General features: G+C 66.8%; 51 protein-coding genes, 1 tRNA gene and 1 pseudogene. 20 read left to right on the top strand and 33 right to left on the bottom strand.

From position 1 onward, the window contains the following. Positions 1-47 precede the first annotated feature (47 nt). A complete protein-coding gene (locus tag BW41_RS02855) occupies positions 48-542 on the bottom strand; it encodes a hypothetical protein (RefSeq protein ID WP_037531237.1) in 495 nt (164 codons plus the stop codon). Between the two features lie 82 nt (positions 543-624). On the opposite strand from BW41_RS02855, the gene BW41_RS02850 reads away from it, so the two are divergent. Continuing rightward, positions 625-701 (top strand) — tRNA-Arg (locus BW41_RS02850). A gap of 93 nt (positions 702-794) precedes the next feature. Beyond that, on the top strand, positions 795-1,787 hold the full coding sequence (locus tag BW41_RS02845; RefSeq protein ID WP_037531236.1) for a bile acid:sodium symporter family protein: 993 nt from the start codon (positions 795-797) through the stop codon (positions 1,785-1,787). Here the strand turns inward: BW41_RS02845 and BW41_RS02840 are convergent. The 11 genes from BW41_RS02840 to BW41_RS02790 form a co-directional block, all read right to left on the bottom strand. Beyond that, a complete protein-coding gene (locus tag BW41_RS02840; RefSeq protein ID WP_037531233.1) occupies positions 1,777-2,523 on the bottom strand; it encodes a 3'(2'),5'-bisphosphate nucleotidase CysQ in 747 nt (248 codons plus the stop codon). The genes BW41_RS02845 and BW41_RS02840 overlap by 11 nt on opposite strands. Next, positions 2,520-4,433 carry a sulfate adenylyltransferase subunit CysN gene (gene cysN / locus BW41_RS02835; RefSeq protein WP_037531231.1) on the bottom strand — a complete coding sequence of 638 codons (1,914 nt, stop codon included), beginning with the start codon at positions 4,431-4,433 and terminating at the stop codon, positions 2,520-2,522. The genes BW41_RS02840 and cysN overlap by 4 nt, the downstream gene beginning before the upstream one ends. Continuing rightward, positions 4,433-5,332: a sulfate adenylyltransferase subunit CysD gene (gene cysD, locus BW41_RS02830; protein WP_037531228.1), complete on the bottom strand. Its 900-nt coding sequence runs from the start codon at positions 5,330-5,332 to the stop codon at positions 4,433-4,435. The genes cysN and cysD overlap by 1 nt, the downstream gene beginning before the upstream one ends. A gap of 58 nt (positions 5,333-5,390) precedes the next feature. Next, positions 5,391-5,609 carry a hypothetical protein gene (locus BW41_RS02825; protein ID WP_037531335.1) on the bottom strand — a complete coding sequence of 73 codons (219 nt, stop codon included), beginning with the start codon at positions 5,607-5,609 and terminating at the stop codon, positions 5,391-5,393. A gap of 143 nt (positions 5,610-5,752) precedes the next feature. Then, entirely contained in the window at positions 5,753-6,154 is a 402-nt protein-coding gene (locus BW41_RS02820) for a hypothetical protein (RefSeq protein ID WP_152542073.1), read from the bottom strand. A gap of 275 nt (positions 6,155-6,429) precedes the next feature. Further along, on the bottom strand, positions 6,430-7,674 hold the full coding sequence (locus BW41_RS02815; protein WP_037531225.1) for an N-succinylarginine dihydrolase: 1,245 nt from the start codon (positions 7,672-7,674) through the stop codon (positions 6,430-6,432). Further along, a complete protein-coding gene (locus tag BW41_RS02810; RefSeq protein WP_037531222.1) occupies positions 7,668-8,690 on the bottom strand; it encodes an arginine N-succinyltransferase in 1,023 nt (340 codons plus the stop codon). The genes BW41_RS02815 and BW41_RS02810 overlap by 7 nt, the downstream gene beginning before the upstream one ends. After that, positions 8,687-9,892 (bottom strand): hydrolase, encoded by a 1,206-nt coding sequence (locus BW41_RS02805; RefSeq protein ID WP_200870330.1) that lies wholly within the window; start codon positions 9,890-9,892, stop codon positions 8,687-8,689. Before BW41_RS02805 ends, BW41_RS02810 begins: the two co-directional genes overlap by 4 nt. Positions 9,893-9,935: 43 nt before the next feature. After that, positions 9,936-10,865 carry a DUF481 domain-containing protein gene (locus BW41_RS02800; protein ID WP_081792854.1) on the bottom strand — a complete coding sequence of 310 codons (930 nt, stop codon included), beginning with the start codon at positions 10,863-10,865 and terminating at the stop codon, positions 9,936-9,938. A gap of 48 nt (positions 10,866-10,913) precedes the next feature. Then, positions 10,914-11,411 carry an RNA pyrophosphohydrolase gene (locus BW41_RS02795; RefSeq protein WP_037531217.1) on the bottom strand — a complete coding sequence of 166 codons (498 nt, stop codon included), beginning with the start codon at positions 11,409-11,411 and terminating at the stop codon, positions 10,914-10,916. Next, the gene (locus BW41_RS02790; RefSeq protein WP_037531216.1) at positions 11,408-12,391 is read right to left on the bottom strand and encodes an alpha/beta hydrolase; all 984 of its coding nucleotides are present in this window, start codon (positions 12,389-12,391) and stop codon (positions 11,408-11,410) included. The genes BW41_RS02795 and BW41_RS02790 overlap by 4 nt, the downstream gene beginning before the upstream one ends. Positions 12,392-12,446: 55 nt before the next feature. On the opposite strand from BW41_RS02790, the gene BW41_RS02785 reads away from it, so the two are divergent. After that, the gene (locus BW41_RS02785) at positions 12,447-13,343 is read left to right on the top strand and encodes a histone deacetylase family protein (RefSeq protein WP_037531215.1); all 897 of its coding nucleotides are present in this window, start codon (positions 12,447-12,449) and stop codon (positions 13,341-13,343) included. 42 nt (positions 13,344-13,385) lie between these two features. Next, on the top strand, positions 13,386-14,576 hold the full coding sequence (locus BW41_RS02780) for an SAM-dependent methyltransferase (protein ID WP_051583210.1): 1,191 nt from the start codon (positions 13,386-13,388) through the stop codon (positions 14,574-14,576). A 218-nt stretch (positions 14,577-14,794) separates the two neighbouring features. Here BW41_RS02780 and BW41_RS02775 read toward each other — a convergent pair whose 3' ends face one another. Both BW41_RS02775 and purF read right to left on the bottom strand, forming a co-directional pair. Next, on the bottom strand, positions 14,795-15,502 hold the full coding sequence (locus BW41_RS02775; RefSeq protein ID WP_037531211.1) for an SDR family NAD(P)-dependent oxidoreductase: 708 nt from the start codon (positions 15,500-15,502) through the stop codon (positions 14,795-14,797). 3 nt (positions 15,503-15,505) lie between these two features. Beyond that, positions 15,506-16,963 carry an amidophosphoribosyltransferase gene (gene purF, locus BW41_RS02770; protein WP_037531209.1) on the bottom strand — a complete coding sequence of 486 codons (1,458 nt, stop codon included), beginning with the start codon at positions 16,961-16,963 and terminating at the stop codon, positions 15,506-15,508. 126 nt (positions 16,964-17,089) lie between these two features. Here purF and BW41_RS02765 point away from each other — a divergent pair, with 126 nt between their 5' ends. Then, complete coding sequence (locus BW41_RS02765; protein WP_037531208.1) at positions 17,090-17,341, top strand: DUF7218 family protein; 252 nt, start codon at positions 17,090-17,092, stop codon at positions 17,339-17,341. Positions 17,342-17,534: 193 nt separating this feature from the next. Here the strand turns inward: BW41_RS02765 and BW41_RS02760 are convergent, their stop codons facing one another. From BW41_RS02760 to BW41_RS02750, 3 genes are read right to left on the bottom strand one after another with little or no spacing between them, the layout of a single operon-like run. Continuing rightward, on the bottom strand, positions 17,535-18,902 hold the full coding sequence (locus BW41_RS02760) for a cell wall hydrolase (RefSeq protein WP_051583202.1): 1,368 nt from the start codon (positions 18,900-18,902) through the stop codon (positions 17,535-17,537). Continuing rightward, positions 18,899-19,819 carry a cysteine synthase A gene (gene cysK, locus BW41_RS02755; protein ID WP_037531206.1) on the bottom strand — a complete coding sequence of 307 codons (921 nt, stop codon included), beginning with the start codon at positions 19,817-19,819 and terminating at the stop codon, positions 18,899-18,901. The genes BW41_RS02760 and cysK overlap by 4 nt, the downstream gene beginning before the upstream one ends. Next, positions 19,816-21,090 (bottom strand): MFS transporter, encoded by a 1,275-nt coding sequence (locus BW41_RS02750; RefSeq protein WP_037531204.1) that lies wholly within the window; start codon positions 21,088-21,090, stop codon positions 19,816-19,818. The genes cysK and BW41_RS02750 overlap by 4 nt, the downstream gene beginning before the upstream one ends. A 127-nt stretch (positions 21,091-21,217) precedes the next feature. Here BW41_RS02750 and hisI point away from each other — a divergent pair, with 127 nt between their 5' ends. The 7 genes from hisI to BW41_RS02715 all read left to right on the top strand — a co-directional run bounded on the left by hisI (position 21,218) and on the right by BW41_RS02715 (position 27,212). Continuing rightward, on the top strand, positions 21,218-21,577 hold the full coding sequence (gene hisI, locus BW41_RS02745; RefSeq protein ID WP_037531202.1) for a phosphoribosyl-AMP cyclohydrolase: 360 nt from the start codon (positions 21,218-21,220) through the stop codon (positions 21,575-21,577). Then, on the top strand, positions 21,574-22,077 hold the full coding sequence (locus tag BW41_RS02740) for a hypothetical protein (RefSeq protein ID WP_037531200.1): 504 nt from the start codon (positions 21,574-21,576) through the stop codon (positions 22,075-22,077). Before hisI ends, BW41_RS02740 begins: the two co-directional genes overlap by 4 nt. 36 nt (positions 22,078-22,113) lie before the next feature. Next, positions 22,114-22,539, top strand: a complete 426-nt coding sequence (locus BW41_RS02735; protein ID WP_037531199.1) for a MerR family transcriptional regulator — start codon at positions 22,114-22,116, stop codon at positions 22,537-22,539. 4 nt (positions 22,540-22,543) lie between these two features. Next, positions 22,544-24,346, top strand: coding sequence for an acyl-CoA dehydrogenase C-terminal domain-containing protein (locus BW41_RS02730; protein WP_037531196.1), 1,803 nt, complete (start codon positions 22,544-22,546; stop codon positions 24,344-24,346). Between the two features lie 135 nt (positions 24,347-24,481). After that, complete coding sequence (epsC, locus tag BW41_RS02725; protein ID WP_235199472.1) at positions 24,482-25,405, top strand: serine O-acetyltransferase EpsC; 924 nt, start codon at positions 24,482-24,484, stop codon at positions 25,403-25,405. A gap of 42 nt (positions 25,406-25,447) precedes the next feature. Continuing rightward, positions 25,448-25,633 carry a hypothetical protein gene (locus BW41_RS02720; RefSeq protein ID WP_037531194.1) on the top strand — a complete coding sequence of 62 codons (186 nt, stop codon included), beginning with the start codon at positions 25,448-25,450 and terminating at the stop codon, positions 25,631-25,633. A 118-nt stretch (positions 25,634-25,751) separates the two neighbouring features. Beyond that, entirely contained in the window at positions 25,752-27,212 is a 1,461-nt protein-coding gene (locus BW41_RS02715; RefSeq protein WP_037531192.1) for a flavin-containing monooxygenase, read from the top strand. A 496-nt stretch (positions 27,213-27,708) separates the two neighbouring features. Here the strand turns inward: BW41_RS02715 and BW41_RS02710 are convergent, their stop codons facing one another. Beyond that, a complete protein-coding gene (locus tag BW41_RS02710) occupies positions 27,709-27,957 on the bottom strand; it encodes a hypothetical protein (protein WP_037531190.1) in 249 nt (82 codons plus the stop codon). 130 nt (positions 27,958-28,087) lie between these two features. Here BW41_RS02710 and BW41_RS21435 point away from each other — a divergent pair, with 130 nt between their 5' ends. Both BW41_RS21435 and BW41_RS02700 read left to right on the top strand, forming a co-directional pair. Next, positions 28,088-28,375 (top strand): helix-turn-helix transcriptional regulator, encoded by a 288-nt coding sequence (locus tag BW41_RS21435; RefSeq protein ID WP_037531188.1) that lies wholly within the window; start codon positions 28,088-28,090, stop codon positions 28,373-28,375. 1,071 nt (positions 28,376-29,446) lie between these two features. After that, positions 29,447-31,243: a hypothetical protein gene (locus BW41_RS02700; protein ID WP_037531185.1), complete on the top strand. Its 1,797-nt coding sequence runs from the start codon at positions 29,447-29,449 to the stop codon at positions 31,241-31,243. A gap of 99 nt (positions 31,244-31,342) precedes the next feature. Here BW41_RS02700 and BW41_RS02695 read toward each other — a convergent pair whose 3' ends face one another. The 3 genes from BW41_RS02695 to BW41_RS02685 all read right to left on the bottom strand — a co-directional run bounded on the left by BW41_RS02695 (position 31,343) and on the right by BW41_RS02685 (position 36,469). Then, entirely contained in the window at positions 31,343-33,439 is a 2,097-nt protein-coding gene (locus BW41_RS02695; protein WP_037531183.1) for an ATP-dependent nuclease, read from the bottom strand. Between the two features lie 551 nt (positions 33,440-33,990). Next, positions 33,991-35,142 (bottom strand): reverse transcriptase family protein, encoded by a 1,152-nt coding sequence (locus tag BW41_RS02690; RefSeq protein ID WP_051583200.1) that lies wholly within the window; start codon positions 35,140-35,142, stop codon positions 33,991-33,993. Positions 35,143-35,323: 181 nt separating this feature from the next. Further along, the gene (locus BW41_RS02685; protein ID WP_037531181.1) at positions 35,324-36,469 is read right to left on the bottom strand and encodes a phosphoribosyltransferase-like protein; all 1,146 of its coding nucleotides are present in this window, start codon (positions 36,467-36,469) and stop codon (positions 35,324-35,326) included. Between the two features lie 574 nt (positions 36,470-37,043). Between BW41_RS02685 and BW41_RS02680 the strand changes: the two genes are divergently transcribed. Then, positions 37,044-38,585: a tryptophan halogenase family protein gene (locus tag BW41_RS02680; protein WP_037531180.1), complete on the top strand. Its 1,542-nt coding sequence runs from the start codon at positions 37,044-37,046 to the stop codon at positions 38,583-38,585. Here BW41_RS02680 and BW41_RS02675 read toward each other — a convergent pair. Both BW41_RS02675 and BW41_RS02670 read right to left on the bottom strand, forming a co-directional pair. Beyond that, positions 38,560-39,054 (bottom strand): PIN domain-containing protein, encoded by a 495-nt coding sequence (locus tag BW41_RS02675; RefSeq protein WP_037531177.1) that lies wholly within the window; start codon positions 39,052-39,054, stop codon positions 38,560-38,562. The genes BW41_RS02680 and BW41_RS02675 overlap by 26 nt on opposite strands. After that, complete coding sequence (locus BW41_RS02670; RefSeq protein ID WP_037531174.1) at positions 39,054-39,296, bottom strand: type II toxin-antitoxin system Phd/YefM family antitoxin; 243 nt, start codon at positions 39,294-39,296, stop codon at positions 39,054-39,056. The genes BW41_RS02675 and BW41_RS02670 overlap by 1 nt, the downstream gene beginning before the upstream one ends. Before the next feature lie 191 nt (positions 39,297-39,487). Here BW41_RS02670 and BW41_RS02665 point away from each other — a divergent pair, with 191 nt between their 5' ends. Together BW41_RS02665 and BW41_RS02660 are read left to right on the top strand one after the other, a co-directional pair. Continuing rightward, entirely contained in the window at positions 39,488-40,858 is a 1,371-nt protein-coding gene (locus BW41_RS02665; protein WP_037531172.1) for a cation:proton antiporter, read from the top strand. 61 nt (positions 40,859-40,919) lie between these two features. After that, positions 40,920-42,122 (top strand): alginate export family protein, encoded by a 1,203-nt coding sequence (locus tag BW41_RS02660; protein WP_051583199.1) that lies wholly within the window; start codon positions 40,920-40,922, stop codon positions 42,120-42,122. Between the two features lie 465 nt (positions 42,123-42,587). Here the strand turns inward: BW41_RS02660 and BW41_RS02655 are convergent, their stop codons facing one another. From BW41_RS02655 to BW41_RS02630, 7 genes and pseudogenes are all read right to left on the bottom strand, one after another. Next, complete coding sequence (locus tag BW41_RS02655; protein WP_037531169.1) at positions 42,588-43,763, bottom strand: zinc-dependent alcohol dehydrogenase; 1,176 nt, start codon at positions 43,761-43,763, stop codon at positions 42,588-42,590. 135 nt (positions 43,764-43,898) lie between these two features. Continuing rightward, positions 43,899-45,011 carry an alkene reductase gene (locus tag BW41_RS02650; RefSeq protein WP_037531167.1) on the bottom strand — a complete coding sequence of 371 codons (1,113 nt, stop codon included), beginning with the start codon at positions 45,009-45,011 and terminating at the stop codon, positions 43,899-43,901. 353 nt (positions 45,012-45,364) lie between these two features. Further along, the gene (locus tag BW41_RS02645) at positions 45,365-46,489 is read right to left on the bottom strand and encodes an alkaline phosphatase D family protein (protein WP_327195558.1); all 1,125 of its coding nucleotides are present in this window, start codon (positions 46,487-46,489) and stop codon (positions 45,365-45,367) included. Between the two features lie 90 nt (positions 46,490-46,579). Then, positions 46,580-46,869, bottom strand: a pseudogene (locus BW41_RS21990) (PhoD-like phosphatase N-terminal domain-containing protein); the annotation flags it as partial. Between the two features lie 76 nt (positions 46,870-46,945). Further along, on the bottom strand, positions 46,946-47,734 hold the full coding sequence (locus BW41_RS02640; protein ID WP_037531165.1) for an acid phosphatase: 789 nt from the start codon (positions 47,732-47,734) through the stop codon (positions 46,946-46,948). Between the two features lie 84 nt (positions 47,735-47,818). Continuing rightward, entirely contained in the window at positions 47,819-48,463 is a 645-nt protein-coding gene (locus BW41_RS02635; protein ID WP_081792852.1) for a DUF1826 domain-containing protein, read from the bottom strand. Continuing rightward, positions 48,460-49,677, bottom strand: a complete 1,218-nt coding sequence (locus BW41_RS02630; protein WP_037531164.1) for a GTP-binding protein — start codon at positions 49,675-49,677, stop codon at positions 48,460-48,462. The genes BW41_RS02635 and BW41_RS02630 overlap by 4 nt, the downstream gene beginning before the upstream one ends. 86 nt (positions 49,678-49,763) lie before the next feature. On the opposite strand from BW41_RS02630, the gene BW41_RS02625 reads away from it, so the two are divergent. Continuing rightward, on the top strand, positions 49,764-50,120 hold the full coding sequence (locus BW41_RS02625) for a MerC domain-containing protein (RefSeq protein ID WP_161773108.1): 357 nt from the start codon (positions 49,764-49,766) through the stop codon (positions 50,118-50,120). A 462-nt stretch (positions 50,121-50,582) separates the two neighbouring features. Here the strand turns inward: BW41_RS02625 and BW41_RS02620 are convergent, their stop codons facing one another. Beyond that, the gene (locus BW41_RS02620; RefSeq protein WP_235199469.1) at positions 50,583-52,616 is read right to left on the bottom strand and encodes a DUF3857 domain-containing transglutaminase family protein; all 2,034 of its coding nucleotides are present in this window, start codon (positions 52,614-52,616) and stop codon (positions 50,583-50,585) included. Between the two features lie 230 nt (positions 52,617-52,846). After that, the gene (locus BW41_RS02615) at positions 52,847-53,173 is read right to left on the bottom strand and encodes a metalloregulator ArsR/SmtB family transcription factor (RefSeq protein ID WP_037531320.1); all 327 of its coding nucleotides are present in this window, start codon (positions 53,171-53,173) and stop codon (positions 52,847-52,849) included. Positions 53,174-53,263: 90 nt separating this feature from the next. On the opposite strand from BW41_RS02615, the gene BW41_RS02610 reads away from it, so the two are divergent. Then, entirely contained in the window at positions 53,264-54,223 is a 960-nt protein-coding gene (locus tag BW41_RS02610) for an acyl-CoA desaturase (RefSeq protein ID WP_051583197.1), read from the top strand. A 3-nt stretch (positions 54,224-54,226) separates the two neighbouring features. Then, positions 54,227-55,570 (top strand): SRPBCC family protein, encoded by a 1,344-nt coding sequence (locus BW41_RS02605; RefSeq protein WP_037531159.1) that lies wholly within the window; start codon positions 54,227-54,229, stop codon positions 55,568-55,570. Positions 55,571-56,216: 646 nt separating this feature from the next. On the opposite strand, the gene BW41_RS02600 is transcribed toward BW41_RS02605, so the two are convergent. After that, a partial coding sequence (locus BW41_RS02600; RefSeq protein WP_037531157.1) for a carbohydrate porin occupies positions 56,217-56,501 on the bottom strand: 285 nt, incomplete at its 5' end.

The following is a 56,501-nucleotide window of genomic DNA, read 5'->3' as shown; positions in this document are numbered from 1 at the left end:
CCTGCCGCGGGCGCACTGCGTCCTCCGGGCCTTCGCGCGCACCCGAATCAGGCAGCCGGGAGCGCCGCCTGGAGCCGGTCGATCGTCTGCGCCTGCCGTTCGCCTTCGGCCGCGGCGCGCTCGCGCAGGGGGGCGAGCGCCGGATAGACGGGGAGCAGCGCCGCCGCCCGGTCGCTCGCGGCGAGATCGATGTCGGTGAGCAATGCCGACGCTTGCGAGCGCCAGTCGTCGAGCCCGGCGAGCGCCGATTGCGCGTCGAGCCACGCATCGCTGCCGACCGTCTGCCCGCGCGCGCGCGCGGCGGCGGTCTCGGTCCGCGCGGCATCGGCGGCGAACCCCTTGGCGATCGTATCGAGCTGGCGCTGCCACGCGTCGATCCGGGCATCCAGCGCGGGATCGGGCTTGGCCTCGGCGACGGTCACCACCGGCTCGGCGAAGCCGAGCTTCTCCACCGCGCGCGGCGCCAGCGACGGATAGGGCGTCGCATCATGGGCGCAGGCCGCAAGCGGGAGGACAAGCGCGGACAGCCAAAGCATTTTCATAGCCAGCCTCTATGCGCAGGCAGAAAATCGCGCAACGCACTTGCGCGGGGCGAAACACCTGCTATCAGCGCGCCTCCAATGCGCGCCCGTAGCTCAGCTGGATAGAGCATCAGACTACGAATCTGAGGGTCGGACGTTCGAATCGTTCCGGGCGCGCCACTTTCCTCCCGTCGACAACGGCCCGGCGGGGCCCTTTCCACCGTCGGCGTTCTGGGGAGTGGCAGTACGTCGGTCATCAGCCGGACGTGCGCGATGTTCCGATCGATCCTCTCCTTCTTCGAACCCTTCATACTAATGCTGCTCGGCACGGTGCTGCTCGCCAGCCTGATCCCCGCGCGCGGGATATGGGCGGGGATCGCCGGCGACGCCGCGGATGTCGGCATCGTCCTCCTCTTCTTCCTGCACGGCGCCAAATTGTCGCGCGAGGCGATCTGGGAGGGCGCGCGCAACTGGCGGCTGCACGTCGCGGTGCTCGCCACCACCTTCGTCGTCTTCCCGCTGCTCGGGCTGGTCGCCGGGCGGACGCCGGGGCTGGCCGGGCCGGTCGCGACCGGCATGCTGTTCCTCACCCTGCTGCCCTCGACGGTGCAATCGTCGATCGCCTTCACCGCGATCGCGCGCGGCAATGTCGCGGCGGCGGTGTGCAGCGCGTCCTTCTCCAACCTGATCGGCATCGTCGCCACCCCGGCGCTGGTCGCGCTGCTGATCGGCAGCGGCGAGGGCGGCGGTGGCATCTCGCTCGCCGCGGTCGAATCGATCGTCGCGCAACTGCTCGTGCCGTTCGTCGCCGGGCATCTGCTGCGGCCGTGGATCGGCGGCTGGATCGCACGGCGCAAGCGGCTGCTGACGATCGTCGATCGCGGCTCGATTCTGCTCGTCGTCTATACCGCCTTCGGCGCGGCGGTGGTCGAGGGGCTGTGGCACCGCGTCTCGCCGGCCGACCTGCTGCTGATCGGCGTGCTGTGCGCGGTGCTGCTCGCGGTCGTGCTGACCGTCACCTGGTTCGCCGGGCGCGCACTCGGCTTCAGCCGCGAGGATGCGATCGTGCTGCTGTTCTGCGGATCGAAGAAGAGCCTCGCCTCGGGCGTGCCGATGGCGGGCGTGCTGTTCCCGGCCGCGACGGTGGGCGCGGTGCTGCTGCCGGTGATGCTGTTCCACCAGCTCCAGCTGATCGCCTGTGCGGTGATCGCGCGCCGTTACGCCGATGCGGCGAGCCTCGCCGAGGCGGAAGCGGTCAGCCTCTAGCCACGGCGACCGCGGCGAGCACCTGCTCGGCCAGCTCGGGGCGGCAGATCAGCAGGTCGGGCAGCAACGGATTCTCGCAATTGTAGACGAGCGGACTGCCGTCGATCCGCGAGGCATGCAGCCCCGCCGCCAGTGCGACCGCGGCGGGAGCGCAATTGTCCCACTCATATTGACCGCCGTCATGCAGATAGATGTCGGCGCGGCCGTCGACCACCGCCATCGCCTTCACCCCCGCTGATCCCATGCCGACCCGCGTCGTCGCAAGCGCCAGCCCGACGCGATCGACCATTTCGGTGGCGCGGGTGCGGCTGACCACCATGCGCGGCGCGGCAACGCTGCGCAGACGCGTACAGCGCGCCTCTGCCGTCGTGTAGACGCGGCCCGTGGTCGGCACCGCGACCGCGCCGATCGCCGGACGCCCGCCGATCGCCAGGCCGATATGCACCGCCCAATCGTCCAGTCCCTCGGCATAGTCACGCGTGCCGTCGAGCGGGTCGACGATCCATACCCGCTCCGCCGCGCAGCGGGCGCGATCGTCGATCGATTCCTCGGACAGGATGAAGTCGTCGGGGCGGGCGGCGCGCAGCCGGTCGAGGATCAGCCGGTTCGCCTCCGCATCGCCGACATCGCCGAGCGCCTTGCCCGACAGGTCATCGCGATCGCGGATCGCCAGCAGCAGATCGCCCGCCTCGGCCGCGACGCTCCGCGCGAGTTCGACGTCGGAGAGACCGCTCACAATTCGAAGCTCCAGATGCCGAGGACATGTTCGACGATGCGTTCGGCGGCAGCTTCGGCGCTTTCGCGGCGCGTGTCGATCTGGATCTCGGGGCTGACCGGCGCTTCATACGGGCTCGAGATGCCGGTGAAATGCGCGATCTCGCCGGCGCGCGCCTTGGCGTAGAGGCCCTTGACGTCGCGCGCCTCGGCATCGGCGAGCGGCGTGTCGACGAAGATCTCGACGAACTCGCCCGCCGGCAACAGCCCGCGCACCAGCTCGCGCTCGGCGCGGAACGGCGAGATGAAGGCGGTGAGCACGATCAGCCCGGCGTCGGTCATCAATTTGGCGACCTCGCCGACGCGGCGGATATTCTCGATCCGGTCGGCGTCGCTGAAGCCGAGATCGCGGTTGAGGCCGTGCCGGATATTGTCGCCGTCGAGCAGGAAGCTGTGCCGGCCGAGCGCGTGCAGCTTGCGCTCGACGAGATTGGCGATCGTCGACTTGCCCGATCCCGACAGGCCGGTGAACCACAACAGCCGCGGCTGCTGCCCCTTCTGGCGGGCATGCGCCTCGCGGGTGATGTCGACCGACTGCCAGTGGACGTTCTGCGCGCGCCGCAGCGCATGGTGGATCATCCCCGCGGCGACGGTGGCGTTGGTCTCGCGATCGATCAGGATGAAGCCGCCGAGTTCGCGGCTGTCGGCATAAGGCGCGAATACCAGGGGCGCGTCGGTATAGACCTCCGCGACGCCGATATCGTTGAGCGACAGCGTCTTGGCGGACAAATGCGCCTGCGTGTTGACGTCGACGACATGGGCGGGCGGCTGCACCGTCGCGCCGACGGTATGCGTGCCGAGCTTGAGCCGATAGCCGCGACCCGGCACCAGATCGGTATCGGCGAGCCAGACGATCGTCGCCTCGAACTGGTTGGCGGCCTCGGGCGGCGAATCGGCGGCGGCGATGACGTCGCCGCGCGAGCAATCGACCTCGTCGGCGAGCACCAGCGTCACCGCATCGCCCGCCTCCGCCAGCTCGCGGTTGCCGTCGAAGCTGACGATGCGCGCGACGCGCGTCGTCTTGCCGGAGGGGACGATCCGTACGCTGTCGCCGGGTGCGACGCGGCCCGCGGCGATCGTGCCGGCGAAGCCGCGGAAGTCGAGATCGGGTCGGTTGACCCATTGCACCGGCATCCGGAAGGGCGCGGCGGCGGCCCGATCGACGGCGACCGGCACGCTCTCCAGATGCGGGAGCAGCGCCGGCCCGCCATACCAGGGCATCGCCGGCGAGGCGCTGGTGACATTGGCGCCGGTCAGGCCGGACAGCGGGATGGCGGTGAAGGCCTCGATGCCGATGCCGCGCGCAAAGTCGGCATAATCGGCGACGATCGCATCGAACCGCGCCTGGTCGTGATCGACCAGATCCATCTTGTTCACCGCCAGCACGATATGGCGGATGCCGATCAGGTGGGCGAGGAACGAATGCCGCCGCGTCTGCGTCAGCACGCCCTTGCGCGCATCGATCAGGATCACCGCGAGATCGGCGGTCGACGCCCCGGTCACCATGTTACGGGTATATTGTTCGTGGCCGGGGGTGTCGGCGACGATGAACTTGCGCGTCTCGGTGGCGAAGAAGCGATAGGCGACATCGATGGTGATGCCCTGTTCGCGCTCGGCGGCGAGGCCGTCGACGAGCAAAGCGAAGTCGATATTCTCGCCCTGCGTGCCGAGCCGCTTGCTGTCCGCCTCGAGCTGGCTCAGCTGATCTTCGAAGATCGTCTTCGAATCGTAGAGCAGCCGGCCGATCAGCGTCGACTTGCCGTCGTCGACCGAGCCGCAGGTGATGAAGCGCAGCATCGACTTGCGCGCATGGCCGTCGAGATAGGCGTGGATGTCGGCGGAGATCAGCGCGTCGGGGGTATAAGCGGTCATCAGAAATAGCCCTCGCGCTTCTTCTTCTCCATGCTCGCCGCCTGATCGTGATCGATCGCGCGGCCCTGCCGTTCCGAGGTGGTGGTGAGCAGCATCTCCTGGATCACCGCGGGCAGCGTCGCCGCCTCGCTCTCCACCGCGCCGGTCAGCGGGTAGCAGCCGAGCGTGCGGAAGCGGATCGACCGTTCGACCGGCACCTCGCCCGGATGCAGCCGGAAGCGATCGTCATCGACCATCAGCAGCATGCCGTCGCGCTCCACCGTCGGGCGCGGTGCGGCGAAATAGAGCGGGACGATCTCGATCCCCTGGTCGAGGATATATTGCCAGATATCGAGCTCGGTCCAGTTGGACAGGGGGAAGACACGGATGCTTTCGCCACGGTGGATGCGGGCATTGTAGAGGTTCCACAATTCAGGGCGCTGCGCCTTGGGGTCCCAGCCCTGGCTCGCCGAGCGGAACGAGAAGATGCGCTCCTTCGCACGGCTCTTCTCCTCGTCGCGCCGCGCCCCGCCGAAGGCGGCGTCATAACCGCCGGCCTTCAGCGCCTGTTTGAGCCCCTCCGTCTTCCACAGATCGGTGTGGCGGCTGCCATGATCGAACGGGTTGATCCCGGCGGCGAGCGCATCGGGATTGGTGTGGACGATGAGCTCCATCCCCGCCGCGGCGGCGGCCTTGTCGCGCAGGTCGTACATCGCGCGGAACTTCCACGTCGTGTCGACATGGAGCAGCGGGAAGGGCGGTTTCGCCGGAAAGAAGGCCTTGCGGGCGAGATGCAGCATCACCGCCGAATCCTTGCCGACCGAATAGAGCATCACCGGTCGCTCCGCCTCGGCGACGACTTCGCGGAGGATGTGAATGCTTTCGGCTTCAAGCCGTTGTAAATGGGTCGGCGGGCTCATCCCTGTGCAGATAAGCGTCCTGCGCGCGGAAGCGACGAACTTATCCTATCGCCGCCCCTTAGTCCTGCTGCCGCCGCTCGACCGAGTCGAGCAGCACGTCGCCGACCATGAACACCGCGATCGGGCAGCAGGCGAACAGCAGCCAGCCGCCATAGCCCGGATATTGCTGAAGATAATGGATGCCACGTTCGACCGCGCCGACGCCCAGCCCGTAGATGACGAGAAAGGCCTCGAACTTGGTCTTGACCGTGAACAGGCGTTTGATCCGGTACAGCATGGCGGGCGCCATGCATGGCGCGCGCCAAGTGCGGAAATGCGTCGATCGGCGGGTGCCGGGCTTGGTTAACTGTCAGGTAACCCGACATTGCGCGCAGACGAAGGGACGCGGACGGCAGCGTGCGCCGCCGTCCGCGTCGCATCTCATCGCGCTGCGGTGGCGATGACGTCTTCGTCGAGGAAGCCGGCGACCGGCGCCCCGGCGGGGATATTGGCGCTCGTGCCGGTCATGAAGAAGCCGGCGACCGGCAGCAGGACGACGGACCCGACGACGCCGGCGGTTCCGGTGGTGCCCTTGTCGTCGAAGGCGCCCGTCATCCGCACCTGCCGGCCGTTGACCTTCATCGATAGCACGCGGGCGTTGATCTTGCCCGATTTGCCCCACATGCCCTTGTTGCGCACCTCGGTCACCTCACCGATGGCAGGCGTGCCCTGCGGAATCACCGTCACGCCGTTGAGTTCGGTTGCCTCGGTGGTTTCGAGGCGGACGCGGTCACCGACGCGCAGCTTCTTGCCCTTGGTGGTCAGCGGCTCGAGCGTGCGCAAGTGTATCATCGTGCCGGCGGCAATAGCCGGCGTACCGATCGCAGTCGCCGCCGTGGCTTGCACTGGCGCAGGCGAGACAATGGCGGCAAGTGCCGCCAAGGTTAACGTCACACTCATGTATTATCCTCCCAGGCCGGCAGTACGATACTCCCCTGAGTCTGCCGGCTGGAAAAAGGCTATTGCATCAACTCGTTAAAAGAAGACTTTGCGTGGCTTCGCCTCGATCAATAGTCGAGTAGCGACAAGACGAACGAAAACTTGATTGTCGATATCGGTCAGATCAGCTCCGCCAAGCCCATCACCTCAAGCAACCGCCGCCGCGCCGAGGCGATCGACCGCAGCAGCGCCGCGTCGCCGAGCATCGCGGGATCGATCGCTTCGGGCCATTCGGCGCGCACCACCGACTCGATCGCGTCGAGCCGCGCCGCATCGACCAGGAAGCGCGGATCGATCGTCGCGGGATCGGCGACGACGCGGAGGCGCAGGCAGGCGGGGCCGCCGCCGTTCGCCATCGACTGGGTGACGTCGACCGTCTCGACCCGGCGGATCGGGCCATTGCCGGCCATGTGCCCGTCGAGCCAGCGCGACACCGCGGCGTTGCGGCGGCATTCGCTCGGCACGATCAGGGTTGGCCCGTCATTGGTGGTGACGAGCTGCGCATTGAACAGATAGGAGGCGATCGCATCGGCGAGGCTGACGTCCCGCTCGGCGACCTCGACGATCTCGACCTCGGGGAGCAGGCGGCGGAGATCGGCATGGACGCGCTCGCGATCCGCGAAGGCGCGTTCGTGAGCGAACAGCACATTGGCATTGGCGACGGCGACGACATCATTGTGGAAGGCGCCGGCGGCGACCGCCTCCTCAGACTGTTCGACGAACAGCACGCGGGCCGGATCGAGCCGGTGCGCGCGCGCGATCGCCGCGCTCGCCTCGCGATGCTGGCGGGCCGGGAAGCGGCCGCCGCCCAGCGCGTAGACGAAGATCTCGACGCCCGGCGCGTCGTGCGCGGCGGCGAGGCGCATGTGATTGGCCGCGCCCTCGTCGCCGAACGGGGCGGGGACGGGATCGTGCACGGCGAAGCCGGGGTCGGCGAAGGCGAGGCGGAGCTGCGCGAGCGTCTCGGGCCATTCGTGGCTGCGATGCGCCATCGTCATCAGGTTGGCGACGCTGAGGTGGCAGCGTCCGTCGGCCGTGTCCGGTGCCGGCGAGACGGTCGCGGCATTCGCCGCCCACATCGGCGAGGCGGACATCGCCTGCGCCTGGAGCAGCGGCGGCGCCTCCTCGTAATGGACGGACAATGCGGCGAGCCAGTCGTGGTCGGGACGACGATGCGGCAGCAGCACGCCCTGCGTCAGCCCGAGCGCAAGATTGGCGCGCATCTTGGCGAGCCCCTGTACCGCCGCAGCGCGCGGATGCGAGACCTGCCCGGCATGCGCCGTCGCGGCAAGATTGCCGAACGACAGGCCGGCGTAATTGTGGCTCGGGCCGACGATGCCGTCGAAATTGATCTCGATCACCACCGCGGCACCTGCAACACCGTGTCGCCGACACCGACGCCCAGCGCCTCGACGCAGGCGCGCGACACGGCGATGCCGTCGGCGGCGGGGCGGACTAGCCCGAAGGCGCAGCGGAAGTCGGCGAGCCGCCCGGTCGCGACCAGCGCCTCCTCGCCTTCGCCCCCGTCATTGTGGACCGCGGTGATCCGCGACTCCTGCGCCTGTTCGATCGTGCGGACCCGGTCGGTGCGCGCGGTCATGGTCGGGCCGCCGTCGAAGATGTCGACATATTGTTCGAAGCTGAAGCCCTCATTCTCCAGCATCCGCATCGCGGCTCTGCCGCTCGGGTGGGGCAGGCCGATCGCGGCGCGCGCCGGCTCGGACAGCATCGCGGTATAGATGGGGTGTTTGGGCATCAGGTCGGCGATCATCTGATGGCCGTTGATCGCGTTGAACTGGTCGGCATCCTGGAAGCTCATCCCGAAGAACCGCCCGGCGAGCCCGTCCCAGAAGGGCGAGCCGCCGGTCTCGTCGATCACCCCGCGCAGCTCGGCGAGGATGCGGTCGGCGAAGCGGGCGCGGTGCGCGCGGATGAACAGGTACCGGCTGCGTGCGAGCAGCAGGCCGAGCCCGCCGGCGCGCTCGCCGGGATGGAGGAACAGGCCGCCGACCTCGCACGATCCTTCGAGATCGGTGGTCAGCGCGAGCATTTCGGCGCGGAAGGTGCGTGCCAGCTCCTTGCTATGCTGGGTCAGCGTGCCGAGCCGATAGCTGTAGAACGGGTGCTGCTGGCCGACCTGGGTGAACAATTGGCAGGTGCCGCGCACCTCGCCGGTCGCGACATTCTCGAGCATCAGCACGAACAATTCGTCGGTCACCGGCCCGTCGGCGCGCGCGAAGGCGGCGCCGGCCCGTTCGAGCTTGCCGCGCAGCGCCTTGCGATCGGGCGGCAGATTGGTGAAGCCGCCGCCGGTCAGCTTGGCCATCTCGTACAGATGTTGCAGATCGTCGGCGCGCGCCGCCCTGATCCGGAAGGTCATGCCTGCCCCTTTCGCATGATGCGGTGGATGGTGAGCGCCGACAGCGCGGCGCGTTCGGCGAGGCTGTCGACGATCATGAACTCGTCCGCCGAATGGATCGCGCCGCCGCGCACGCCCATGGTATCGATCACCGGCACGCCCGCGGCGGCGATATTGTTGCCGTCGCAGACGCCGCCGGTCGCCCGCCAGCCGATCGGAATGTCGAGGTCGGCGCCGACCGCGGCGACCAGCCCGAACAGGGCCTCCGCGCCGGCGTCGAGCGGCTTGGGCGGGCGGTTGAAGCCGCCGTGCACCGAGATCGCGACCTCGTGTCCGGCCGCGATCTCGGCGACGGCGGCGTCGATCGCGGCGCGAGCGCGCGCGATCTCGGCGGCGGCGGCGGGGCGGAAATTGACGCGCAGCACCGCAAGATCGGGGACGACATTGTTCGGCCCGCCGCCGTCGATCCGCGCCGGATTGACCGCGAGCCCCGGCGCCCGCGCCTCGCTGAGCCGCACCGCCAGCGCGGCGGCGGCGACGATCGCATTGCGGCCGTCCTCCGGATTGCGCCCGGCGTGCGCGCTGCGCCCACGCACGACGATCGCAAAATTGCCCGTCCCGCCGCGCGCGCCGGCCAGGGTGCCGTCGGGCAGTGCGGGCTCGTAGGTCAGCGCCGCGACCTTGCCGCGCGCCGCGCGGGCGAGCAGCGTCGCGGAGGACAGGGATCCGGTCTCCTCGTCGCTGTTGATCACCACCTCATAGCCGAGCCGCCCGGCCCCCGCCGCCTCGACCGCCCGCAAGGCGGCGAGCATGACGGCGAGCCCGCCCTTCATATCGGCGGTGCCGGGGCCGTTGATCGTGCCGTCGGCGCGATGGGTGAGCGTCTGGAAGGGATGATCGGCCGGATAGACCGTGTCCATATGGCCGGTGAACAGCATCTGCACCGGCGCCTCCGGCCGGACCCGCAGGTGGAGGTGCGCGCCGTGATCGAGCCGCGCGACGGTGCCGTCCGCAGCGACCGCCTCGACCGGGTCGGGCGCGACCAGCGCAAGCTCGCCGGGCAGCGCGGCAAAGGCCTCGGCGAGCCGCTCCGCCATCCGCGCCACCCCGGCCAGATGGCGTGTCCCGCTGTTGATCGCCGCCCAATCCTCGACCTGATGCAGCATCGCGGCGGCATCGATGGTGGCGATCAGCGCGGCTTCGTCGTCCGGCAATCCTCTCATCGCCGCCTGTTAGCCGATGCGCCGCCCGGGGGGAATGGCCGGCTTAGAAGCTGTAGACGAGCGAGGCGCGGCTGGTGGTGTCGGTCGACAGCGAGCCGACCGGCGGCATGCTCTCATATTGGACGTTGTACGACAGTGCCGCCGACAGCGGCCCGATCAGCTTGGCATTGACCGAGGTGGTGCCGCTCAAGGTCGAATTGGCGCTCTGCACATAGGCCGAGGCATTCTGGGTCAGCGACAGGCCGGGCAGCAGCTTCCAGTTGAAGGCGAGCGTGCCGCGGCCGGCGATATTGCTCTGGTCAGTCTGGTCGGTGAAGGCGGTCTGGCGGAAGGCGGGGCCGAGTTCGACGTCGAGGCGGATCGCCGCGGTCTTGATCGCGCTATAGCCGACGCCGGTCGATGCCGAATAGCGGTGGTAGAAGCCGAGGAAGCGGTCTTCCTCATATTGCGCCGCGCCATAGAGGTAGACGCGGTCCTTGATCTTGTAATTCGGTTCGTAGCTGGCGAGATAATGTTCGCGCGTCGTGACCCCGGCGTTCTCCTGATAATCCGCCTGAGCATGGAATTTATGCCGCCATTGCAGGCCTTCGCGGGTCAGGTCGAGCACCGCCGAGCCGCCCTTGCTGTCGGTGTTGCCGGTGGTGATATAGCCGCCCAGCTCGGCGCGGCCGCTCCACAGGTCGAACATGCTCGCCTCGCGGATCGTCGTCTGCCGCGCCTGCGCCCGGTCGTTGCGCCATTTCTGCGCGATCGCCAGCACCGCATCGGCGCTCGCCGGATCGGCAAGCCGGGCGTATTTGACCACCACCGACACGTCGCCGTCGTTGCCGCTCTCCAGCGCCGCGTCGAGCATCGAGCGGATCGCCGCGGGGATCGGCACCTTGTCCTCGGCAGGGGCGCCGTCCTCGGGCGCGTTGGCGAGCAGCAGGGGGGCGAGGATCGCCGCGAGGATCGAGGTCGTCAGAGCGCGCACGCCGCAGGCCTTAGCCGCTGCTTTTGCTGATGAAACCCCAAAAGCACCTTATCCGCTCGCGGCTGCGCCGAGATGAGGCCGGAACGCGGCCAGCACGGCCTCGTACAGCGGGCGCTTGAACGGCACGATCATCCGCGGCAGATCGTCGGGATCGCTCCACCGCCAGGCGCGGAATTCGGGATGGGCGGTGGCGATCTGCACGTCGCTGTCCTCGCCGAGGAAGCGGAACAGGAACCAGCGCTGGCGCTGGCCGCGCCATTTGCCCTTCCACACCTTGCCGGCGAGATCGTCGGGCAGGTCGTAGTAAAATTCGTCGGGTGCCTCGGCGACCAGCTCGACCTTGTCGGGGGTGACGCCGGTCTCCTCGCCCAGCTCGCGCAGGGCGGCGGCATAGGCGTCCTCGCCGGGATCGATCCCGCCCTGCGGCATCTGCCAGGCTTCGAGCACGGTATCGATCCGTTCGCCGACGAACACCCGGTTGTCGCGGTTGATCAGCATCACCCCGGCGCAGGGGCGGTAGGGGCGGTCGGTCGGCGTATCGGTCATATCGGGTCCCGTGCGGCGAGGCGTGCCGCCTCCGCCTCGTGGATCACCGCGGCGAGCGCCGCAAGATAGCCCGCGACCTCCGCCTGCGCCGACGGGATCGCCTTGCGCAGCAGCACGAAGGCGTGGATCAGCCCTTTCGCCTCACGGAACACCACCGGCACGCCCGCACCCGCCAGCGCGGCGGCATAGGCGCGCCCCTGATCGCGGATCGGGTCGAGCCCGGCGGTGACGATCACCGCGGGCGGCAGCCCGTCGAGCCGGCCCCGCAGCGGCGCGCCGCGCGGGCTGGCGGGATCGGCGCGATACGCCCTGTCGTAGAACAGCATCGCGTCGCGGGTGAGCAGATAGCCGTCCGCGAACGTATCGAACGACGGATAATGCCGCCCGCTGTCCGCCGCCGGATAGATCGGCGCCTGCACGATCACCGGTACTGCCGCCGGCGCGTCGCGCAGATCGAGCGCGGTGACGATCGCGAGCGTGCCGCCGGCACTGTCGCCGCACAGGATCAGGCTGGTGACGCTGCGATCGAGCGCGGCGGGGCTCTCCGCCACCCAGCGCGCCGCGGCGGTGCAATCGTCGGGCGCGGCGGGCCAGGGGTGTTCGGGGGCAAGCCGATAGTCGACCGCGATCACCGGCACGTCGAGCGTGCGCGCGATCTCGGCGCAGATGCCGGCATGGGTATCGAGATCGCCGATGACGAAGCCGCCGCCGTGGAAGAAGACCAGCGCCGGCCCGGCATCGCGGCTGGCGCGCGCATCGAACAGCCGCGCCGCGATCGTCCCCGCCGGGCCGGGAATGGCGAGGTCGCGAACTACCGCGATCGCACCGACCGGCAGATCGGTGAGATCGCGCGACGACCGCAGCAGCTGGCGCGCCTGCGCAGGCGGCAGCTCATGGCTCGCCGGGCCGGGCATCGCGTTGAGATAATCGAGGAATTGCCTCACGTCCGGGCGGACGTAAGCGGCGGCGGGATCGGTCATGCGGCGCTCCGCGCGACCGCTTGGGAAGCGGCGGTCGCATCCCCAATTATAGCCGGTGATCCCCATCGTCCATCATCCCGCCTATGTCGCGCCGGCGCCGGCGCGCTCCACCTATCGCTGGAACAAGAACGGCCTGATCCGCGACCTGTTGCGCGCCGAGGGCGATCGGCTTGCCTGGCACGAGCCCGAGCCGATGCCGCGCGCGTGGCTGGAGGCGGTGCACGATCCCGATTATGTCGACGAGGTGCTCACCGCCGCGGTGCCGGCGATGAAGACGCGACGGATCGGCTTTCCCGTCACGCCCGAAGTCGCCGCGCGCGCGCGCGTCGTGCCCGGCGGCACGTGGCTCGCCGCGCAGCTCGCGCTGCGCCACGGCTTCGCCGCCAATACCGCGGGCGGCAGCCATCATGCCCTCGCCGCGACGGGGGCGGGCTATTGCGTGTTCAACGACCTCGCGCTCGCCGCGGTGCGGCTGATCGAGGAAGGGACGGTGGAGCGGCTCGTCGTCGTCGATTGCGACGTCCATCAGGGCGACGGCACCGCCGCGCTGCTCGCCGGACGGCCGGGGATCGCGACCTATTCGATCCACGCCGAGAAGAACTTCCCCGCGCGTAAAGCCCGCTCGACCTGCGACGTCGCCTTGCCCGACGGAGTCGATGACGAGGCCTATCTCGCCACGCTCGCGCAGACGCTGACGCCGTTCCTCGCCGAGCATCGCCCGCAGCTCGTCCTCTACCAGGCCGGGGTCGATCCCTTCGCCGGCGACCGGCTCGGCCGGCTGTCGCTCAGTCTCGACGGGCTGGTCGCGCGCGAGCGGCTGGTGGCGCGGCTGACCCAGGGGGTGCCGCTCGCCAGCACGGTCGGCGGCGGCTATGGCGACGATGCGCTGGAGATCGCGGGCCGCCACGTCACCGCGATCCTGACGCTCGGTGCGGCGATCGCGCTGCGCTGACCCTTCCCCAATCGCACAAGCTGCGGCATGAGCGCGCGCGACATGCCTGCGGACACAGTACAGCAACGCGCCCTCGCCGCGGTTTTCCACCCGATGCTCGACCGGATCGACGCCGGGCTCGAGTGGGGCGCGATCGAATCGCGGCTGCCGGACGGCACCCACCGCCTGCTCGGCGGGCGCAAGCCGGGGCCGGTGCCGATCGTCACGCTGCACCGCTGGCGCGCGCTCGTCCGGCTCGCCACCGGCGGTTCGGTCGGCTGGTATCGCGCGTGGCGCGACGGCGACTGGTCGAGCCCCGATCCGGTGCCGTTGTTCGACCTGTTCATGCGCAACCGCGTGCCGCTCGCCGACGCGGCGCGGGCCAATGGCGCATCGAAGCTGCTGCTGCGCGCCTGGCACCGCTTGCGCCGCAACCACAAGGCGGGCGCGCGGCGCAACATCGCCGACCATTACGACCTCGGCAACGATTTCTATCACGCTTGGCTCGACCCGAGCCTGACCTATTCGAGCGGCCTGTTCGCGCCCGGCGATACGCTGGAGCAGGCGCAGCAGCGCAAGCTCGACGCGATCCTCGCGCGGACCGGGACGGTACCGGGCGAGACGATCCTGGAGATCGGCTGCGGCTGGGGCTCGTTCGCGGCGACCGCGGCGGCGGCGGGGCGGCGCGTCGCGGCGCTGACGCTGTCGACCGAACAGAGAGCGGCGGTCGATAGCCTCGGCCTGCCCGGCGTCGCCGTCGCGCTCACCGACTATCGCGACGTCGCCGGCCGGTTCGATGCGGTGGCGAGCATCGAAATGGTCGAGGCGGTCGGCCAGCGCTATTGGCCCGCCTATTGCGACACGCTGGCGCGCGTCCTCAAGCCCGGCGGCCGGGCGGCGCTGCAATATATCAGCATCGCCGACGATGTGTTCGACCGCTACGCCGGCAGCGTCGACTTCATCCAGCGCTATATCTTTCCCGGCGGCATGCTGCTGTCGGAGAGCCGCTTCCGCGTGCTCTGCGAGGCGCGCGGGCTGGCATGGACCGATCACCATGCCTTCGGCCTCGATTATGCGGTGACGCTGCGCCATTGGCGCGAGCGTTTCGACAATGCCGATCGGGCCGGGCTGTTGCCCGAGCGGCTCGACGCCCGCTTCCGCGACCTGTGGCGCTATTATCTGATGTATTGCGAAGGCGGCTTCCGCGGCGGTGGCATCGACGTCGCGCAGGTCACCTTGGTCAAGGCGGGGTAGGGCGCGGTTCCCTGTCCGTGACCGACGGGCGCGGTTTGGTGCCGGGTTGAGGATGGTTCGCGCGGAGGCGCGGAGGGGTTCCGGTTGAAGTAGCGTTACGGGCCTTGCCCGAACGTGATGAAAGCTGAGGCCGAGGCTGAGCCGGCGGCGCCACAGTCTCCGTGCCCTCCGCGCCTCCGCGTAACCATAAGCCCAGCGCGCGAATGTCGGCGGTCGTGCTAGCCGACGCGCTCGCGATGCCCCGCGGGGAAGCCGGCGATCGCCAGCGCGACGATGCGCTCGGCCACCACCTCGGGCGGCTTGACCGACTCGGGCGCCTCGCCGGGATAGGCGCGCGCGCGCATCTTGGTGCGGGTCGCGCCGGGATCGAGGATCGCGGTACGGATCGCGCTGATCTCGGCGGTCTCGTCGCCATAGGCGCCGAGCATCGTCTCGAACGCCGCCTTGGACGCACCATAAGCGCCCCAATAGGCGCGCGGATCGCGGCCGACGCTGGAGGTGAGGCCGATCACCTTGCCCGCGCGCGCCCTGCGCAGCATCGGGTCGAACGCCTGGATCAGCGCCACCTGCGCGCTGACGTTGAGCGTCAGCACCTGCGCCAGTTCCTTGGCGTCGATCGCCGGCACCGCGGCGAGACTGCCGAGCATCGCCGCGTTGAGCACGAGCAGGTCGAGCGCCTGCCAGCGCTCGCCGATCGCGGTGGCGAGCCGCGCGACGCTGTCGGTCTGCGTCAGGTCGAGCGGTGCGATCGTCGCCGAGCCGCCGGCGGCGAAGATCGTCTCCTCGACCGCCTCAAGGTCTTTGGCGGTGCGCGCGGTCAGCACGACATGCGCGCCGGCCGCACCAAGCGCGATCGCGGTGGCCGCGCCGATGCCGCGGCTCGCGCCGGTGACCAGCGCGAGGCTGTTCGCAAGCGGCTTGGTCATGGCTTAATTGACCCGCTCCGCGAGCATCGCGAATTGATCGACCGCGACGCTGTCGTCCTGATCGGTCAGCGTCGTCGGATAATCGCCGGTGAAGCAGGCATCGCAATATTTCGGCCGGATGTCCGCCCGCTTCGCTTCGCCGAGCGCCTTGTAGAGACCGTCGATCGAAACGAACGACAGGCTGTCGGCATGGATGAAGTCGGTCATCCCGCCGAGGTCGAGCTTGGCGGCGAGCAGCTTGGCGCGCTCGGGCGTGTCGACGCCGTAGAAGCAGCTGTGCCGCGTCGGCGGGCTGGCGATGCGCATATGGACCTCCGCCGCGCCGGCATCGCGCATCATCTGCACGATCTTGAGGCTGGTGGTGCCGCGCACGATCGAATCGTCGACGAGGATGATGCGCTTGCCCTTGATCAGCGCGCGATTGGCGTTGTGCTTGAGCTTGACGCCGAGGTGGCGGACCTTGTCGCCCGGCTGGATGAAGGTGCGGCCGACATAATGCGAGCGGATGATGCCGAGTTCGAACGGAATCCCCGATTGCTGCGCATAGCCGATCGCCGCCGGCACGCCCGAATCGGGGACCGGGATGACGAGATCCGCCTCGACCGGCGTCTCGATCGCGAGCTGCGCGCCGATCTCCTTGCGGACGGTGTAGACCGACTGGTCGCCGGCGATCGAATCGGGACGGCTGAAATAGACCCATTCGAAGATGCACGGCCGCGGCGCCATCGGCGCGAACGGACGGACCGAGCGGATCTCGCCATTCTGGACGATGACCAGTTCGCCCGGCTCGACCTGCCGTTCGAAGGTCGCGCCGCACACGTCGAGCGCCACCGTCTCCGAGGCGAAGATCACCGCACCGTCGAGCTTGCCCATCACCAAGGGCCGGATGCCGAGCGGGTCGCGGCAGGCGATCATCCCCTCGGGCGTCATCACGACGAGGCTGTAGGCGCCCTCGATCTGCTTGAGCGCATCGATGAAGCGATCGAGCAGGGTGCGGTAATTGGAGGTGGCGACGAGATGGATGATCGTCTCGGTGTCGCTGGTCGACTGGAAGATCGAGCCGCGCCGGATCAATTCGCGGCGCAGCTTCATCGCATTGGAAATGTTGCCGTTATGCGCGACCGCGAAGCCGCCGCTCGCCAGCTCGGCATAGAGCGGCTGGACGTTGCGCAGCGCGGTCTCGCCGGTGGTCGAATAGCGGACGTGACCGACCGCACAGTCGCCGGGCAGCGCCCGGATCACGTCGTCGCGATCGAAATTGCCGGCGACATGGCCCATCGCGCGATGCGTGTGGAAGTGGTGACCGTCGAAGCTGCTGATGCCAGCCGCCTCCTGGCCACGGTGCTGGAGCGCGTGCAGGCCGAGCGCGACGAGCGCCGCGGCGCTGTCGCTGCCGGATACACCGAATACGCCGCACTCTTCGCGCAGCTTGTCGTCTTCAAACGGATGGGTCGTCAGCATGGTGGCGGGGGCTCACATCGTGCGGGTGGCCATATAGGAGCGCATTCCGCGTTTGTCGCGTATTTGTAATGTCTAAAATCGAACCGATTGCCAGGCGGCACGTTCTGGGCGCCGAAGGAGGCCGACATGGCGAAGGATCACGGCGCGCAGATCAAGGACGACACGCTCTACGAAGATCTGCGCGAACAGGGCGCGTCGAAGGAGAAGGCGGCGCGGATCGCCAATGCCAAGGCAGCGGGGACGCTCGACCATCCGGGCGGCACGCTCGAGCAGCGCAGCAAGGCCGACCTGCTCGCGGAAGCGCGCGAGATCGGCATCAGCGGCCGCTCGACGATGAACAAGGCGGACCTCGTCAAGGCGATCCGCAACCACAAATAGCCGGGAAGCCACCGCAAATCCCGCTTGCGGGCTCCTTCGCGAACGTCCGCGTCATCAGCCGGTGTCACATGTTCCTGCGGGAGCGGGGGCCGAGGGTTGCGTGCAATGACTGCTCTTCGCTGTCGCAAGCCCGGGCGCCTGCTTGCGCAGGGGCATCGGCGCGGCATCGGCAGCGGTCGCGCGTCGCGGCGGCTTATCGATCGCTGCCGATCGCCAGGCGGCGGCTATTCGAGGCCGGTCGAGGGAAGGCGGACGGACGCGGGGTTGCGGTAGACTGGGCGGCGGGCATGTCCTTGCGGCGAACGCCGGTCAGGTCTGCCGGCCCGGCCGGCGTCGGTGCCGCGACCGGCGTCGCGGCGGCGACCGGCGTGGCGGTGAGCAGCACCTGCTGCTTCATGCACTGGCGCTTGTCGGGGCGCGGGGTGCGCGCGCAGTTCCACAGCGTCCGCTCCACCCCGGCCTCGCGATCGCGCAGATAGCTGAACGTCATCGCCGCGACCTGATCGGGGGTGAGCGGCGCGGCGGCCGGCGTCAGCGCCGCGTCGCTCCAGGCGGAGAATTTGCATAGCTTGCGCTCGCCGCACGCCTTGGCGGCGATCGTCGGATAGAGTTCGGGCTGCAGGCCCCAGGGCAGGGTGACGAAGAAGCTGTCGGCATCCCCTGCGGACGGTGCGAACGGCACCGATTCGCCGGGCGTCCCCTCCGCCGCGATCAGGCCGAGCGCCGCCGACGCCTCGAGCAGCGCCGCGTCGGCATCGGCGAGCACCGCGCCGGTCTTGTGCGCATCGGACAGCGGCGCGAGCTGCGCGATGACCGGCTCGCCGGCGATGACCCGGCGGGTGAAGGCGGCGGGCGTGCCCCACCAGCCGGTCCAGCGGAAGAAGAGGTGGCTGTGCACCGCCGCGACCTTGTCGAGGCTCGCCTGCCAATAGGGCACCACCCAGTCGGTATGGTAATGCGTCGCATAGCCGACCGGGCGATAGACCGCGCCGTTCAGCGCCAGCGTCGCTACGTCGCGCGCGCGCCGCCAGGCGTCGGCGCTCGGGCTCCAGCGGGTCAGCGCGCCGTCGCAGGCGAAGCTGAACTGGCAGCCGGTGGTGCGTTCCTGCCCCTCGAAGATCACGCCGCACACCGTCTTGGGGAAAGCGGGATGGCGCAGGCGGTTGAGCACGACCTGCGCGACCGCGCGCTCGCCCTCGGCATCGTCGCCCGCCTCGTAGAGCACGCCGGCGGCGAGGCAGTCGGTGGCGCGGGCGCGATCCTCGCCGCCGCCGGCGAAGCGGAACGGCCGCGCCGCCGGATTGGGCAGGTCGGAGAAGGGAATGCTCGCGTTATACGCCTTGGCGTCGTCGGGCGACAGGTCGATGAAGCGCACCGGCTCGACCGGCGGCAGCTCGGCGGGCGGCACGACGCGACGCTGCGGCACGACCGGAAGGCGCGGCTTGGGGATCGCAGGCGGGTGGGTGACGACGAGCGCGGGCACGGCGACCGCGAGCAGCGCGGTCGTCGTCAGCACCGCGCGCAGCCACAGCGGGCTGCGCGACGTTATGGGCTGGCTCACTGTTCGGGCAGGAAGTCCGGCACCGACAGATACCGCTCGCCGGTATCATAGTTGAAGCCGAGGACGCGGACGCCGTCGGGCAGGTCGGGCAGTTTCTGCAGGATCGCGGCCAGCGTCGCGCCCGACGAGATGCCGACGAGGATGCCCTCCTCGGTCGCCGAGCGGCGCGCCATGTCCTTGGCGACCGCGGCGTCGACCTCGATCACCCCGTCGAGCGCCTGGGTGTGGAGATTGCGCGGGATGAAGCCGGCGCCGATCCCCTGGATCGGGTGCGGTCCCGGCTGGCCGCCGGCGATCACCGGCGAGGCGGCGGGCTCGACCGCGAACACCTTGAGGTCGGGCCATTCCTTCTTCAGCGTCTCGGCGACGCCGGTGATATGGCCGCCGGTGCCGACGCCGGTGATGATGACGTCGATCGGCGAATCGCGGAAGTCGTTGAGGATCTCCTGCGCGGTGGTGCGGACATGGACGTCGATGTTGGCGCCATTTTCGAACTGCTGCGGCATCCAGGCGCCGGGCGTCTGGTGGACGAGTTCGAGCGCCCGCTCGATCGCGCCCTTCATGCCCTTTTCGCGCGGCGTCAGGTCGAAGGTCGCGCCATAGGCGAGCATGAGGCGGCGCCGTTCGAGCGACATCGACTCGGGCATCACCAGGATCAGCTTGTAGCCCTTGACCGCGGCGACCATGGCGAGGCCGACGCCGGTGTTGCCGCTGGTCGGCTCGATGATCGTGCCGCCGGGCTTGAGGTCGCCATTGGCCTCCGCCGCCTCGACCATCGCCAGCGCGATACGGTCCTTGATCGACCCGCCGGGGTTGGAGCGTTCGGATTTGATCCAGACTTCGGAATCGGGGAACAGCTTGGCGACGCGGATGTGCGGCGTGTTGCCGATCGTGTCCAGGATGGTGTTGGCCTTCATGGCTTGGCTTCTCCGTGGCTAGGTTCGGTCTGTAACATGTCGGGCGGGTCGAAGGTCCGCGCGCGGCGCAACTCGGGAAACAGGCGCGCCCACAGCAGGGTGACGATGATCGCGGCGACGCCGCCGAAGGCGACCGCGCCGACCGGGCCGAGCAGCGACGCCATCAGCCCGCTCTCCGCCTCGCCGAGTTCGTTGCTCGCCGAGATGGTGAGCTGCGACACCGCGCTCACCCGGCCGCGCATCGCATCGGGCGTGTGGAGCTGGATCAGCGACTGGCGGACGTAGACCGACACCATGTCGGCGCCGCCCGCGACGATCAGCGCGGCGAGGCTCAGCGGGAAATAGCGCGACAGGCCGAAAGTCAGCACCGCGACCGCGAAGACGACGCTGGCGATCAGCATCTTGACGCCGACGTTGCTGTTCATCGGCCGGAACGAGAACCAGATCGAGGTGGTCACCGCGCCGATTCCCATCCCCGCGGCGAGAATGCCGAGGCCGTGCGCGCCGACGTGGAGGATGTCGCGCGCGTAGATCGGCAGCAGCGCGGTGGCGCCGGCGAGCAGCACGACGAACAGGTCGAGCGTGATCGCGGCGAGCACCAGCCGGTTCTGGCGGACGTAGCTGAACCCGTCGAGGATGCGGGCGAGCGGCCGGCGGTCCTTCTGCGCGGCAGGTTGCGGCACGGGCCGGATCGTCATCATCGTCGCCACCGCGAGCGTGAACAAAGCGGTGATCGTCGCATAGGCGACATGCGGGTGGATGGCGTAGAGGATGCCGCCGACGCTCGGCCCGACGATCGCGCCCAATTGCCACGCGGTCGACGAGATGGCGATCGCGGTCGGCAGGCTCTCGCGCGGCACCAGATTGGGGGCGAGCGCCGAATAGGCCGGGCCGGAGAAGGCGCGGGCGACGCCGACCAGCACCGCCGCGACGAACAGCGCCGGCAGCGTCAGCGTGCCGAGATAGGTCAACACGCCGATCATCGCCGCGACCAGCGCCAGCAGCGCGGTGGTCGTCCGGACGATCCAGCGCCGGTCGACCGCATCGGCGACGAGCCCGGTGATCGGGGTGAGCAGGAACAGCGGCACGAACTGCGCCGCGCCGATCATCCCGAGCAGGAACGCCGCCTGGCGCACGTCCATCGTCTCGCGGGCGAGGCCATAGACCTGCCAGCCGATGACGATCGCCAGCGCGGTCTGCGCGACGGTGCCCGACAGGCGGGACAGCCAATAGGCGCGGAAGTTGGCGATGCGGAAGGGGTGGGTGGCCATGTGGCGCGCAGCTTTGCCGCGTGCCGCCGCCGAGGGCAACACAGATGCGCGTGCCGGCGGCTAAGTCGCGGACGCGCCCCGATGCGTCCGCTTGGCACGGCTGCGGGCGGCTCGCTATAGGCGGAGCATGTCCGACCCGCGCGAAACCGATCTCGTCCTCGATCCCAAATATGATGCCGCCGGCCTCGTCACCGCCGTGGTCACCGACCGGGGCGGCGCGCTGCTGATGGTCGCGCACATGAATGCGGAGGCGCTCGCCGCGACCCAGGCGAGCGGCGAGGCGACCTTCTGGTCGCGCAGCCGCGCGCGGCTGTGGAAGAAGGGCGAGACGTCCGGCAACGTGCTGCGCGTCGTCGAGATGCGGATCGACTGCGATCAGGATGCGCTGTGGATCATCGCCGATCCGGCCGGCCCCGCCTGCCACACCGGGGCGACGAGCTGTTTCTATCGCCGCATCGTCGGCGACGGCTTGCAGCCGGTCGCATGACGCGGGCGGTCGCGGCGCTGGCGCTCGCCGCGCTGCTCGCCGGCTGCGGATCGCCCACGCCGACGGTGACGGATACGCCGGGCAGCCGGCTCGAACGCGCCGCGCTGCGCGCCGGGCTCGTCGCCGATCCGGCGAGCGGCGATCCGGTCGGGTCCTGGGCGGCGGAGACCGATCGCCTGTGCATCGTCCCGCAGGACGGCGGCGCGCTGCGCATCGGCGCGGTGATCGACTATGGCGAGGGGCAGGGCTGCGCCGCCGCCGGCGTGGCACGCCGCCGCGGCAGCGATCTGGCGATCGCCTTCGGGCCGTGCCGCTTCGACGCGCGGTTCGAGGGCGACCGCATCGTCTTCCCCGCCGCTCTGCCCGCCGGCTGCGACCGATATTGCACCGGACGCGCGACGCTCGACGCGCTGACGGTCGAGCGGCTCAGCGCGTCGCGTGCCGAGGCGGCGACGCTGCGCACACCGTCCGGAAAGCGGCTGTGCACCATGGGAGAGTAGGTTGACGTTGACGTAAACGTGACGTAACGTCCGGCCATGGCCTCGTCACCTGCTTATGCCGTGATCGAACATCGCCACGATCGCGATCATTTCACCATTTCCGATCTTTGCGAGGAATTCGGCGTCACCGCGCGCGCGTTGCGCTTCTATGAGGACGAGGGGCTGATCGGCCCCGAACGCCGCGGCACGCAGCGTATCTATTCGCATCGCGACCGGGCCCGGCTCGCCTGGATCCTGCGCGGCAAGCGCGTCGGCTTCAGCCTGGGCGAGATCCGCGAAATGATCGACCTCTACGATCTGGGTGACGGTCGCCGTCTCCAGCGGCAGGTCTCGATCGACCGCTGCCGCGCGCGCATCGATCTGCTCGAACGGCAGAAGCAGGACATCGACGCCGCCATCGCCGAGCTCACCGAATTCGTGGCGGTCGTCGAGGCCGTCCATATCGCCGACACACAAGGATAATCGGATGCCCCAATATACGCCCCCCGTCCGCGACACGCGCTTCATCCTCGATCACGTCGTCGGCTTGCAGAATTATTCCAATCTGCCCGGCTTCGACGCCGCGACCCCCGATGTGGTCGAGGCGGTGCTGGAGGAGGGCGGCCGCTTCGTCGCCGAGGTGCTGTTCCCGCTCAACCAGTCGGGCGATCAGGAAGGCTGCACCCGGCACGAGGACGGCAGCGTCACCACGCCCAAGGGCTTCAAGGACGCCTATGCCCGCTATGTCGAGAGCGGCTGGGCGACGCTGGGCAATGCGCCCGAATATGGTGGGCAGGGCATGCCGCACGTCGTCTCGATCGCCTTCCAGGAATATATGATTTCCTCGAACATGGCCTTCGCCATGTATCCCGGCCTGACCCATGGCGCGATCGCCGCGCTGATCGCCAAGGGCAGTCCCGAGCAGCAGGCGATGTACGTGCCCAAGATGGTGTCGGGCGAATGGGGCGGGACGATGAACCTGACCGAGCCGCAATGCGGCACCGACCTCGGCCTGATCCGCACCAAGGCGGAGCCGCAGGCGGACGGCTCATACAAGATCACCGGCACCAAGATCTTCATCTCGGCCGGCGAGCACGACCTCACCGACAATATCATCCACCTCGTGCTGGCCAAGACCCCCGGCGCGCCGGACAGTTCGAAGGGGATCAGCCTGTTCGTCGTGCCCAAGGTGATGGTCAACGACGACGGCAGCCTCGGCGAACGCAACGCGGTGACCTGCGGCTCGATCGAGCACAAGATGGGTATCCACGCCAATTCGACCTGCGTGATGAACTATGACGGCGCGACCGGCTGGCTGGTCGGCGAGGAGATGAAGGGCCTCGCCGCGATGTTCATCATGATGAACGCGGCGCGGCTCGGCGTCGGCCTGCAGGGGCTCGGCATCGCCGAGGTCGCCTATCAGAATGCGGTGCAATATGCCGGCGACCGCCGCCAGGGCCGCGCGCTGACCGGCCCCAAGCAGCCGGAGGAGAAGGCGGACACGCTGTTCGTCCATCCCGACATCCGCCGCATGCTGATGGAGGCCAAGGCGTGGACCGAAGGGCTGCGCGCATTGTGCCTGTGGGGCGCGTTGCAGGTAGACCTGGAGCATAACGGCGCGGACGAGGGGGAGCGGCAGCTGGCGGGCGATCTGATCGGCCTGCTCACACCGGTGATCAAGGGCGTCGGCACCGACAAGGGCTATGAGATCGCGACCAACGCACAGCAGGTCTATGGCGGTCACGGCTACATCGCCGAGTGGGGCATGGAGCAATATGTCCGCGATGCCCGAATCGCGATGATCTACGAAGGCACCAACGGCGTGCAGGCGATGGATCTCGTCGGTCGCAAGCTGGCGCTCAACGGCGGCCGCGCGGTGCAGGCGTTGTTCCGCATCGTCGCCGAGGAAGCCGGCGCGGCGGAAGGCGACGAGGCGACCGCGGCGATCGCCGGTGCGATCAAGAAGGCGCTCGGCGAACTGCAGGCGGCGACGATGTGGTTCATGGCCAATGGCATGAAGAACCCCGAACATGTCGGTGCCGGCGCGGTGCCGTACATGCATCTGATGGGGATCGTGGCGACCGGGCTGATGTGGCTGCGCATGGCCAAGGCGGCCGCCGGGCTCAAGGCGGCGGGCGAGGGCGATGCCGCCTTCCTCGACGCCAAGCTCGTCACCGCGCGCTTCTTCGCCGAGCGGATCGCCCCCGATGCCGGCGCGCTGCGCCGCAAGATCGAGGGCGGGGCGGACAGCCTGATGGCGCTGTCGCCCGAGATGTTCCGCGCGGCCTGATCGTCCGACCGGTCGGGTCGCCCGCAGCGACCCGACCGCGTTGCTGCAACCCGGACTTGCCGCGCGACAAGGCAAGCTGCTTTGCCAAGCCGGCGCCGCCTCGCCGAAATGCCTTTCCCCAGTGAGGACAAGGCTGTGGCTGACCCGCTTTCCGACGTAATGCCGATCGCATTCCCGCAGCAGCTCGACCGCGTCGTCGACGGCCTGCGCGAGGCGCGGGTCGCCTGGCGCGCCGCGCATCCCAACAAGGCCGAGCAGGGCAGCCGCTTTCCGTCGCGGCAGGCGCTGAAGCGGATCGCCGGCGAACTCGGCACCGCGCTGTTCCCGCTGCGCCTCGGCCCGTCGGAACTGACCGCCGCCAACGAGAATGCCTTCATTGCCGCCTCGCTCGAATCGACCCTGTCGCAGCTCGCCGCGCAGATCGATCTCGAGCTGCGCTATCGGAGCGACGGCGACTCGACCGCCACCGCCGCGACGAGCGAGCGGCTGACCGGCGCATTCGCCGCGGGCCTGCCGGCGCTGCGCCGGTTGCTCGATAGCGATGTCGAGGCCGCCTATGACGCCGACCCGGCGGCGCGAAGCGTCGACGAGGTGCTGCTCGCCTATCCCTCGTTCACCGCGATCATCCATCATCGCATCGCGCATCTGCTTTACCGGCTCGGCGCGCCGCTCGTCGCGCGCTTGATCGCCGAGATCGCGCATGCCGGCACCGGCATCGACATCCATCCCGCCGCGACGATCGGCCGGCGCTTCTTCATCGATCACGGCACCGGCGTGGTGATCGGCGAAACCAGTGTGATCGGCGATCGCGTCCGGCTGTACCAGGGCGTCACGCTGGGCGGCGATCCCGATCTGTTCGGCGACAAGGCGGGCACGCCGCGGCATCCGGTGGTCGCCGACGATGTCGTCATCCACGCCAATGCGACGATCGTCGGCCGCGTCACGATCGGGGCGCGTGCGCGGATCGGCGGCGGCGTGTGGCTGCGCCGGGACGTTCCCGCCGACACCGCGGTCGAGGCGCCGCCGCCCGTCTTCCACGCCTTGCCCGGTGCGCCGTGACGCCGCTTGCGCTGCGCCGGCAACCATGACTAGGCTGCTGATATGACGGAAAATGCAGCGACCCACCGGCTCGGCGAAGCGCTCAACCACCTGCACGCCTTCGCGGCGACCTTCGCCAGCGGCGACTATGTCGACGAGGCGAGCGCGCTGACCGCCGACGATCTGCGGCTGGTGCTCGACACGCTCGAACGCGTGCATGGCATCGTCAAGGCGCAGCCGGCATCGTGAAGCGCGAGACGACCAGCGATATCGGGGCGATGATCGCCACCGCGCTGTTCCTCGCCGGCTTTGCCGGGATGATCTACGCTTTGGGCGTCAAGATCGACCTGTTCTGATCGGCGCGGCGATGGAGCTGGATGTCCTGATCGTCGGCGCCGGCCTGTCGGGGATCGGGGCCGCCTTCCGGTTGCAGGAGCGCGCTGCGCCGTACCGCTATGCGGTCTTCGAGGCGCGTGACGCGATCGGCGGCACCTGGGACCTGTTCCGCTATCCCGGCATCCGCTCCGACTCGGACATGGCGACGCTCGGCTTCCCCTTTCATCCGTGGCGCGGCGGCGACGCGATCGCCGGGGGCGAAGCGATCCGCGACTATATCCGCGAGACGGCCGCGGCCTTCGGCATCGACGCCAAGGTGCGGCTGCGGCATCGGGTGATCGCGGCGGACTGGTCGTCGGCGCAGGCGCGCTGGACGGTGCGCTATACGGTGGGCGGTGTCGAGCAGCAGCTTCATTGCCGCTTCCTGTTCCTGTGCGCGGGCTATTACGATTATGCCAGCGCGCATGCGCCGGACTGGCCGGGGCGGGAGGCGTTCGCCGGCCCCGTCATCCACCCGCAATTCTGGCCGGAGGATCTCGATGTCGCGGGCAGGCGCATCGCGGTGATCGGCTCCGGCGCCACCGCGGTGACGCTGCTGCCCGCGCTGGTCGCGCGCGGCGCCGCGCAGGTGACGATGGTGCAGCGCTCGCCGACCTATATCGTCGCGCAGCCGGCGACCGATGCGCTCGCCGCCCGCCTGCATCGCTGGCTGCCGCGGCGGGTGGCGGCGGCGGCGGTGCGGTGGAAGTCGATCGGTTACGCGGTCGCGACCTACGGCCTGTCGCGGCGCTGGCCGGGCCTGCTCAAGCGCCAGATCGCGGCGAGGCAGCGCCGGCTGCTCGGTGACGCATTCGATATCGCGACGCACCTGACGCCGCGCTACGATCCCTGGGACCAGCGGCTCTGTCTGGCGCCGGACGGTGATCTGTTCGCGGTTTTGCGCGACGGGCGCGCGGCGATCGTCACCGATACGATCGAGTCGCTGCGGCCGGACGGCCTTGCCTTTACCTCCGGCAGGACGCTTGCCGCCGATATCCTGGTCACCGCGACCGGGCTCAACCTCCAGGTGATGGGCGGCGCCCGGCTCAGCGTCGACGGCGTCGCGGTCGAGCCGAACGAGCGACTGATGTACCGCGGCGCGATGCTCGCCGGCGTGCCCAATCTCGCCTTTGCGGTCGGATATACCAACGCCTCGTGGACGCTGCGCAGCGACCTCACCGCGCGCTTCGTCCGCCGGCTGCTCGACCATATGACGGCGCGCGGGCTGGCCAGCGCCGTGCCCGTGCCCGCCGACACCGAGGCACCGGACACGCCGATTCTCGATCTCAGCTCGGGCTATATCCAGCGGTCCGCGCATCTGCTGCCGCGGCAGGGCAGGCGCGCCCCGTGGCGCGTCCATCAGAATTATCTGCGCGACCTGTGGTCGTTCCGCACCGGTCGGATCGACGACGGCGTGCTGCGGTTCACTCCGCCGGCAGATAAAGCCGGGTGACGCGCCCCAGATAGGACGAACCTATGTCGCGTTGCCGTTGACCGGACGGGCGGTACGGCATTCCGCCTCGGCCTTGCGGCGCCATGTCCCGGTCCTCGTCGCCCTGCCTCTGATAGCCTTCCGTCACCGCGCGCTTGGCCGTGCAGCGATCGGTCGCGCTGCCCTTGGCGAAGGCGAGGTCATATGTCTTCCGCTTGCGTCGCCGGGCTCGAGCACCCGGTCAGCATCACGCCAAGTCCAAGGCCAGGCCATCGCCTCCCGAACGCCCTGCATCGATCAGGCGGCCGACCCGTGACGCAGCGACTGCCGCGTTCGGCGCCGTCATCGCGCCTACGAGCCTCGACGCGCCGGAGACGGTCCCGGAAATTATCGGATGAGGGAGGAGCCACCCGTCCCCTTTTCTCACAGGCAGTCTCGTCGCACGTCAGCCGGCCGGCGAGATGACCGCGCGCGGGACGAGCCGCGCGATCTGAGATCGGTCATGCGTCCTTCCCGCCTAATTCTGGAAGGGCTGGATCTTGTTGTTGCCACACCGCACCCGGGCATTGTTGGTGTCGTCGCCTTGCTTTTCGAGAATGGCCGCCCATTCGGATCGGCTATGGCATATGCGCCGGGGCAATATGCTGCCCGTGCTTTGATCCTGCCGACAGACTTTCCTGTTCCGGTTGTTCTCGTGGTCGGCGGCGGGTGTGGTTTGGGCGGCAAAGACCATGGCGATGGCAGCCGTCAGCGCTTGAGCGATCATGATGTCCTCCCTGCTGATGAGAGGCTAGATCGGATCGATGGGTAAGCCAAGCTGACTCTGATCCATCCCGTTTGTGACGCGATCGCCGGGGCGGGGATGCTGAAGGTCTCATAGGGAGAAGTGGTTGGTGATGCATGCTGACGAACTGAAGGCGATACGCAAGGCGGCCGGGTTATCCCAGGCCGCACTCGGCGAAGCGATCGGCATGGCGCGCGAGACGATCGGCGCGATGGAGCGGGGTACGGCGCCGATCGAGACCCGCACCGAGCTGGCGGTGCGCTATGTCACGATGCGCCCGCCCGCCGCCGCAGCCAATGATGACGCGGGGGCCGCGGGGGCCGGGGATCGCGCGCTGGCGTCGCTTGCCGAGGCGCTCCGCCCCCTGCTCGGCGAATGGTTCGCGCCGCGGTCATCGTGACGGCGAGGGGCGCTGCGGCGGTCGGAGTGAATGCGTTGGTGGGCCCGGCACCTATCGAACTGACGCTCTTGTAGCATGTTAACCGACTGGCGGAATACCCCCTAAGATACCCCCAAGCACAAACGGCTGTTCCAGCGCTGCGGCGGCGGGCGGTTTGAAATGAGCTGAGAGCTTCGCCGGTGACGCGCAACGAAGGGCCAAGTTATCTGCGATCATGACCGCCTTCACGGCGTACCGATCCGCTGGATGTGGCTGCATGGGGGTCTTTGACGGTGACGGCCGCCTAATCGGCGTAGCAGTAATCGGCAGGCCTGCCGCTCGCGAGCTTGACGAGGGCTGACGATGGCGGTGAAGCGGCTTGCCACCGCCAGCCACAAAGACTCCTGCTCGATCGTGTATACCGGAGCCCTTCGGGCGGTGATCGGGAAGGGTATCGCCGCGGCCTGACTTATATTGTTCTAGCCCAGACGGGGCGAGCTTGCGGGCTGCTGGCTGGCATTGTCTGTGGTCAACAAACAGGCGGCTTCGGATACGGAGTGGTGGATTGCGGACTGGCCGCTTTCGAGAAGCCCCGAGCGAAAGCTGCCATTCGTTCATGTGGCCGGGCACGGGCCTTAAACGCCTGTCGGTGGTGGATACCGGAACGGCAGCTTTCGGGCGGCCAATTCCAGTAAGTTGCCGTCCGTTCAGCCGGGAGGGCAGGGGGCCTTCACGCCCGCCGGTGGTGGATTGCGGACTGGCCGCTTTCGGGCGACCCACCGGGGTAAGCTGCCGTTCGTTCAGCAGTGAGGATAGGGGGCTCGAACGCTCGCAGTTGGTGGAAAGCGGAAAGGCCGCTTTCCGCCGACCACACCCGGTCAGCGGACGTTCGTTCACACAGACTACCACCGTTAACGTCGCCCGGCTCGATGTCGACGCCTCCAAGAGCCGGAGCATGCCCGATGATGTCGACGAAAGCGCCCGCTACCCGGGTTTGACAACGGTCAAGGTGCGCTGGCGAGGACTCCACGGATGCTTGAGAGGGCCGCCGACGGGATCGACAGTGATCGAGCCCGGTGCGAGAACCCGCTCATGTCCTATGCGATCGTCCGTGCCGAGATCGAGCGTTTTCTGAGATCACCGTCTCCTGAGGTGCTCTGCATTTCTGGTCGGTGGGGGGTGGGTAAGACCTACTCTTGGCAGACCTTCTTGCGCGAGGAGGAGACCGCGGGTCGGCTCGGCGTGGACCGCCACGCCTACGTGTCCCTTTTCGGCTTGAACAGCCTCGGCGAGCTCCGCAGCGCCATAGTGGAGAACACGGTGGTGGCGGGCAGGTCGTCACTGCCCGACGCGTCGAGCCTCCACGGCATGCTGCGCGAGGGTGAGCGGTTCGCACGGAGGAGCCGGCCCGCGCTGGAGGTGGCCGCCGGGTTCTTCCGGATGAAGGATGCCGGCGACGCATTGTATCGCGCCGCCTTCCTGACGGTGCGAGGGCAGCTCGTATGCTTCGACGACCTCGAACGCGCCGGCAAGTCGCTCGAGATGCGCGACGTGCTGGGGCTTGCATCGTTGCTGCGGGAGCAGAGGGGCTGCAAGGTCGTGCTGCTCCTCAACAAGGAGCAGGCGGAGGCGACGCAGGCGGATGAGCTCGACCGCCAGCTCGAGAAGGTGGTGGACACCTTCCTGATCTTCGAGCCGACGAGCGCGGAGGCTACGGCGATCGCGATCGGGGGCGACGATCCAGTTGCCGTGGCGTTGCGCGATTGCCTGGCCGCGCTCAACGTCACCAATATGCGGGTGATGAAGAAGGTCGAGCGGTGGGCAAGGCTGGTCGAGACGGAGCTCCGGGGGTTCGACGCCGCGACGCTTGCACAGGCGACGGCCACGGTGGTGCTGGGAGGCTGGTGCTTCCTCCAGCGCGATCTAGCGCCCAGCCTCGACTTCGTCAGGCGGTTCAATCCGATGAGCGGTCTGTTCGGACGCAAGGAGGAGCGGGCGGACGAGAAGGGCTGGCGCGAGCTCCTGGGGCGATACGGATATGGCTCGACGGACGAGCTGGACGAGCCGATCCTCGATGGAGTGGCGCTGGGGTACTTCCGGGGCGACGTCCTGCGTGAGGCGGCGCGTTCCGTCGAGGAGCGTCGGAGGCGGGAAGGCCGCGACGACAGCTTCTCTCGGGCATGGCGGCTCTATCACGACAGCCTGACGACGGACGATGACGTGATCTTGGATGCGATGCAGGCCGGTGCCCTAGAGAACCTGGCTGAGATCACGCCGATCAACATGAACGGTACCCTGAGCTTCCTGCGGCGCTATGGCCGCGACGCGCAGGCTTCGGACATCCTTGCGAGGTGGATCGAGGCGAACCGCGGCAAGGAGGGGTTCTTCTATCGCTGGAACCGGTTCTTCGCGAACGATCCGGTCGATGCCGAGCTGCTGGCCGCGATGGAGGCGGGGCGCGCTGAGATCGTCGATGCGCGGGACCCCGCCGACATGCTTAAGCAGATGGCGAAGTCGGGGGGATACAATCCCGCGGAGGATGCCGCGCGGCTCTCCCGTCTGAGCGCCGACGAGATCGTCCGGCTGTTCGACGACCACGCAGCGGACGACGTCAAGGGCATGATGGAGTGGGCCGACCGCCTTGCCGCGCAGCCCGGTGCCGAGAACCTGAGGGCGTCCCTCGGCGAGGCTCTCGGGCGGATCGCTTCGCGCTCGCGGATGCGCGAGGATAAGCTCCGCGGCTGGGGCGTGATTCCCGAATTCCCGGAAGACGGGCAGGCTCAGCCACCTGAAGGGGTGGAAACGCACAACCCGGCATCAGCCGGAGCTGACGACGCGGCGGCGGGGAGCGCTGGTGCCACCGGCTACGAGCATGGGGGTTCGGGGTAGCGTTACGCAGGGGGATGTGATCTTCGAACGGATGTCTTCATTCACAGCCCGACTCCGCTGCGGGCAACAACCATCGGGTGGAGCCGATGGGGCGAGCGGTTAGGCTGGAGCGATTGTCGAACCGAGGATGTCGAACAGTCGCTGCCAGCGGTCGCCGTATTCCTGTTTCACCACGGCCATTCCCTTGGTGAGGAGGTGCTGTTTGACCCTCTTCGAGAGCTCGGCCTTCCAGCCTGCCTCGAGGTCAACCTTCTGCGCCGCCGCCCACGCCTCGATCTGGCCGAGGATCGGCTTTCCGGCCACAAGCACGTCGGCGAACTCGGTGTCCGCGTTGCGGTACATGCGGTCGATGACGGCGGCCATCACGTCGGGCGGGATCAGGTCCTCGATCTCCGAGCCTTCAATTCCCGTGTGGTCGTCGACGCCGATGAGGCGGTCGGCATGATCCTGGTAGAGGCTGGTGCCAAGCTCCTTGGCGAGCTTCCTGCCCATCATGTCCCCGTCGAGGATCATGAAGGGCAGCGCTTCGTCGCGGCCAGTCAGGATGCTTGCTACCATGCGGGTGTTCTTGGTCCCGCCGGCTGGCGGGAATACGAACTCCCGCACCGGCTTCAGGCGGCCGGAAGCGACGAGCAGGGTCTTGACCGCGGTAAGGTAGTGCTGGTCCGAGCTTCCCTCGACGATCACGGGCTGGCAGCCTAGCATCAGGCTGTCGGCGACGCTTAGTCCCAGTGCCGAGTGCACGGCGTAGGCGGCGCCGGGCTGCAGTTCCGCGCCCTTGCGCAGGTCAGCCGTAGCCTTGGTTGTGCCTTTCTCGTCGACGTAGACCTTGCGTGCGCGGTCCAGCCGGTCGGCATGAACCAGGAAGGGGGAGTGGGTGGTGAAGATGAGCTGGTTCGTCGCCGCCAGGTTGTCGAAGAACTTCGACAAGTCGTATTGCGCCAGCGGGTGGAGCGATAGGCCGGGCTCGTCGAGCAGCAGGATCGCGTTCTCGTGCTCGCCCTCTCCGGCGCTCTCGACGAGGAAGACGAGATAGAAGCTCAGGAACCACTGGAGACCGGTGCTGCGGCCCTCGAGTTCGACCTCGGCTGGCCGTCGGTCGTCGGCGACCCAGATGCGGAAGTGGTTGCCGTCCGCCTCGAAGCGGAAGCGGTAGTCTCCCTGCTTCCACCAGTCCTTGAAGCGGGAGGTGAGCGTTGTGCCCGCCGACTGGAGCAGGATGGAGCGCTCGCGCTTGCGTTCGGCCACCTCTGCGATCTCGGCCTCGGTCGGTCGGCGCGAGTTGACGGGCGTCTCGTCCTTGCCGAGTTCCAGGATCTCGCTTGGCTCGAGCCGCACGAAGCTGAACAGCACGCGCAGCGTGCGCGCCTTGGCCGCCTCCTTCTCGCCGAGATCTTCCCGTTCGAGATTGTCCACGACGTGCGGCAGGTAGATCTCGGAGTCCAGGTTGCCGTAGTTCGAATAGTAGACGAAGCGTGGCACGCGCTTCAGGATGGCGGTCCGGACCGCCTCGACCGCGCCCGGGTCTGGGGCCGACACGCGCGTCTGGAGCTCGTCTACGCTTGCCGCGAGTGCCTCGAGGCGGGGGAAGATGCTGCTGGTCTTCGCGGGCGCTGTCGGGGCGAGGGCGCGGAGGTCCTCGGCTAGCGCCGCCAGCGCATCCGCCGACATCGGGGCGTCGGGAAGTTCGAGCGCGGCCGACTGGAGTCCCGAGATGAGCTCGGCCTTCTGCGCCTCCTCCTTGGCGAGCGCGGGCATCCCCCCGATCTCGGACGTCGCCGCGTGGAGGATGGCCGCGACGTCCTCCGGTGACGCGGTCGTTGCGTGCTCGTGATCGGGGAAGCTGAAGACGTAGCCGCCGTCGAAGTAGCGGTCGACGCGGACGACCTCCGCCTCTTCCGGTCCGATGCCGGCCAGCGTGGCAATGCGCGGGCCGAGCGGGCCGGTGGCGAATTCTGCCGAGATGAAGCGGAACCGGGCGGGGTTCTCGCGGATCTCGGCGAACATCGTCTTCGGATAGTCCGACGTCGGCCGGATTTCGCCTTCGCGGGCAGGCTTCAGCTTCCACAGCGGGAGGAGGAGGTTGGACTTGCCGGACTCGTTGACACCGATCAGCGCCGTCACATCGTCGGCGTCTATCCAGCCGCTGTCCTCAACCGATCGGAAGTTCGTCACCCTATATCGCAGCAGCCGCATCGCCCGTTCGCCCCAATAGCCATCTCATTTGGAGGATGGTCCGATAGCCATAATGTTGGACGTTCTAGATTTGTTCAAGAGGTGCTGAAGGCGGGGACTGTCACGAGACATACGGCAGGTCGTCGCGGTGATCCTCGTCAAGGTTCATTCGCATCAGCGTGTCCATGCGCTGCCCACGTTATGCGGCTGCTTCCGGGGAACGGAAAACACCTCTTGAGCCGCCATTCGTGGGTTCTGCCTTCGGAAGGTATCGACCAGAAGCGGTCGTCCAGGTCAGCATCCGTGAACGTCTGCTCCTGACAGAAGCTGCCGACGGAACGCTCGGAAGCGGGCCGTCAGGAACGCGCACCAATAGAGGTCTTTCAATACTAACATGCCCAAGACCGAAAACAGCCATCCACTGATCGGCCGAACATATCCGCAATGGGCGGAAAGCACACTTAGTGTCCTCGGTGAGGTGGGAGGCTGAGGCGCATTGGATCTGCCGATCATCGATGCCGAGCGAACCTGATCATCAACCCGCCGGCCATCCTCGCCAGAGCGCAAGGCGATCAATCAACCGGCGACCAGCGCCAGTGCGCCAGCGCCGCGGCGAAGCGCGCGCGCAGCGGATCGGCAAAGCCGGGTTCGATATGGCCGGCGAAGCGGAGCAGCCCGGCGATATGGTTGATCATGCCCGTTGCCGAGGCAAAGCCGCGCACCGTGGCATGCGGCGCGATCCCGAATTTCTCGATTCCGCGGACATGATCTTCGAGCCGGCCGCGCAGCTCGCGCGACAAGCGCGGCGCCGCGCGATCAACCAAAAGACCGAGCACGACCTTGCGCCCGCCGGGCGGGACGATCGTGATCTTGCGCTCATGCAGCCGGAATCGCCGTGTCGCGAGTAGGTCGCGTACTTCGCCGACGATCGCGGTTGTGCGGGCACGGTTGAAGCCGCTCGCCGGCCCAGAAAAGGTCAGGTCGTCGGAATAGCGCGTGTAAGTCAGCCCATGACGCGTGGCGAGCTGGGTCAGATGCTCGTCGAGGACGCGAAAGACCAGGTTGGAGAGCATCGGGCTGGTCGGCGCGCCTTGTGGCAGATAGCCGGTCAGTTGGCGGCGATAGATGTCGATGCCGCGGCGGCTGGGATTGGCGACGCTGCGCTCAGCGCGCTTATCGCGCGGTGGCGCCACCCAAGGGCGGGTGCAGAGCCGCGCCAGCTCGAAGGCGACGAGGCGGCCATAGCCGATCTCGCGGAACACGCGGTAAACCGACCGTTCGGGGATGCTTTCAAAGAAGTCGTGAATGTCGAGCTTGAGCAGCCAGCCGGCGCCGGCGTGGTGCCGCGCGCAGGCATAGATCGAGCTGCCGCGGGCATAAGCGAAGCTGGCGCGGTGCACCGGCCGGTCGCGCAGGATCTCACGGACGATCCAGCGCTGCACCGCCATCAATTCGGGCGAGGGCACCGCGATGCGCCGGCCGCCGCCATCGCGCTTGCTGATATGGAAGTCGCGGTAATGCGTGCCTTCCTTGCTAGCGATCACCGAACGCAGGAATTTGTAGCTGACGTCCATCCGCTTCGCGAGATGCATCAGGGTGAGAATTGCGGGCGCGCCATGCGCCTCGGGGCCTGCGGCTTGGGCCAGCGCGGCGTCGAGCACCGGTTCGGGCCGGCCGAGCGTGCGACCTTCGGCGCGGTACCGGTGGGGCGAAGCGCTGATCATCCACTTTGACCCGTAAGGAGGCCATAGTGGAGCGGACGAGCCCAGACATCGTCAGAGCGGAAGTTCGCTTCACTAAGGTCGATCTCAGCGACTCCGTTTCCCAGGCGAAGCGCAACGCGCCAGCCCGCCGCGAGAACCCCGCGACTTGGTCCGGCCTTTACGGCCGGGGGAAGCTGGATGCTCAGCGCTCCGCCCTCAGTTGCTTAGGATAATAGGGTTCGTCGCGATTCGGCAACACGCGCACTGGATGCGCGGCGCGCCAGCGCTTGAGCTCGGCACGGCCGGCATCGGTCAGGCGATGCCGTCTATTGGTCAGCCCAAGATCAAAAGCGAGGCGTAGCAAACGCTGCGCTTCGGCGATGCTGACGCGCAGCACTTCGGCGATATTGCCGGCGTCATGGACACGCCGCCCGAGCAGGTCGATGGTCTGGCCGAGCCGCGCGGCACCAGCGCTGCCCACCAGCGGCTCGCGCGCCGGGTCGGGCCGCATCGTGAACAGCCGCAGCAGGTTGTTTGGTACGCCCTTATATTCGAACAGGCTGCTCCAGCCGGTCGCGACCTTCCAGAGGATATAGGGCAGGTTGTTGGGTGCAGTGTGTTCGAAAGCGATCAGCGCGCGGCTATCGCGGAAACCCAACGCATAATTCCTGAAACGACGACCCGTCGAAGTTCGGCACAGCGCCTCAACTTCGGCGCGTTGCTCGGGCGTCCAGCCGGCGCCTTCGAAGGTCGGGCAGGCGCGAAGGATATGGACCTTGTCGTCTCCGAAGCGCCGACGCAGTAGCCGCGCCGCCTTGTCTGTGGCGGCATAAGCGAGGACATGAAACTCGACTAGATGGTAAGAGGTCCAGCTGCGGATCGTTTTGTGACGCCGGAGTGCCTTATGGAACTTGATCAGCTGACTGCCCGATCCGCTGAAATCGTCGAGCAGCAGGATCGTGCGGACCTTGTGCTCGCGCAGGCTCTCAAGATCATGGCCACCCAGCAGCCCCGCTGAGCCACCGCCCTCGCGCAGCACGCCGGTCAAGATGTTGGCCAGCACTGCCTCGCTGCCGGGTAGTCCGGGCTCGAGAAGCTGATAGCGACCCGCCCGTCCTTCCGCGTGCGCAGATTCTCCGGGCGATACCTCGCGTGCCGGGAACGCAGCGACCGGCCCGTCAAGGTTCGGCAACAAGGCCAGCGTCGCAGCGATCAACTCGCGGCGCAGATCGGTCTCGCTGATCAATTCGAGCGCGTCGATAAGTAAACGCGCGGTATCGCGTCGCGGGACCGCGAAATTCTCAAGCCAAGCCGCGACGCGTGGATGTTCCGACCGCAGGACAGTCACGCCGTCCAGTCCGGATTACGATAGGAAGCAATGTGCTGTTGTCCAACGGAAGCCAAGAACTCCAAAGTAAGGAAGGGCAGCGGCCACATACCAACACCATATCGTCGCTCCCAGCGGCTACAATGGGATGTCGACGGGTAAACGTTAAACGTCGGCTATCGGACGATAGCTGCCGTCCGACAGGTCGCGTGCGAAGGTCGGCAAAGTCCCACTTTTTGTCATTCCACGGCCGCTCGTCGAGGCATCGAATGGACATGAACGGATGTCTGAAGTTGGGGAGCGGGCAACGACGGCTGAATGTCGTCTTGTGGGTCTTGGCGGCTGCTTTGAAGCTGTCCAGCCCTATGCCATTTACGGAACGTCGCCAACCCGCAGATGCCCCCCATCCACGCTCGGGACAATCACAATCCGGCGGCAACACTGTGGCAACGAGCCGGTGTTTAAACAATTCGGTTATAGCACACACCATGTAGCTCTTCTAAGTCGCACAGCCGCGCGGTTTCGGCTTTCGCCAGGAGTTGGGAAACGTGAGCTGCGGGTATCCGAAGAGGTGGCGATGAGCTAAGCGCGAAGTATGTCACGTGGGCGGCGGATCCTCATCGTTGGTGGCGGCACTGCCGGTTGGCTGACTGCGGCCTATCTGGCTAAGGCGTTAGGCCAGTCGGTTCGAATAACCCTGCTTGAGTCTGCTGACATTGGCATCATCGGCGTTGGGGAAGGAACGTTTCCGACGATCCGCGACACGCTGCGCTTCCTCGGCATCGAGGAGCCGGCCTTCGTGCGTGAAGCTTCGGCGACGTTTAAACAGGGCGTCCGCTTTAAGGGATGGCAGGCGGCAGATGCGGATGGGGGGCACAGTTATTTCCATCCGTTCGAGCCCCCGTTTCAGTCGCACGAGACCAGCCTGGTCCCATACTGGCTTCTCCAGGACGAGGCGGAACGCCCACCATTCGCGGAGGCCGTGACGATCCAGAACCGCGTCGCTGAGGCTAAGCGCGCGCCTAAGCAACCCGGCGAAGGTGATTTCGCCGGGCCGCTCAACTACGCCTTCCACTTCGATGCCGTCCAGCTTTCGCGCATCCTTGCTAATCGCGCACGTGAACTGGGGGTGGAGCATGTCGAAGGCCGCCTTCGCACCGTAGCGCTGAACGAATCCGGCCAGATTGCCGGCATAGGCACGGAGACCGGCGCATTTTCTGCCGACCTGTACATCGACTGCACTGGCTTTCGTGCCGAACTGATCGGCAAGGCCCTAGGCTCTCCCTTCCATTCCGTCCGAAATCAGCTGTTCACTGATCGGGCGCTCACCTGCAAGCTACCCTATGATCGCCCGGATGCCGCGATCGAGAGCTACACGATCGCATCCGCGCACGAAGCTGGATGGATTTGGGACATCGGCCTGTCCACGGGGCGCGGCATCGGCTGCGTCTACTCCAGTCGCTACATGGACGATGACCGCGCTGCCGCGGTGCTTCGCGAGCATCTCGGGCCCGCCGCTCATGGCGTCGTCCCGCGCAATCTGTCGTTCGAAGCTGGCTGGCGCACGCAGCCCTGGATCGGCAACTGCGTCGCGGTCGGTTTGTCTGGAGGATTTCTCGAGCCGCTTGAATCGACTGGCGTCGTCCTGATCGAGGCGGCAATCGGCATGATCGCGGAACTGTTTCCTCATCAAGGCCCTGTCGATCTGCCCGCCCGCCGCTTCAATGAGCTGATGGGCGCGCGCTACGCCAACATCGTGAACTTCCTAAAGTTGCATTATTGCCTGAGCCGCAGGCCCGAGCCATTCTGGCGCGACAATGCTGATCCTGTGTCAATTCCAGACCGGTTGCGTGAGCTGCTGAACCAATGGCGGTATCGCCCACCAAGCCGATACGACCTGCAGCTCGACGTCGAGTCTTTCGCCTTCTTCAACTACCAGTACATCCTGTACGGCATGGGTTTTCGGACGGACCTGTCGGAGGGGCGAGAGGACTTCCCTGACGTCGCCGAGGCGCGCCGGCTGTTTGCGCGCATCAAAGCTTTCGGCGAGCGGGCCACCCGCGATCTGCCTTCGCATCGCGAGCTGGTGCAACGCTTCGCGGCTCCCGCGCTCACCCCCGCACGAACAGGTTCTTGAGCCATAGCGGCCCGCCTCGGGCAGCCTGCCGCCAATCGTCGTCGTCGGTCGTATCGGGCGAGTAGCCCCAGGGATTGAACGTCTTGACCTTGCCCGTCTTGAACGCCGCGGGCTGACGCGTCGCCAGCGTCAGGCCATGCTCCAGCGCCGTAGCCGCTATCAAGCCGTCGCGCAGGTCGGGATAGCTCAGCGTCATCGCTCGGCGCGCAACGGCCGCGTCAATTGCCACCACCCGTCCGTCGAACGCCATCGTCACTGGTCCTTCGATCCATCGTCGAATTGCGGCGGCCGCCGCCTTGTCGGCACGTTCGACCTGCAGGGCCCCAGACGCCAGTTCGGCCACCGTCAGGGCTGACAGAAACAGGCTTGTTCGCGATTGGCCCGCCGCCCAGCTTGCTAGAGCGGGGTCGGCGAGTCCTGCACGGGCGCTCCGCAGTTCCCAGACCACCTGCGTGTCGAGGAGGTACATCATCGTACCCGCCGCGACAGTTCGCCAGCAGCCCGCCAGTCGGGTTCAACCATCACCGTGTCCTCCATGGCCAGCAGGTCTGTCACGGTTTCGCCCGACCCGGTCAGCTGACGAAAGGCATCGATGCTGAGCAGCACATGCGTCGGCTTGCCGCGGTCCGTGACAAAGACCGGCTCTGTCCGAGCGAGTCGTTTCGCTTGGCTGACATCCTGGTTGAAGGCGCGACTTGTGACTGTCTGCACGTACCTACCTGCCTACATTGCACGGATTCTCGGTGTAGGTACGATACTACGTTGTGCCCCGCCCGCAACACGTTGCTGCGTGATGCCGTAAATCGTATCGGCGCCTAGACTTTCACGTTGCACATAGCGGCCGAACTGATTGTCTCCGCCTCAGGAAGCCGACGTTCAAGGTCGGTGAGGGAGGATCGATCATGAATAGTTGGCTGGAAAGCCTTTGGAAGACGCTGTCGGGGGTACTCGACCCGCATGGCCCGGCGACGCAGTCAGCTGCCAGCAGTTATGCACCGGGCGATTACAGCGTTCATTTCTTTCTCCAGCTCGCAGTCATCCTGCTCGCCTGCAAGGTGGTCGGTTGGCTCGGCAAGAAGATGCTCGCGCAGCCCCAGGTGGTGGGAGAAATGATCGCAGGCGTGGTGCTGGGGCCGTCACTGCTCGGGCTCGTCTTTCCAGACCTCCAGGGTGCGATCTTCCCGAAGGAAACGAAGAGCGTGCTGTATGCCGGCGCGCAGCTGGGTGTCGGTCTCTACATGTTCCTCGTCGGCACGACGCTCCGCCTCGATCATTTCCGCACCAAGGCCAAGAGCGCGTCATTCGTGTCTATGGCAGGCATCGCCGCGCCGTTTGCGATCGCGGTCGTCATCACGCCGATGCTGCTCGGCGTGCCCGACCTGTTTGCGCCGGGGATGAGCCAAGGCAATGCAACACTGTTCCTGGGCGCCTGCATCGCGCTGACCGCCTTTCCGATGCTGGCGCGGATCATCAACGAGCGCGGGCTGGCGAACTCCTCGCTCGGCACCCTGTCGCTCACGGCAGGAGCGTTTGATGACGCGTGCTCGTGGTGTGTGCTTGCGATTGTGCTTGCTACCTTCGGGGGCGGGGCGGGCGTTGCGATCCTTGCGATCGGCGGAGGATTGCTCTGGGCGGCTTTCGTAATTTTTGCCGGGCCGCGAATCCTGGCGCCGCTCGCGGCCAAGGTGGAGCGCGACGGTGAGCTCAACATGCCGATGTTTGCCTTTGTCATGATCGCCTTCTGCATCTCTGCTTGCTTCATGGACGTAATCGGAATTCACGCGATCTTCGGTGGCTTCATCATGGGCGCGGTGATGCCGCGCGGGCTCTTGACCCAAGAGATCAAGCGCAAGTTGGAGCCGGTCACGGTCGTCCTGCTGCTGCCGATGTTTTTCACCTATTCAGGCCTCAACACCCGCATGGACATGGTGAACTCACCCTCGCTCCTGCTGATCGCGCTCGGCATCCTTGCCGCCTCGGTTCTGGCTAAGGGCGGTGCCTGCTACCTCGCCGCGCGCCTGTCGGGCGAGGACAACCGTACGGCGCTCGGCATCGGTGCGCTGATGAACTCGCGCGGGCTGATGGAACTCATCATTATCAACATCGGCCTGCAGAAAGGCATCATCGGTCCGACCCTGTTTTCGATGCTCGTCCTGATGGCGATCGTCACTACGATGATGGCGAGCCCGCTCTTCGAGCTCTTCTACGGCCGCAAGGGCCGTGAGACGGGCGAGCTCGAAGCCCTTAGCCCGAGTCTCGCGCGCCCCGCTTGAACCCAGCCCCTCTTGGCGTCGGCCCTTCTGGACCGCCGCCCTCTTTTCCCGGAGAAAATCCTTGAAGACGTGGCCGATCGCCGCGGCGACGCTAGGCCTGTGCCAAGCCGCCTCCGCGCAAGATATAATATTGAAGCCGCTGGTCGACCTTCGCGTCCGCTCGGAACATGTCGACCAGGACGGGCTGCCCCAAAATGCGGACGCGGTGACGGCCCGCATGCGCTCAGGCGTACAGGCGGATGCCGGTCCGCTTCAGCTGCTGGTCGAGGCGGAAGCAACGCTGGGGATCATCAACCGCTTTAACGACGGACTGAACGGGCGTGCGGGCTATCCCGTAGTGCCGGATCCTTCCAATGTCGAATTGAACCGTGCGCAGCTGCGCTTCCACTCGGGCAAGATGGCGGCGACCGCCGGACGACAGCTGCTGGAGCTTGCCGACCAGCGATTCATAGGATCGCAAACCTGGCGTCAGAACCAACAGACATTTGACGCCGTGCGCGTGATATGGGGCGATCCGAAGCGGGTGTTTACCGACCTGTCCTACGCCTGGTCGAACCGGACCACCAACGGCATCGATGGCGTCGGCGCGCGCCAGCAGGCGATCAGCGGGGACAACGTCTTCGCGCTTGCGGGCGTTGCCACCCCGATCGGGACGGTGACCGGCTTTGCCTACATGGTGGATCAGGATGAAGCGGTGGTGCAGGGCTTCCGCCTGTCCAGCCAGACCTATGGCGTGCGTCTCGCGGGCATCTACAGGCTGGGGAATGTCGGGGTCGCCTATATTGGCAGCTGGGCGCGGCAGAGCGACTGGCATCGCAACCCCAATGATTTCGAAGCCAATTACTGGCTGGCGGAGGCAACCGTCAGCAAGGGATTGATGTCGGCAACGCTCGGTCACGAGGTGTTAGGCGCAGACGACGGCCGACCGCTGACGAGCGTGCAGACGCCACTGGGCAGCGTCTTTCGGTTTCAGGGCTGGGCCGGTAAATTCGTGACCACGCCCCCAAATGGGGTCCGCGACCTCTACGTAAGCGGGGCGCTCAACTGGAAGGTGCTTGGCCCGTTTGCGGGCGCTAACCTGCAGGCAGTCTGGCATCGATTCCGCAGTGATCGTCTGGACCAGCACTACGGCACCGAACTCGATCTACTGGCTGGCGTAAAACAGGGGCGCACCAGCTTATCAGCCCGCTTTGCTCGCTACCGCGCTGATAAGTTCGCTACGAACACCAAAAAGTTTTGGCTCGAGGCAGATTGGGCTATCTAAGTGTCCGAAGGGTGCGCGCGTACAAGGGGTGCTCTATTTTCTCCAAAAGGGGTGACGTCTTATCATTTGCTATCGACTCTCGAATCCCGCCACTGTGCCGTTTGATAATTCAAGCGAAAGTCCCATCTTTCGCGCGGTGGACAAGGCGACCCGATGAGCGATGAGTTGGTTTTGGGCAGCGGAAACGAACGCGTCAATCCTCGGAATTGAATCATGGTGTCACAACAGTTCGGTTAAGACACCAAAGCGCTAAGGGCCGTTTCCCGCGAGGTTCGCGGTGTCGGCAGCCCATGTCCGATCGTCTTTTGCGAGGGAATGACCGGCCAACCGATGCTGCACCCACCTCGCATCTGCCGAGATGAACAAGCGTCCGCTCCCGGGAAGGAGAAAGATGCGCCTGAACGTCCGCATATGGGTCGTCGCTGCGTTCGCGACCAAGGCCTCGGGACGCAGCGACGATGCGGTTCAGCCGTGCGGGCGCATCACCACCTTTATGACACCATCCTGCTTGTCGCGGAACTTCGCATACATCTCAGGCGCGTCTTCAAGGCTGGCCGGGTGTGTGATGACGAAGCTCGGGTCGATGGCGCCGGACACGATCTTCTCCAGCAGCGGCTTCGTATAGCGCTGCACGTGGGTCTGGCCGAGCTTGATGGTCAGGCCCTTGTTCATGGCCGCGCCTATCGGCAGCTTGTCGCCCATGCCGACATATACGCCGGGCACCGACACCGTGCCGCCCTTGCGACAGCTGATGATGGCCTGGCGCAGCGAGTGGACGCGGTCCGTCGCCAGCATCAGGCTCGCCTTCACCTTGTCCATGACGGCGTCCGCCGAGCCATGTGCGGCAGCCTCGCAGCCGACCGCATCGATGCAGCTGTCTGGGCCACGGCCCTTGGTACGTGCCTGCAGCTCGTCATAGACGTCGGTCTCGGCGAAGTTGATCGTCTCGGCGCCCCCCGCCTCGGCCATGGCGAGCCGCTCTGGCACCTCGTCGATCGCGATCACCCGGCCTGCACCCATCATCAGCGCGGAGCGGATGGCGAACTGGCCGACCGGGCCGCAGCCCCAGATCGCGACGGTGTCGCCGGGCTCGATTTGCGCATTCTCGGCGGCCATGTAGCCCGTCGGGAAGATATCGGACAGGAACAGCGCCTGATCGTCGGTGACGTTTTCGGGAATCTTAATCGGCCCGATGTCAGCCATCGGTACGCGGAGATACTCCGCCTGGCCGCCGCAATATCCACCCAGCATGTGGCTGAAGCCGAACAGGCCGGCCGGCGAGTGGCCCATCGCTTTGGCGGCCATCTCGGCATTCGGGTTGGTACGATCACAGGCGGCGAACAGGCCCTTCTTGCAGAACCAGCAATCGCCGCAACTGATCGTGAACGGCACCACGACGCGGTCGCCGATCTTGAGGTTGGTCACTTCCGAGCCAAGCGCGACGACCTCGCCCATATTCTCGTGCCCGAGGATGTCACCGGCTTCCATCGTCGGCTGGTAGCCGTCGAGCAGATGAAGGTCGGAGCCGCAGATGGCGCAGGCGGTGACCTTGATGATCGCGTCGCGCGGGTGCTTGATCTCGGGGTCCGCGACGGTGTCGACGCGGACGTCGCCTTTACCGTGCCAGCATAAAGCGCGCATGTCTCTTCTCCGTTTCAGCAGGGGCTCGGCCGGGATCGGAAAAGCGACTGGATTGTCTCAACGTCCCTCGACGGCGAATGGGGGCAGGCACTCCGTGCCCGCCCTGCAATGCCGTTGCGTTAAACCAAGATTGTCTCACTTCAGGCTGATTGGCCCGTTCATCCCCGGCCAGTCGGAGTAGCCGACCGAGCCTCCGCCGTACCAATATTGCTTGGGAGCCTCGGCGAGCGGGGCGCTGGTACGCAGACGGTCGACGAGATCGGGGTTGGCGAGGAACGGCCGGCCGAAGCTGAACAGATCGGCATCGCCGTTCGCCAGCGTCTCCTCGGCGAGATCGAGCGTGTACTGATTGTTGGCGATGTAAGCGCCACTAAAGCGCTTGCGCAGGTTCTGGAAGTCGATGCCGTCCGGCACGTCTCTGGTCTGCTGGGTCACGCCTTCGATGTCGTGGATGTAGAGCAGGCCTATCTCGGACAGCGCGTCGACGAACGTGTCGAACGTCTGCACGACCTGGCTGTCGAGCGGCGTCTTGCCGGGCTCGGTCGTCGCCGGCGAGATACGGATGCCCACCCGCTTCGCACCCCAGACCTCGACCACGGCACGGACCACGTCGAGCGGGAATCGGAGGCGGTTCTCGATGGAGCCGCCATACTCATCCGTCCGCCGGTTGGTGCTGTCGCGGATGAACTGCTCGAGGAGGTAGTTGTTCGCGGCGTGAACCTCAACGCCGTCGAAGCCGGCAGCCTTCGCTTGCTGGGCGGCGTGCCGGTAATCCTCGACGATGCCGGGGATCTCGGCTGTTTCAAGCGCGCGTGGGGTGACGAAATCCTTCAGGCCGTCATTGGTGAATGCCTGTCCTTCCGCCGCGATCGCGGACGGCGCCACGGGAAGTTCGCCGCCGTGCAGATCAGGGTGCGAGATGCGGCCCGTGTGCCAGAGCTGAAGGAAGATCAGACCGCCGCGCCGGTGCACGGCCTCGACGATCGGCCGCCACGCAGCAACCTGCGCGTCCGACCAGATGCCGGGCGTCATTGCATAGCCGCGCGCTTGGGCCGAGATGTTGGTCGCCTCGGTGATGATGAGGCCTGCATCGGCACGCTGGCCATAATAATCGGCGGCGAAGCCGGGCGGCACACCGTCGTCGTTTGAGCGGCTGCGTGTCAGCGGCGCCATGACGATGCGGTTCTTGAGTTGCAGATCGCCAATCGTGACGGGTTGCAGGACGCGGCTGGCAGATGGGGTGGACAAGAGATGATCCTCCGTTGGAGCGACGAGGCCCCAAGCGAGGCGAGGGTCACAACGCGCGAGCGCCGGCTTGCTCCCGAAGGATTGAGGATAAGCGCCTACCGCAGCCCATATCGCACCCGACCATCTACAGCTGCGGCGGTCACTGAACGGCTCGGACGTGAGCTGAACAAACGTCGGAAGTCGGGAACGACAATGGCCCGCTTAACGGCCGCAAGTGGGTCATTCCCTGTGAATAGGCACTATTGCTTCGCCAATTTACCAATCCAAGTGGCCTTTCAGTGCAACTGGGACTCAAGCCCAGTCTTATCCGATTCTGAACAGATCGAGGTTTCCAGCACCATGCTCAAATCAATTCAGGTCATCGTTACCGCGGCTCGACCATGCTCGACAGTCGCCGTACCAGACGTCTTGATCACGCCGTCGGGCCGCGTGACGGTATCGACGGTGCGGAAGTCGGTCTTCCACTGGTCGGTGGTTAGATCGCATAGCAGATAACCGCGCCGGTCGTTGGTCCAGGCGAGGAACGGGTTACGGGCGCGGATGCGGTTTTCGCCGATCCGCCGGTCCGCGCCGTCGCCGCCTGAGGTGATCGACGTGCCGACGAACTCGACTGCGACGGCATCCCCCTGGCCGCCTTCGGTACGCAGCACGCCGGCATAATTCTGGTGCTCGTCACCGGTCAGCACGACCATGTTGCCGGGCCCCTCGACCATTTTCAGCACGCGTTCGCGCGGCGCGTCGTAGCCGCCCCAGCTGTCCATGTTGCGGATCGGTGCGGGTTCGTCGCCGGTCCGCCGGTCGAGCGGCATCATCATCACCTGTTGTGCCAGCGCGTTCCAGCGGGCCTTCTTTTGCTTCAGGGCAGTGGCGAGCCATGCCTCCTGGGTCCGTCCCATCATCTGCGCGGCAGGATCGGCCCAGTCCGCACAGCGAGGCCTAAAACCGTCATCGCACGGTTGATCGGTCCGGAACTGCCGAGTATCGAGCAGATGCAGGTCGAGCAGATTGCCGATCGTCGCCCGGCGATAGATCTGCATGCCGGCGGCCCCCGGAAATGCCGAGCGGCGCAGCGGCATGTGCTCATAATAGGCCTGGAACGCGGCGGCACGGCGCAGCGCGAACACCTCGCGCGGATCCTTCTCCTGGTCAATCTCGCCGACCCAGTTGTTCTCGACCTCATGATCGTCGAATGTCACGAACCATGCGGCTGCGGCATGTGCGGCCTGCAGGTCCGAGTCGGTCTTGTACTGGGCATAGCGGCGGCGATAATCAGCAAGGTCGAACAGCTTCTGTCCGGCATGCTCGCGGACGAACCGGCGCGGCTTGCCGTCATAGCCGACCGGCATCGGCGCGCTTCGGCCCTCGTAGATATAGTCGCCGTAATGGAAGACGAATGCCGGATCGTCTGCCGCGAGGTGGCGATAGGCGGTGTAGAGCCCGTCCTCGTAATTCTGGCAGCCAGCGACCGCGAAACGCAGCCGGTCGAGGCAGGCGCCAGCGATCGGCAGGGTGCGCGCGCACCCCGCGGGCGAGCGCTCGCTGCCGACTATGAAACGGTGCCAATAGGGGCGATCGGGAAGCAGGCCAGCGACCTCGACATGGACCGAATGGGCGAGTTCAGGACGCGCGAGCGCCTTGCCGCCGGCGACCAGCGTCGCAAAGCGCGGATCGGTCGCGACCTGCCACTCACCTCCACCGGCTGCATCGGCATGCCGCCATGCTCGGCCAGCGGATCGGGGGCGAGGCGGGTCCAGATGACGAAGCCGTCCGCGGCCGGATCGCCTGCCGCGATGCCGAGGCGAAACGGGTAAGCGGTGAAGAGTTGTTGCGCGCGCAGGATTGCCGGTGCGCCGATCATGGCGGCAGCGGCACCGATCATGGTGCGGCGATTGAGTAGCAGGCGCGAGCCGATCGTGTCGGTCATGATTGTCTCGTCAGTAGAGAGGCTGGGCAACGAGTGCCGCTTCGCGTGTGCACTGGGCCGTATCGGGTTTCGCCGCGTCGCCGCTCTGCCGGAGTGTGGCGATCTCCTGCCTGGCCGCGGCGAGATCGGTGGCGAAGGCCGGATCACCCTGCATGGCGGTCAGCGTCGACGAGGCCGACAGCCGCCCCGCCTCGACCGCGCTCGCATTGTGGACGCCGCACACGATCCGGCTTTCACCGTACGCCCGACCACGCGCCAGAAGCGCGGTTGCAAGATCGGGCGCGATCTGCGCGAGCAAGGTCGCCGTCGTCCAGCCCGCGGTCGTATGGCCCGACGGATAATCATAGCTGTCCGCGACCTCCGATGCAGGCTGGCAGATCGGCCCGCGGTCGATCAGGAACGGGCGCTGCCGCTTGTAGAACGTCTTCGCGATGCCGGTCTGGCGCCCCGTATCGAACATGGCGCGCCGTAGCAGCGCGGCCGTCCGTGGCGCGCTTTCAGGCGTCATCGCGATCCCCATGGCGCAACTGAAATCGCGGAAGAGGTCGGTCGGGCTCGACTTCACGTCGTTTGTCGCCATCGCCCAGCGAGGACTGCCCTGCAACGCGCGTGTCGCTTTGAAGATCGCGCGGTCGGCGAGACCGCGAGGATCGGTCGACTTCGGGGCAGGCGGCAGGACGTCCAGCACGTCGAACGTGCCGGGCTTGAGATACCCCGCCGGCCCGAGCGCCTGCTGCGCACCGGCGACGGCACCAAGGCTTGCCAGCGTGACGGCGATGATAAGCGGCAAACGGGTCATGGGGTCGGCATCTTAATGGCTTGGATCCTGGGGATCGTGAAAAAGCGTCCACCCATCGTGCGACGATGATGGGCCGCGAAAATGTCAGCCACGTTGCATCGCCCGCTCCCACAGAGCAGCGGTTTCCGCTGGCGGCGGACCGTCGATCACGAGCAGCAATCGCTCCTCGCCGGTGCCTGCAATCGGCGGCGAGCGGTGGACGATCGCCTGCTCGCCGGCGAGGATGCGGCCCTTGAACAGGCCGACCGCGCCTTCAGCGAGCGATCGCCGTGTCTCGATCGCCGGCGCATCGACGATCTCTACCGATCGTTCGATCCACTGCGTCCCCGATCCGCGATAGGTGCAGATCAGCCGAACGGACACGTAATCCGCGTGCCAGCGCTTGCAGGCATCGCCGACTACCCGTTCCAGCCGGATCACGACGTGCGACAGATCCATGATCGCCGCGAAGGACTTGGCCAGCGCAGCGATGTCCGCAGTGATATCCGCATGCCAGGCGGCCAGCGGCTGCTGTGCGAACGCCTCGGTCAGTGCGGCATGCGCACGTCCGACTGGCGTCGTCATCTGGATGGTGCCGAAGCCGACCAGCGACTCGACCGGCAGCATCGAGGGACGCTCCCAGATCGCAAGGTTCACGTCAGGGTCAAGGATCGCCGCGAAAGCATCGATGGTCCGCGCACGGTGAACGTGCGAGCGGCACGGGGCGAGTATAGCCGCGCCGTCCATCATGCCATCTCCCGCACGCCCCAGGCGGGGAACGGATCGGGCAGCCCCTGCCACAGCCGGGGCGTGAAAGCGGCCGCGGGGACGAGGCACGCATCGAGGCGCCGCCTGATCTCGGCCTCATTCATGTCGATGCCGATGAAGACCAGCTCCTGCCGCCGGTCGCCCCAGATCGCCGACCATTTTGTCGCCACCATTCGGTCCCAGGCCTCACCGCTTGGGCGCTTCGCTTCCGGTACGCACGCCCACCATCGGCCCAGCGCCCCGGTCACCGTTTGGGCGCCGGCTTGTGCGAGTTCGCCGCACCAGTCGGGTCGCGTCGCGAGCCAGAAATGGCCCTTGGCCCGGACCACACCCGGCCAGCCGCCGCGTGCGAACGCGTGGAACTTCACCGGGTCGAACGGTGCGCGTGCGCGGTAGACGAAGCTCTCAACGCCGTATTCCTCGCTCTCGGGGCGGTGATCGGCGTGACCGTAGAGTTCCTTGGCCCAAAGCGGGTGCAGTTCCGCCTTCTCGACGTCGAACAGGCCGGTTTCGATCACCGAGTCGAGCGGTACGTGTCCGTGACGCGCTTCGATGATGCGGGCATCGGCGTTGAGCGACGCCACCAGCTTGCGCACGGTCGCAAGGTGTCCGGCATCGACGAGATCGGCCTTGGTGATGACGATCACGTCCGCGAACTCGATCTGCTCAACGAGCAACCCGACCAGGCTGCGGCGATCGTCGTCGCCAAGTGCCTCGCCGCGGTCGGCGAGGAAGTCGGTGCTCGCATAGTCGCGCAGCAGATTGGCGGCGTCGACCACCGTCACCATCGTGTCGAGCCGTGCGACATCCGACAGGCTTTCGCCCTGCTCGTCCTCGAACGAGAAGGTCGCGGCTACCGGTAGCGGCTCGGAGATGCCGGTGCTCTCGATCACGAGGCAGTCGAACCGCCCAGTATCGGCCAGCGCGCGTACTTCGAGGAGCAGATCCTCGCGCAGCGTGCAGCAGATGCAGCCATTAGTCATCTCGACCAGCGTGTCCTCGCCGCGCGACAGGGCGGTATCGCCGCTGCGAACCAGGTCGGCGTCGATGTTCACCTCCGACATGTCGTTGACGATCACCGCCACGCAGCGACCCTCCCGGTTGGCGAGGATGTGATTGAGGAGCGTGGTCTTTCCGGCACCAAGGAATCCGGACAGGACCGTGACGGGTAACAGCGGCTTGGCATCTTGCACCATCGACCTACCTTATATGCTATGATACTATGTATCATTAAGGTGACGATAGTGGCTGTGGCAAGATGAAAGCGATACGGACCTTTGGAATGGATTGGCTCGACCGCGCAGCGATGGCGGGATCGGCAGCGTGCATGGTTCACTGTCTCGTACTGCCGATCCTCCTGGCAGCGATACCAGCTGTGTCTGCGTTCATCGTAATACCGGAAAGCTTCCACCGCTGGGTGCTGCTGTTCGCGGCCCCGATCGCGGCGATCGCACTGGTCGGAGGGCACGCGCGCCACGCGGCGTCGTGGCCGCTGTGCCTTGGCGCTGCCGGACTGGGCCTGATGACGATAGGGGCCTTCGCACTGCCGGAGGGCGGCGCCGAAATCGCCGTCACGTTGACCGGCGGCATACTGGTGGCGATCGCCCACACGGCCAATCTGCGGTTGCGGCATAGCTGAGGCGGCTTGGCAAATCACCTGCGCCTATGGTCAGTTTGATCCGTTGGGCCTCCAATGCAGCTACCCGCTGCTCGGCCGATGTGTTGAGCTCAACCTCGCGCCCACAGGACACCGCCTCGGGCTCGTTCCGTGGAGCCCACTCGGCTTGGGAATGCTGACGGGCAAGTACGGTAGCGATATGCTGGCCGACTTCGGGCAGCAACAGCGCCTCGATGCGGTAGGCGCATCGCCTTAGTTCAAACCTTACTTCATCTTCGACGTGTTGCGCGCCTGTATCTTCGGCGGCAGCGACATGAGAATTTGGGGCGGGGGCGGCTGAACGAACGGCCGCTTGCAGGAAGGCCGCGGGCGGGGCTGAATGTCACTTAATAGGTCATGGTCGCTGGACAGATAACGTATTGTGTATCCGCAAGTTGCTCATTCATAAGCCGCCTTTGCGTCCACGTTTTCAGCCGGGACGCTTTAACTGGGCTTTCCAGTGCTTCTGCAAGGAACATCGGGTGCGGTCCAGTCGAACTCGTAGGTCGTCTGCACCGTCTCGCCGTTGCCAATCGACGCCTTCTTCCCAGCGGGGTCATAGGAAATCCAGCCCATGCTGTTGTCGAAGGCAGCGATGCGCGCATTGTCGCGCTGCGCCGTCGCAACATCGATTTCGGGCTGTTCGACGCGCGATGCGCGGACCATGCGGATTGCTCCGTCCCGCATTTCCCACGCGCGGTGGTAGGCGCGGCCGAACAGCCGGGTGTCGAAGCTGCTCTTGGACGACCACTGCTTCGCCTGCGTCGAGGTCGGAACCCGCATGGTGGTTACGAAGCAGGTGTACTCCGGCTTGGTGTAGAACGGCGCATCACGGTTCTGGTCGGATGCACGCACCCGCCGCTCCGGCGGGCTGAACCCGCCGCCTGGCAACGCCAGTGATTTGGCGCCCGCCCCGTCGTCGGACCAGTCGAAGGTGCCTGTACCGCTGATGGTCAGGATGCTGGCACCCGCCGCTGGGTCGTAACGCCATTTGACGTCATCGATCGTCTGGAAGGTGTCGCCGATTGCGTTCTGACGGAAGGCGTCGAGCAGCTGTGCAGCGGTCGCCGGCGCGAACTGTATCTGTTTCTGCAGGCCCTTGACGCCGCGAAGAATTTCTGTCGATACGATCCGGGCCGGTTTGTCAAAGCCCGCACGCGCATCGATCTCGAACAGATTGATTTCGTCAGGCGTGGTCGCTGGCTTCCACTGCAGCTTTTCGAGGGTGCTGCCCTTGGCGGTCAGCGGCAGAACCCAACTCGCTGGGTAGACGAGCCGAGGGTTGGGCGATGCGACCGAAGGTAGGGTTCCGTCCAGCCAGTAGCTCGTGCCGTCGATATGTGCTCGGACGAGGACGTGATCGAACAACTGCGGCAGTGCCAGTCGCTGGTCGAAGCCGTCGTCATTGCCGCTTGAGTTGACCAGAACGGGCTCCGCATCGATACCCATCTCTGCCAATAGCGCTAAGAGCAGCACGGTCTTGCCCTTGCAGTCGCCGTAACGGCGCTGCCAGGTCTCGTCGGCGGTGGCAGGGATGAGGTTGCCGCCGTTCAGGCCGACGTAGATGTAGCGCACGTCCTGCTGCACCAGCTTCAATGCCGCGGCCGCACGATCCAGCGGACGCGGTTGCGCAGCGGCGATGCGGGCCGCTTCGCGTTTCACGGCCGAGCCTGCAGCCGGTGTCGCGGCCTTGGCGAACATCGGGGCGAAATGACGCGACACCGTCGGCCAGTCGGCGAACTGGCTGAACTCCACGGCGCGCTGCCACTGGTAGCGGTTCGGGGCGTCCTTCGGCGGCGAAAGAAGGGGCGGATTGTCGAAGCGGAAGTCGACTGCCCGCTCAGCTTTCACCATCGCGCTCGTCATGTCGGCAGTGGGCTTGAGGTTGGGCTCACGACCCTGATCCCAGCTCAGCCCGAGGTGGTAGCGGCCAGGCGCCGGGCTCGGTCCCAGCACGAGGATGCCCGCCTCGTTGCGCCCGAGCCCTGGATCGCTGGAGAAGATCGTCATGTCGACTTCAAGCTCGTCGCCGACGCGAAGGTCGGGTATCCTGAGTACCGCTGTTAGCGTCCCGTCGAGCTTTGCCGCCTCCAGCTGATCCTCGCGGCGCAGTATGTCGAACTTGGCGTCCTTTAAGGCATCAACGACCTGACCATCGCGGAAAACCTTGATCTCGTGGACAATGGGGGCGCCTGCGCCGGGGTTCCAGGCGATGGAGATGTTGCCGAGCGGCAGGGCCGCCGAGTCGAGGAGTTTGATGCGATAGCCGAGATACTGCGCCTGTCCCTTGTCGCTGAGGTGAACCTCGACGTCCTGTCGCCGGAAGAAGACCGGACCGGTCGTGGTGGCCGGCAATGGCAGTAGCGTGGACGGCTTGGCCCAGGTCGGGGCAGGACCGCGACGAACCTGCTCGGTCTGCGCGCAGACGGGGCCCGCGACGATCATCGACGCCGCAAGCAGCAATCCAGCACGCAACATCGTTGAACCCCCATGCCCTCTGTCGGCCGTTAGTGTGGCAGATGCACGCTCGTGTTCAAGATGGTACCATCCGCTGCCTTGCCATCAGCGGTCAGCCTGAAGCGAACCAATTGGATGCACGGTTGACGGTGATGGCTGCTTCAGCCGGCGCATCAGCAATCAAGATGAACGAGCGACCGCAGTTCGGAAGCGACAAATGGATTGCGAGTGGCGCCTTTTGGGTCAATCAGTTACTCGCTGGCAATCGTCGAACTGCGTTTCCGCTTCAGGCCGGCGCTCTCGGCCTTCAGCGGCCGCGAGACGGGGCACACCTCCTGCACGTAAGCGTTGAGCGTGTTGGCAAGGTTGTCCGCCACCAGCCGGTAGAACACGAATTGACCGCGCTTCTCGCTCGCCACCAGCCCGGCATTCTCCAGTACGGACAGGTGCTGTGACACGGCCGGTTTCGACATCTCGAACCGGGACGCGATCTCGCCCGCGCTGAGCTCGGCGTGGGCGAGGTAGGCCAGAATCTTGCGGCGCGGGGTGGATGCCAGCGCCTCGAACACCTTCTGCATGAGGAACATTTAAGGGATAAGCTAATCGCTTGACAAGGGCGATAGCGTGTCACAGCATTTAAGCGATGAGTTAAGCGCTTGGAGGGTGGCATGGTTTCCGGTCATGATCGTGGTCGCGTCAACTCGCTCGTGGAGCTGCCTGACAGCAGCCCGGTCGACGGTGTGGTCCGGTGGGATGCGGCGCATTCGCTATGGAACGGGGCAATGCTGACAGTGTCGCTGGTGCTGGCACCCATGGCGTTCAGCTGGGGGGCGCTGGCGATCTGCCTGGTGCTCAGCGGAACCACGCTGCTCCTGGGCCACAGCGTGGGCTTCCACCGGCGGCTTATCCACCGCAGCTTCGACTGCCCGCTGTGGCTCGAACGGCTTCTGGTCTGGGCGGGCACCCTGGTGGGCATGAGCGGGCCGCTGTGGATGATCCGCACTCACGACCTGCGCGACTGGGCGCAACGACGAGCCGACTGCCACGATTATCTGGCGCACCGCCGCCCGCCGCTGCTGGACGCTTGGTGGCAGATGCACTGCCGGCTGGAGTTGAAGCGCCCGCCCGCGTTCGATCCTGGCCGCGTCGGTAGCGACCCGTTCTACCGTTTTCTGGAAGCGACGTGGATGGTGCAACAGGTGCCGGTCGCTGTGCTGCTGTTCCTGGCCGGCGGATGGGGCTGGGTGATCTGGGGCGTGTGCGTGCGTGTTTGCCTGTCGGTCACAGGTCACTGGTTCGTCGGCCATCTGGCGCATCGCACGGGGCCGCAGAGCTGGCTGGTGAACGACGCGGGCGTGCAGGCGCACGACGTGCCTTGGGCGGCGATCCCCACGATGGGCGAGGCGTGGCACAACAATCACCATGCCTTTCCGGGATCGGCGCGCATCGGGCTCTACCCCGGTCAGAGCGACTGGGGATATGCGTTCCTGCTGCTGCTGGAGCGAGCAGGGCTCGTCTGGAACATCGCGCTTCCCGAGCATTTGGCGCGCGAGGGCGCGTTGACCAGGGTAGCCCCGGAGCACGCGCACGAGGCCTTGTCCTTTGCGACACTTGTAGAGGAGGTCTGAGCGATGCGGCTGCCCTCCTTCGCCGGCGTGACGCGTCCGAGCCGCTATGCGCTCATCGCACCGGTGCTACTGCTGGTGCCGCACGCGGCTGTGGCGCTGCTGCTCCGCGCACGCGGCACGCCGCTACTTGCCGATGCGGGCTTCTGGTTGCTGCCGTTAAGGCGACTGGCGATGAGCCCGGACCTGCCCGCCGGTGACGCCGCAATCGCGTTCGCCGTTGCGCTAATAGCGGCGGGTGCGCTCGCACTCCTGTCGTTCCGGCGGGCCAACTGGTCCGGCGCAGGCTATGCGCTTGCAGCGGTGGTGGTGGTGCCGGCGGCGCAGATCGCGGCCGCGGCAATGCTCGCGCTACTCCCGCGGCTCGGGCAGCGCGACGGCCCCGGTTCAGCGCTTGCTCCAGGCAGCGATACCGCCCACGTGGTTCAGGGCGTACTCGCCGGTGTCGCCATCATCGTCGCGGCGGTGCTGGTCTCGGGGCTGACGTTTGGCAGTTATGGCTGGAGCTTGTTCGTTGCCACGCCGTTCCTGGTGGGTGTCACCACCGGCTACTTAGCCAACCGCCGGCTGCTGCTCAGCGGGCGCGCGACTGCCCGACTGGTGCTGATCGCCGCGGCGCTGGGCACGGCCGCGCTAGTGGCTTTGGCGCTTGAAGGGTTTGTCTGCATACTGCTCGCCGCACCATTGGGCGCCGTGGCAGCGTTGATCGGCGGGGCGGCGGGCCGCGCGGTCGCCAGAATGAACCAGGGCGGCGGCAAGCCGTTGGCGAGCGTGGCGTTGCTGCCCGCCCTGTTCGCTTTGGAAGCCGCCACGCCGCCCGATCTGCCGATCACCGCGCGGGCATCCGTTGAGGTCACCGCATCACCAGGTGCGGTGTGGTCGGCGCTTACCGGCGATCAGTCGATCGAAAGCGGGCCGGGCGTGTTGGGCGCAGCGGGTCTGGCCTATCCCTTGCGGGGCCGCCTACTCGGCCACGGTGTCGGCGCAGTCCGGCTGGGCGAGTTCTCAACCGGTGTCGCGCGCGAGCGCGTGACCGAATGGGTGCCCGGTCGTCGCCTTGGCTTTGAGGTTCTGAAGCAAGCGCCAGCGATGGAGGAGATGAGCCCTTACCGCCGCGTCCACGCACCGCACGTCCAAGGCTACTTCGAGACCGGCAGGACCGGCTTCACCCTCTTCCCGCTGCCGGGCGGTCGCACCCGGCTCGACATCGAAGCGCATCACGTCCTGCGTGTTGAACCGGTGCTCTACTGGGAGCCGCTTGCTCGGCTGGCGATCCGCATGAACCTGTCGCGGGTTCTGGATGATCTCAAGGGTAAGGCGGAGGCGGGCGGCCGCACTGCTCGCCTTTAGAATTCGCGTGTGAGCTGATGGCTTGTGGACACGGACCCGAAGCTGAACCAACGGCTGTTTCCGGGAAGCGACAAGTCGGCCCCTAATGACCGGAAGTGGGTCTCAAGGTAGCGGATGGTCTCATATGCATCAGCTGAAATTCGGCACGCTGAGATGAGCAAATTTTTACCGGTGCGGTCCTACGAAGCGGCGCATGCCCCGACGGATACGCTCACATGATCTGCTTTCCCTTCTGAGCGACGAGGCAAAAAGGAGGTCGGGAGACCATGCGACCAACTGGGCCTCGATCATAGGTCCGCTGCACACCGTGCCACGCGCAAAGGGGCCTGGAGACGTATGGACGGTAATACCGGGCGGAACCCCTCAACAGCGGGCAACAATTAATGACGCAGTCAGGATCGTGTCCGCCGTTCACCCGGCAGTAAAATCAAGCTGACGGCTATGGCGAGGGCGGCGGCAACGTGAACGAACGGCTGAAGTTGGGCAGAGGGAAAAGGGCTGTAAAATGGCCGGATGTGGGGCAACGTATCGCTGCCTCGCGATTATCGATTATTCGTACAGAGGGTCGCAGGCGCCGAGTAAGCGCCGTCATTATTTCGAGCTGCCTCCATAAGCCGAGGCACGCCATCCGAAACAGAGATGTCATTCATCCACCGAATAGTTGCGCCAGTTTCACGTCGATACGCACGCCGAGCACGATGGCGCTTGGAATGTCGGTCGTGCGCTTGGACGCATAAATTGGGTCGGGGTTGATGACATATTGTACGTTTGGCAGAACACGCAGACCGGGCACGGTGGCCCAGCCGTAGTTGATTTCGCCGACGATCTCGTCGTGGTGCGGCGCGCCGGTGCCGCCCGCCTTGGCGCGCAGGTCGCGCAAATAGTCGATCTGCGGGTCGCTGAAATGGGTGTTGGAGACGATGAACCCGAT

The sequence above is a fragment of the Sphingomonas sp. RIT328 genome (genome assembly GCF_000632225.1).
In the GTDB taxonomy this organism is placed as follows: Bacteria; Pseudomonadota; Alphaproteobacteria; order Sphingomonadales; family Sphingomonadaceae; genus Sphingomonas; species Sphingomonas kyungheensis.
This window is presented reverse-complemented; position numbering and strand designations above follow the sequence as displayed.

Excerpts from the sequence above, each read along its gene's own strand:
- BW41_RS02655 (WP_037531169.1), bottom strand. The coding sequence starts at position 43,763 with ATGCGCGCTTTATGCTGGCACGGTAAAGGCGACGTCCGCGTCGACACC.
- BW41_RS02715 (WP_037531192.1), top strand. The coding sequence starts at position 25,752 with ATGGAGCTGGATGTCCTGATCGTCGGCGCCGGCCTGTCGGGGATCGGG.
- BW41_RS02790 (WP_037531216.1), bottom strand. The coding sequence starts at position 12,391 with ATGACCGATCCCGCCGCCGCTTACGTCCGCCCGGACGTGAGGCAATTC.
- BW41_RS02690 (WP_051583200.1), bottom strand. The coding sequence starts at position 35,142 with ATGATCAGCGCTTCGCCCCACCGGTACCGCGCCGAAGGTCGCACGCTC.
- hisI (WP_037531202.1), top strand. The coding sequence starts at position 21,218 with ATGTCCGACCCGCGCGAAACCGATCTCGTCCTCGATCCCAAATATGAT.
- BW41_RS02695 (WP_037531183.1), bottom strand. The coding sequence starts at position 33,439 with ATGCGGCTGCTGCGATATAGGGTGACGAACTTCCGATCGGTTGAGGAC.
- BW41_RS02620 (WP_235199469.1), bottom strand. The coding sequence starts at position 52,616 with ATGTTGCGTGCTGGATTGCTGCTTGCGGCGTCGATGATCGTCGCGGGC.
- BW41_RS21435 (WP_037531188.1), top strand. The coding sequence starts at position 28,088 with ATGCATGCTGACGAACTGAAGGCGATACGCAAGGCGGCCGGGTTATCC.
- BW41_RS02730 (WP_037531196.1), top strand. The coding sequence starts at position 22,544 with ATGCCCCAATATACGCCCCCCGTCCGCGACACGCGCTTCATCCTCGAT.
- BW41_RS02780 (WP_051583210.1), top strand. The coding sequence starts at position 13,386 with ATGCCTGCGGACACAGTACAGCAACGCGCCCTCGCCGCGGTTTTCCAC.
- BW41_RS02610 (WP_051583197.1), top strand. The coding sequence starts at position 53,264 with ATGGTTTCCGGTCATGATCGTGGTCGCGTCAACTCGCTCGTGGAGCTG.
- BW41_RS02735 (WP_037531199.1), top strand. The coding sequence starts at position 22,114 with ATGGCCTCGTCACCTGCTTATGCCGTGATCGAACATCGCCACGATCGC.
- BW41_RS02700 (WP_037531185.1), top strand. The coding sequence starts at position 29,447 with ATGTCCTATGCGATCGTCCGTGCCGAGATCGAGCGTTTTCTGAGATCA.
- BW41_RS02810 (WP_037531222.1), bottom strand. The coding sequence starts at position 8,690 with ATGACCTTCCGGATCAGGGCGGCGCGCGCCGACGATCTGCAACATCTG.
- BW41_RS02750 (WP_037531204.1), bottom strand. The coding sequence starts at position 21,090 with ATGGCCACCCACCCCTTCCGCATCGCCAACTTCCGCGCCTATTGGCTG.
- purF (WP_037531209.1), bottom strand. The coding sequence starts at position 16,963 with ATGCTGACGACCCATCCGTTTGAAGACGACAAGCTGCGCGAAGAGTGC.
- BW41_RS02845 (WP_037531236.1), top strand. The coding sequence starts at position 795 with ATGTTCCGATCGATCCTCTCCTTCTTCGAACCCTTCATACTAATGCTG.
- BW41_RS02720 (WP_037531194.1), top strand. The coding sequence starts at position 25,448 with ATGACGGAAAATGCAGCGACCCACCGGCTCGGCGAAGCGCTCAACCAC.
- BW41_RS02675 (WP_037531177.1), bottom strand. The coding sequence starts at position 39,054 with ATGTACCTCCTCGACACGCAGGTGGTCTGGGAACTGCGGAGCGCCCGT.
- BW41_RS02805 (WP_200870330.1), bottom strand. The coding sequence starts at position 9,892 with ATGAGAGGATTGCCGGACGACGAAGCCGCGCTGATCGCCACCATCGAT.
- BW41_RS02710 (WP_037531190.1), bottom strand. The coding sequence starts at position 27,957 with ATGATCGCTCAAGCGCTGACGGCTGCCATCGCCATGGTCTTTGCCGCC.
- BW41_RS02665 (WP_037531172.1), top strand. The coding sequence starts at position 39,488 with ATGAATAGTTGGCTGGAAAGCCTTTGGAAGACGCTGTCGGGGGTACTC.
- BW41_RS02625 (WP_161773108.1), top strand. The coding sequence starts at position 49,764 with ATGGATTGGCTCGACCGCGCAGCGATGGCGGGATCGGCAGCGTGCATG.
- BW41_RS02635 (WP_081792852.1), bottom strand. The coding sequence starts at position 48,463 with ATGATGGACGGCGCGGCTATACTCGCCCCGTGCCGCTCGCACGTTCAC.
- BW41_RS02775 (WP_037531211.1), bottom strand. The coding sequence starts at position 15,502 with ATGACCAAGCCGCTTGCGAACAGCCTCGCGCTGGTCACCGGCGCGAGC.
- BW41_RS02680 (WP_037531180.1), top strand. The coding sequence starts at position 37,044 with ATGTCACGTGGGCGGCGGATCCTCATCGTTGGTGGCGGCACTGCCGGT.
- cysK (WP_037531206.1), bottom strand. The coding sequence starts at position 19,819 with ATGAAGGCCAACACCATCCTGGACACGATCGGCAACACGCCGCACATC.
- BW41_RS02855 (WP_037531237.1), bottom strand. The coding sequence starts at position 542 with ATGAAAATGCTTTGGCTGTCCGCGCTTGTCCTCCCGCTTGCGGCCTGC.
- BW41_RS02765 (WP_037531208.1), top strand. The coding sequence starts at position 17,090 with ATGGCGAAGGATCACGGCGCGCAGATCAAGGACGACACGCTCTACGAA.
- BW41_RS02630 (WP_037531164.1), bottom strand. The coding sequence starts at position 49,677 with ATGGTGCAAGATGCCAAGCCGCTGTTACCCGTCACGGTCCTGTCCGGA.
- BW41_RS02615 (WP_037531320.1), bottom strand. The coding sequence starts at position 53,173 with ATGCAGAAGGTGTTCGAGGCGCTGGCATCCACCCCGCGCCGCAAGATT.
- BW41_RS02605 (WP_037531159.1), top strand. The coding sequence starts at position 54,227 with ATGCGGCTGCCCTCCTTCGCCGGCGTGACGCGTCCGAGCCGCTATGCG.
- BW41_RS02795 (WP_037531217.1), bottom strand. The coding sequence starts at position 11,411 with ATGACCGATACGCCGACCGACCGCCCCTACCGCCCCTGCGCCGGGGTG.
- BW41_RS02640 (WP_037531165.1), bottom strand. The coding sequence starts at position 47,734 with ATGACCCGTTTGCCGCTTATCATCGCCGTCACGCTGGCAAGCCTTGGT.
- BW41_RS02825 (WP_037531335.1), bottom strand. The coding sequence starts at position 5,609 with ATGCTGTACCGGATCAAACGCCTGTTCACGGTCAAGACCAAGTTCGAG.
- cysD (WP_037531228.1), bottom strand. The coding sequence starts at position 5,332 with ATGAGCCCGCCGACCCATTTACAACGGCTTGAAGCCGAAAGCATTCAC.
- BW41_RS02740 (WP_037531200.1), top strand. The coding sequence starts at position 21,574 with ATGACGCGGGCGGTCGCGGCGCTGGCGCTCGCCGCGCTGCTCGCCGGC.
- cysN (WP_037531231.1), bottom strand. The coding sequence starts at position 4,433 with ATGACCGCTTATACCCCCGACGCGCTGATCTCCGCCGACATCCACGCC.